The sequence below is a fragment of the Shewanella avicenniae genome, assembly GCF_017354945.1.
Classification (GTDB): Bacteria; Pseudomonadota; Gammaproteobacteria; order Enterobacterales; family Shewanellaceae; genus Shewanella; species Shewanella avicenniae.
Window position 1 is genome coordinate 57,672 of the sequence record NZ_CP071503.1, and the last position, 57,671, is coordinate 115,342.

47 protein-coding genes, 1 tRNA gene and 3 pseudogenes (2 of these 51 cut by a window edge) are annotated in these 57,671 nt (G+C 46.5%); 28 read left to right on the plus strand and 23 right to left on the minus strand.

The window, feature by feature from the left end:
* The 4 genes from JYB87_RS00285 to JYB87_RS00300 all read left to right on the plus strand — a co-directional run.
* Positions 1-961, plus strand: partial view of a polysaccharide deacetylase family protein gene (locus tag JYB87_RS00285; RefSeq protein ID WP_207354946.1) — the 3' portion only. The gene continues 95 nt to the left of window position 1, outside the view; only the last 961 of its 1,056 coding nucleotides appear in the window; its start codon lies beyond the left edge, outside the window; its stop codon occupies positions 959-961.
* A gap of 202 nt (positions 962-1,163) precedes the next feature.
* Complete coding sequence (locus tag JYB87_RS00290; protein ID WP_207354947.1) at positions 1,164-1,901, plus strand: glycosyltransferase family 2 protein; 738 nt, start codon at positions 1,164-1,166, stop codon at positions 1,899-1,901.
* Positions 1,873-2,577, plus strand: a complete 705-nt coding sequence (locus tag JYB87_RS00295; RefSeq protein ID WP_228729910.1) for a TVP38/TMEM64 family protein — start codon at positions 1,873-1,875, stop codon at positions 2,575-2,577. The genes JYB87_RS00290 and JYB87_RS00295 overlap by 29 nt, the downstream gene beginning before the upstream one ends.
* On the plus strand, positions 2,574-4,292 hold the full coding sequence (locus JYB87_RS00300) for an ArnT family glycosyltransferase (RefSeq protein ID WP_207354948.1): 1,719 nt from the start codon (positions 2,574-2,576) through the stop codon (positions 4,290-4,292). The genes JYB87_RS00295 and JYB87_RS00300 overlap by 4 nt, the downstream gene beginning before the upstream one ends.
* 216 nt (positions 4,293-4,508) lie before the next feature.
* Here JYB87_RS00300 and JYB87_RS00305 read toward each other — a convergent pair whose 3' ends face one another.
* Entirely contained in the window at positions 4,509-4,979 is a 471-nt protein-coding gene (locus JYB87_RS00305; protein ID WP_207354949.1) for a cell division inhibitor SulA, read from the minus strand.
* Positions 4,976-5,596 carry a transcriptional repressor LexA gene (gene lexA / locus JYB87_RS00310; RefSeq protein ID WP_207354950.1) on the minus strand — a complete coding sequence of 207 codons (621 nt, stop codon included), beginning with the start codon at positions 5,594-5,596 and terminating at the stop codon, positions 4,976-4,978. The genes JYB87_RS00305 and lexA overlap by 4 nt, the downstream gene beginning before the upstream one ends.
* Before the next feature lie 143 nt (positions 5,597-5,739).
* On the opposite strand from lexA, the gene plsB reads away from it, so the two are divergent.
* The 3 genes from plsB to JYB87_RS00325 all read left to right on the plus strand — a co-directional run bounded on the left by plsB (position 5,740) and on the right by JYB87_RS00325 (position 9,613).
* On the plus strand, positions 5,740-8,163 hold the full coding sequence (gene plsB, locus JYB87_RS00315; RefSeq protein ID WP_207354951.1) for a glycerol-3-phosphate 1-O-acyltransferase PlsB: 2,424 nt from the start codon (positions 5,740-5,742) through the stop codon (positions 8,161-8,163).
* Positions 8,163-9,410: a tryptophan permease gene (mtr, locus tag JYB87_RS00320; RefSeq protein ID WP_207354952.1), complete on the plus strand. Its 1,248-nt coding sequence runs from the start codon at positions 8,163-8,165 to the stop codon at positions 9,408-9,410. Before plsB ends, mtr begins: the two co-directional genes overlap by 1 nt.
* A 129-nt stretch (positions 9,411-9,539) precedes the next feature.
* Positions 9,540-9,613, plus strand: a tRNA-Gly gene (locus tag JYB87_RS00325).
* A gap of 121 nt (positions 9,614-9,734) precedes the next feature.
* Here JYB87_RS00325 and JYB87_RS00330 read toward each other — a convergent pair.
* From JYB87_RS00330 to cysP, 4 genes are all read right to left on the minus strand, one after another.
* Complete coding sequence (locus tag JYB87_RS00330) at positions 9,735-10,865, minus strand: sulfate/molybdate ABC transporter ATP-binding protein (protein WP_207354953.1); 1,131 nt, start codon at positions 10,863-10,865, stop codon at positions 9,735-9,737.
* On the minus strand, positions 10,862-11,728 hold the full coding sequence (cysW, locus tag JYB87_RS00335) for a sulfate ABC transporter permease subunit CysW (protein WP_207354954.1): 867 nt from the start codon (positions 11,726-11,728) through the stop codon (positions 10,862-10,864). Before cysW ends, JYB87_RS00330 begins: the two co-directional genes overlap by 4 nt.
* Positions 11,729-11,737: 9 nt before the next feature.
* Entirely contained in the window at positions 11,738-12,583 is an 846-nt protein-coding gene (gene cysT, locus JYB87_RS00340; protein ID WP_207356553.1) for a sulfate/thiosulfate ABC transporter permease CysT, read from the minus strand.
* A gap of 166 nt (positions 12,584-12,749) precedes the next feature.
* Positions 12,750-13,757, minus strand: a complete 1,008-nt coding sequence (cysP, locus tag JYB87_RS00345; protein WP_207354955.1) for a thiosulfate ABC transporter substrate-binding protein CysP — start codon at positions 13,755-13,757, stop codon at positions 12,750-12,752.
* A 212-nt stretch (positions 13,758-13,969) separates the two neighbouring features.
* Between cysP and cysM the strand changes: the two genes are divergently transcribed.
* A complete protein-coding gene (gene cysM, locus JYB87_RS00350; protein ID WP_228729911.1) occupies positions 13,970-14,848 on the plus strand; it encodes a cysteine synthase CysM in 879 nt (292 codons plus the stop codon).
* A 60-nt stretch (positions 14,849-14,908) separates the two neighbouring features.
* Here the strand turns inward: cysM and JYB87_RS00355 are convergent.
* Positions 14,909-15,250 (minus strand): annotated as a pseudogene (locus tag JYB87_RS00355) (GreA/GreB family elongation factor); the annotation flags it as partial.
* A 141-nt stretch (positions 15,251-15,391) separates the two neighbouring features.
* On the opposite strand from JYB87_RS00355, the gene gmtY reads away from it, so the two are divergent.
* The 4 genes from gmtY to greB are packed head-to-tail and all read left to right on the plus strand — an operon-like array spanning position 15,392 to position 22,321.
* Complete coding sequence (gene gmtY / locus JYB87_RS00360; protein WP_207354957.1) at positions 15,392-16,687, plus strand: gamma-mobile-trio recombinase GmtY; 1,296 nt, start codon at positions 15,392-15,394, stop codon at positions 16,685-16,687.
* Entirely contained in the window at positions 16,684-21,198 is a 4,515-nt protein-coding gene (gene gmtZ, locus JYB87_RS00365) for a gamma-mobile-trio integrase GmtZ (protein ID WP_228729912.1), read from the plus strand. Before gmtY ends, gmtZ begins: the two co-directional genes overlap by 4 nt.
* On the plus strand, positions 21,191-21,817 hold the full coding sequence (gene gmtX / locus JYB87_RS00370; protein WP_207354958.1) for a gamma-mobile-trio protein GmtX: 627 nt from the start codon (positions 21,191-21,193) through the stop codon (positions 21,815-21,817). Before gmtZ ends, gmtX begins: the two co-directional genes overlap by 8 nt.
* Before the next feature lie 21 nt (positions 21,818-21,838).
* Positions 21,839-22,321, plus strand: coding sequence for a transcription elongation factor GreB (gene greB / locus JYB87_RS00375; protein WP_207354959.1), 483 nt, complete (start codon positions 21,839-21,841; stop codon positions 22,319-22,321).
* A 135-nt stretch (positions 22,322-22,456) separates the two neighbouring features.
* On the opposite strand, the gene JYB87_RS00380 is transcribed toward greB, so the two are convergent.
* Both JYB87_RS00380 and JYB87_RS00385 read right to left on the minus strand, forming a co-directional pair.
* Positions 22,457-23,833 (minus strand): DEAD/DEAH box helicase, encoded by a 1,377-nt coding sequence (locus JYB87_RS00380; RefSeq protein ID WP_207354960.1) that lies wholly within the window; start codon positions 23,831-23,833, stop codon positions 22,457-22,459.
* Positions 23,827-24,363: a hypothetical protein gene (locus JYB87_RS00385; RefSeq protein WP_207354961.1), complete on the minus strand. Its 537-nt coding sequence runs from the start codon at positions 24,361-24,363 to the stop codon at positions 23,827-23,829. The genes JYB87_RS00380 and JYB87_RS00385 overlap by 7 nt, the downstream gene beginning before the upstream one ends.
* Positions 24,364-24,463: 100 nt before the next feature.
* Here JYB87_RS00385 and JYB87_RS00390 point away from each other — a divergent pair, with 100 nt between their 5' ends.
* Positions 24,464-24,784, plus strand: coding sequence for a helix-turn-helix domain-containing protein (locus JYB87_RS00390; protein WP_207354962.1), 321 nt, complete (start codon positions 24,464-24,466; stop codon positions 24,782-24,784).
* A gap of 200 nt (positions 24,785-24,984) precedes the next feature.
* On the opposite strand, the gene JYB87_RS00395 is transcribed toward JYB87_RS00390, so the two are convergent.
* The 3 genes from JYB87_RS00395 to JYB87_RS00405 form a co-directional block, all read right to left on the minus strand.
* The gene (locus JYB87_RS00395; RefSeq protein WP_207356556.1) at positions 24,985-28,206 is read right to left on the minus strand and encodes a type I restriction endonuclease subunit R; all 3,222 of its coding nucleotides are present in this window, start codon (positions 28,204-28,206) and stop codon (positions 24,985-24,987) included.
* Between the two features lie 158 nt (positions 28,207-28,364).
* Entirely contained in the window at positions 28,365-29,657 is a 1,293-nt protein-coding gene (locus tag JYB87_RS00400; protein ID WP_207354963.1) for a restriction endonuclease subunit S, read from the minus strand.
* Entirely contained in the window at positions 29,647-31,350 is a 1,704-nt protein-coding gene (locus tag JYB87_RS00405; protein WP_207354964.1) for a class I SAM-dependent DNA methyltransferase, read from the minus strand. The genes JYB87_RS00400 and JYB87_RS00405 overlap by 11 nt, the downstream gene beginning before the upstream one ends.
* A gap of 110 nt (positions 31,351-31,460) precedes the next feature.
* Between JYB87_RS00405 and JYB87_RS00410 the strand changes: the two are divergent.
* From JYB87_RS00410 to JYB87_RS00430, 5 genes and pseudogenes are all read left to right on the plus strand, one after another.
* Positions 31,461-32,046, plus strand: a pseudogene (locus JYB87_RS00410) (tyrosine-type recombinase/integrase).
* 43 nt (positions 32,047-32,089) lie between these two features.
* A complete protein-coding gene (locus JYB87_RS00415; RefSeq protein ID WP_207354965.1) occupies positions 32,090-32,458 on the plus strand; it encodes a hypothetical protein in 369 nt (122 codons plus the stop codon).
* A gap of 21 nt (positions 32,459-32,479) precedes the next feature.
* A complete protein-coding gene (locus JYB87_RS00420; protein ID WP_207354966.1) occupies positions 32,480-32,698 on the plus strand; it encodes a hypothetical protein in 219 nt (72 codons plus the stop codon).
* A gap of 436 nt (positions 32,699-33,134) precedes the next feature.
* Positions 33,135-34,055 carry a hypothetical protein gene (locus JYB87_RS00425; RefSeq protein WP_207354967.1) on the plus strand — a complete coding sequence of 307 codons (921 nt, stop codon included), beginning with the start codon at positions 33,135-33,137 and terminating at the stop codon, positions 34,053-34,055.
* A gap of 63 nt (positions 34,056-34,118) precedes the next feature.
* Entirely contained in the window at positions 34,119-34,940 is an 822-nt protein-coding gene (locus tag JYB87_RS00430; RefSeq protein ID WP_207354968.1) for a trypsin-like peptidase domain-containing protein, read from the plus strand.
* A 33-nt stretch (positions 34,941-34,973) separates the two neighbouring features.
* Here the strand turns inward: JYB87_RS00430 and JYB87_RS00435 are convergent.
* The 4 genes from JYB87_RS00435 to JYB87_RS00450 all read right to left on the minus strand — a co-directional run bounded on the left by JYB87_RS00435 (position 34,974) and on the right by JYB87_RS00450 (position 42,018).
* A protein-coding gene (locus JYB87_RS00435; RefSeq protein WP_207354969.1) for an IS3 family transposase occupies positions 34,974-36,130 on the minus strand; the annotation gives its coding sequence in 2 pieces (ribosomal slippage) (positions 34,974-35,893 and positions 35,893-36,130; 1,158 coding nt in all).
* A 440-nt stretch (positions 36,131-36,570) separates the two neighbouring features.
* Positions 36,571-38,748: a putative bifunctional diguanylate cyclase/phosphodiesterase gene (locus JYB87_RS00440; RefSeq protein ID WP_207354970.1), complete on the minus strand. Its 2,178-nt coding sequence runs from the start codon at positions 38,746-38,748 to the stop codon at positions 36,571-36,573.
* Positions 38,749-38,774: 26 nt separating this feature from the next.
* Positions 38,775-40,679 carry a HAMP domain-containing methyl-accepting chemotaxis protein gene (locus tag JYB87_RS00445; RefSeq protein ID WP_207354971.1) on the minus strand — a complete coding sequence of 635 codons (1,905 nt, stop codon included), beginning with the start codon at positions 40,677-40,679 and terminating at the stop codon, positions 38,775-38,777.
* A gap of 1,135 nt (positions 40,680-41,814) precedes the next feature.
* Positions 41,815-42,018 (minus strand): hypothetical protein, encoded by a 204-nt coding sequence (locus JYB87_RS00450; RefSeq protein ID WP_207354972.1) that lies wholly within the window; start codon positions 42,016-42,018, stop codon positions 41,815-41,817.
* Positions 42,019-42,206: 188 nt separating this feature from the next.
* Between JYB87_RS00450 and JYB87_RS00455 the strand changes: the two genes are divergently transcribed.
* Entirely contained in the window at positions 42,207-42,740 is a 534-nt protein-coding gene (locus tag JYB87_RS00455; RefSeq protein ID WP_207354973.1) for a hypothetical protein, read from the plus strand.
* Between the two features lie 11 nt (positions 42,741-42,751).
* Here JYB87_RS00455 and JYB87_RS00460 read toward each other — a convergent pair whose 3' ends face one another.
* A complete protein-coding gene (locus JYB87_RS00460; RefSeq protein WP_207354974.1) occupies positions 42,752-43,423 on the minus strand; it encodes an HNH endonuclease family protein in 672 nt (223 codons plus the stop codon).
* Positions 43,424-44,049: 626 nt separating this feature from the next.
* Here JYB87_RS00460 and JYB87_RS00465 point away from each other — a divergent pair.
* Positions 44,050-44,562 (plus strand): tyrosine-type recombinase/integrase, encoded by a 513-nt coding sequence (locus JYB87_RS00465; RefSeq protein WP_207354975.1) that lies wholly within the window; start codon positions 44,050-44,052, stop codon positions 44,560-44,562.
* 91 nt (positions 44,563-44,653) lie between these two features.
* A complete protein-coding gene (locus JYB87_RS00470; RefSeq protein ID WP_207354976.1) occupies positions 44,654-44,962 on the plus strand; it encodes a DUF2314 domain-containing protein in 309 nt (102 codons plus the stop codon).
* Between the two features lie 567 nt (positions 44,963-45,529).
* Here JYB87_RS00470 and JYB87_RS00475 read toward each other — a convergent pair.
* Positions 45,530-45,670 (minus strand): annotated as a pseudogene (locus JYB87_RS00475) (transcription elongation factor GreB); the annotation flags it as partial.
* Between the two features lie 242 nt (positions 45,671-45,912).
* On the opposite strand from JYB87_RS00475, the gene JYB87_RS00480 reads away from it, so the two are divergent.
* Together JYB87_RS00480 and JYB87_RS00485 are read left to right on the plus strand one after the other, a co-directional pair.
* A complete protein-coding gene (locus tag JYB87_RS00480; protein WP_207354978.1) occupies positions 45,913-46,560 on the plus strand; it encodes an OB-fold-containig protein in 648 nt (215 codons plus the stop codon).
* Between the two features lie 62 nt (positions 46,561-46,622).
* Positions 46,623-48,437, plus strand: coding sequence for a flotillin family protein (locus JYB87_RS00485; protein ID WP_207354979.1), 1,815 nt, complete (start codon positions 46,623-46,625; stop codon positions 48,435-48,437).
* A gap of 108 nt (positions 48,438-48,545) precedes the next feature.
* On the opposite strand, the gene JYB87_RS00490 is transcribed toward JYB87_RS00485, so the two are convergent.
* On the minus strand, positions 48,546-49,343 hold the full coding sequence (locus JYB87_RS00490) for a TOBE domain-containing protein (RefSeq protein WP_228729913.1): 798 nt from the start codon (positions 49,341-49,343) through the stop codon (positions 48,546-48,548).
* A 142-nt stretch (positions 49,344-49,485) separates the two neighbouring features.
* On the opposite strand from JYB87_RS00490, the gene modA reads away from it, so the two are divergent.
* The 5 genes from modA (at position 49,486) to envZ (ending at position 54,251) form a co-directional block, all read left to right on the plus strand.
* A complete protein-coding gene (gene modA, locus JYB87_RS00495; RefSeq protein WP_207354980.1) occupies positions 49,486-50,253 on the plus strand; it encodes a molybdate ABC transporter substrate-binding protein in 768 nt (255 codons plus the stop codon).
* 3 nt (positions 50,254-50,256) lie between these two features.
* The gene (modB, locus tag JYB87_RS00500; protein WP_207354981.1) at positions 50,257-50,955 is read left to right on the plus strand and encodes a molybdate ABC transporter permease subunit; all 699 of its coding nucleotides are present in this window, start codon (positions 50,257-50,259) and stop codon (positions 50,953-50,955) included.
* Positions 50,949-52,034, plus strand: coding sequence for a molybdenum ABC transporter ATP-binding protein ModC (gene modC, locus JYB87_RS00505; RefSeq protein WP_207354982.1), 1,086 nt, complete (start codon positions 50,949-50,951; stop codon positions 52,032-52,034). The genes modB and modC overlap by 7 nt, the downstream gene beginning before the upstream one ends.
* A 175-nt stretch (positions 52,035-52,209) precedes the next feature.
* Positions 52,210-52,935 (plus strand): osmolarity response regulator transcription factor OmpR, encoded by a 726-nt coding sequence (gene ompR / locus JYB87_RS00510; protein WP_207354983.1) that lies wholly within the window; start codon positions 52,210-52,212, stop codon positions 52,933-52,935.
* Complete coding sequence (envZ, locus tag JYB87_RS00515) at positions 52,932-54,251, plus strand: two-component system sensor histidine kinase EnvZ (RefSeq protein WP_207354984.1); 1,320 nt, start codon at positions 52,932-52,934, stop codon at positions 54,249-54,251. Before ompR ends, envZ begins: the two co-directional genes overlap by 4 nt.
* Positions 54,252-54,305: 54 nt before the next feature.
* Here envZ and JYB87_RS00520 read toward each other — a convergent pair whose 3' ends face one another.
* The 4 genes from JYB87_RS00520 to JYB87_RS00535 all read right to left on the minus strand — a co-directional run.
* On the minus strand, positions 54,306-54,779 hold the full coding sequence (locus JYB87_RS00520) for a peroxiredoxin (RefSeq protein WP_207354985.1): 474 nt from the start codon (positions 54,777-54,779) through the stop codon (positions 54,306-54,308).
* 24 nt (positions 54,780-54,803) lie between these two features.
* On the minus strand, positions 54,804-55,349 hold the full coding sequence (locus JYB87_RS00525) for a DUF2937 family protein (RefSeq protein WP_228729914.1): 546 nt from the start codon (positions 55,347-55,349) through the stop codon (positions 54,804-54,806).
* A 211-nt stretch (positions 55,350-55,560) separates the two neighbouring features.
* Positions 55,561-57,075, minus strand: coding sequence for an EAL domain-containing protein (locus JYB87_RS00530; RefSeq protein WP_207354986.1), 1,515 nt, complete (start codon positions 57,073-57,075; stop codon positions 55,561-55,563).
* A 244-nt stretch (positions 57,076-57,319) separates the two neighbouring features.
* Positions 57,320-57,671, minus strand: partial view of a methyl-accepting chemotaxis protein gene (locus tag JYB87_RS00535; RefSeq protein ID WP_207354987.1) — the final stretch only. It continues 1,271 nt past the right edge of the window; 352 of the gene's 1,623 nt are visible here — the last part of the coding sequence; its start codon lies beyond the right edge, outside the window — the gene reads right to left on this strand; its stop codon occupies positions 57,320-57,322.

Sequence of the window (57,671 nt, forward strand, 5' to 3'; positions counted from 1 at the left end):
TGAAACTTCACCCGCGGTCACCAGTGTGTCACCGGCTCAGTTTAATGAGCAGATGCAATATCTGGCGCAGCAAAAGTTCAATGTGGTGCCGTTGGCCGAGGTTATCGCTGCCATTAAGCAAGGCAAAGCGTTGCCCGCGAAAACTGTCGCCATCACCTTTGACGATGGTTACCGCAACATTGCGGAAAACGCGGCGCCTATTTTGCGTAAATATGGCTTTCCGTTCACCTTGTTTGTCGCGATCGAGCCGATTGAGAAAGGCTTTGGCGAGATGATGGATTGGAACCAGTTGCAGGCGTTGGCGGATGCTGGCGCAACGATCGCAAATCATTCATGGGGGCATGAGCATCTGATCCGCCGTTTGCCCAATGAAAACCGTGAGCAATGGTTGGCGCGGATCCGCGATAATCTAGAACGTACTGAGGCGGCGATTAAACAGCATACTGGTCAAAGCGTTAAAACCTTGGCGTATCCCTATGGCGAATACAATACTGATTTGCAGCAGTTGTTGCAGCAGATGGGCTATATCGGCGTAGGCCAACAAAGCGGAGCGGCGGGGCAATATTCAGATTTAACCGCCATTCCGCGTTTTCCGGTGGCAGGCGCCTATGCCAACATGGAAACGCTCAAGGCCAAACTGAATTCGTTGAATATGCCGGTGATCGCCCAAACACCCACCAATCCACAACTTGATCTGAGCGACACGCAACCCGTTTTAAGCCTTAAAATCGTCATGGATGATATTCAAAAATCGCAACTTACCTGTTTTGTGCATGGGCAGGGCAAGCAGTTACCCATTTGGGTTGATGCCGACACCTTCACAATTCAAGCGCAAAAACCTTTGCCCGCAGGGCGTTCTCGTTACAATTGCACCGCGCCGAGCAAATCCCAGTCAGGTTACTACTGGTTTAGTCAGCCGTGGGTTCGTCCTCTGGCCGATGGTACGTGGGTGCAAGAATAAGCTATTGCTAAGTTAACAGAACCAAAATAGCTGTTGTTTGTCATAAAACTCTGTTAACAATTTTGTAGTATAGTGAGCGCCAATTAGCTGAATCTGCTGTTTAATTCTGCTTACTTAAGCTTTTGATAAGACTTCGCCACTAGTGTGGCGAGGTTTTTGCGGCGAGCAATTTAGGATCTTTAGGATCTTTAGGAGCAACTTTTTGATTTCTGTAGTAATTCCTGCCAAAGATGAAACGGGTAACATAGGTCCACTGATTACCGAAATTCATCAAGCACTTAATGCGCTTACGCCGTTCGAAGTGATTGTGGTCGATGATGGTAGTACTGATGGTACCGCGGCCGAAGTGGTGAACACCGCAAATGCATTAGGTTGTGCGGCAAAAGCCGTCATCCATAAACAGAGCACTGGGCAGAGTACTGCAGTCTGGACGGGAGTACGACAAGCCGCCGGTGAGTGGATTGTTACCCTAGATGCCGATGGTCAGAATGATCCGGCAGATATTCCTGCCATGATTGCACTGGCGAAAGGAATTACAGCAAAAGATTTCTGTATCGCGGGTTATCGTAAAAACCGCAAAGATACCGCATGGAAACGGTTCCAATCGCGCTTTGCCAACAAAGTACGTAACGCAATGTTGCACGATGGTGTACCTGACACCGGTTGTGGATTAAAGCTGTTCCCACGAGAAACCTTTATCAAGATGCCGTACTTTAATCACATGCATCGCTATATTCCGGCATTGGTTCGTCGAATGGGCGGTGAAGTGCAAATTTCGGTGGTTAACCATCGTGATCGTCAGGTAGGCGTATCTAAATATACTGCTTGGAACCGTGCTTGGGTCGGCATTGTCGATATCCTCGGTGTTATGTGGTTAATCCGTCGAGCCAAAATTGCGGAGATCAAACAGATTGAAACTAGTCTCGCTGCTGACAAGTAAACAATTTGGCAAATCCCTGTTTACTGTCCTGATCTTTGTGCTGCTGGCACTGCTGGTAGAAACAGGATGGTTTGAGCATCTCACCGATAAACATTGGGTAGCAGAGTTAATCAATCAAGATGGCATCAGTGGTGATGCCATGGTGTTTGGTTGCGCAGTGCTATTTATGGCGGTGGGTGGACCACGGCAGCTGGTGGCGCTGGTGTACGGTTACACCTTAGGTTCAGCGCTCGGCACCTTGATGGCGGCACTGGCCGCGATTGTTGGCTGTAGCGTTACTTTTTATGTGGCGCGCTTTACCGTCAAAGGGTTAGTGAATCGTCATTTTGGTAAAAAAACCAAGAAGTTCGAGCAGTTTATTTGCCATAAGACGTGGCTCAAAGTGGTGATCATTCGCTTTTTGCCAGTGGGCAGTAATCTGGTGACTAACCTGTTAGCAGGTTCAACCCATACCCCATCGAGCGGTTTTTTCCTCGGCAGTTTTATCGGTTACTTACCACAAACTTTCATTTTCGCCAGCGCTGGTGCCGGCATCGGCTTCTCAGATCATTTTACCTTGCTGTTTAGCTGTATTTTGCTGGTGGCATCCAGCTTGATTGGCACATATCTCTATCGTCGTCGCGTGCAACCTACCATGGCAGATATTCTTGCGGAAGAAAAAGAGACCCAAGCATGACCTTGTTGAAACGTTATTTTGAGTCGGACGATTATCGCCGTACTTTTTGGGCTTTGTTTGTGCTCACCCTCATTATGGTGATGCTCGGGGTTGGGTTGCGTTCCCCATGGCCTGCGGATGAACCACGGTTTGTGGAAGTTGCGCGGGAGATGGTGGCCAGCGGTCAATGGTTATTTCCTGCCCGTGGCGGCGAGTTTTATCCCGATAAACCGCCGGTATTTATGTGGTCGATTGCGCTGTGTTACCAGTTGCTTGGAAATCTGCAGCTGGCATTTCTGATCCCTAATGCGCTGTGCGGGCTGTTGACCACTATGTTGGTATTTGACCTCGGAGCGCGCATTTGGAATGTTCGCACCGGGCGTAACGCTGCGTTGCTGCTGCTGTTGGTGCCGCAGTTTCTGATCCAAGTTAAGGCCGCGCAGATCGACGCTATGGTGATGTGTTGGATCACTGTCGGCTGTTATGGCCTGATCCGGCACTTCTTTGTTGGCCCAAGTTGGCGTTGGTACTTCATCTCATGGGCATTCATGGGGTTGGGGATTATCACTAAAGGTGTTGGTTTTCTGCCGTTACTCATGCTGCTGCCGTTAGGCGTTTATGCATGGCGCACTGGCCTGTATCGCGACCGTTGGCACTGGAAAGCCGCATTAGGCCCAGTGGTGATGCTGGCGGTGATTGGCTGCTGGTTAGTGCCGATGGTCGTCACCGTACTGAGCTCGGGCGATGCGCAGCACTTGGCCTATATGAATAACATCTTGTTCAAGCAAACCGGTCAGCGTTATGTGGCGGCATGGCACCATATTAAGCCGTGGTATTTCTTTATGTTGTCGGTGATCCCCTGGATGTGGTTACCGCTTACCCTGCTGGCCATTGCTTATTGGAAGCAACTGGTCGCCAGTATCAAAGCTGATCCGCGTATTGCCATTTTACTGTTGTGGGTGGCGCTGGTGATCCTGTTTTTCAGTCTGAGCCCTGGTAAACGTAACGTCTACATTCTGCCTGCATTGCCAATGGCGTGTTTAGCCTTTGCGGCCGCGTTGCAGCAAGTGAGTCAGTGCAAATGGTTTGAGCGTCTGCTACAGGGCTTGTTGTGGTTGTTCGGCGTGGTGATTTTACTGCTGGCGATTGGCGCGATGTTGGATCATCCGGCGATTGTGAAAAAGCTGGCTGACTACACCGATGACTTAAGCCATGTGGGCTATTTTACCCTGAGCATGGCGCTTGGCTGGTTGCTACTTTTGTTACTCGCACGTAAGCAAGCTGCATTGCTGCAAGCGGGCGTTATCTCCATCTTTGGTTGGGCGCTCTACAGCACTTGGGGGTATGGTTTGCTGGAACATATGCGGACGCCAAAAGATGTCATGCAGCAAACAGCTGCAGTGGTGGGCGATGGGCAGGTAGGACTGATCGATTTCAAAGAGCAGTTCATTTTGTTCTCACCGATCGACATCACTCATTTCAGTTATCTGGCGCCTGTTGAGCAGCAAGAGCGCAACGCGTGGCAGTGGCAACAGCAGCAGGCGAATCGCTACTTGTTAGTGCCAGCCTCAGAAAAGCTGCAGTGTTTTGATATGAGCAAAGGGCAGGATATGGGCGAAGCCCATCGTGAAAGCTGGCTTCTACTTGGCGCTGATGCGCGGATGCCAGATTGCCCCGCACCCGAGGTGACCACTGTGTTCTTTACCCATAAACCGGGGGCGTGGATGCAGGAGTAACGCTGCAGGTTATTTTCAGCAACTGCTCATTTTTTTCAGCAACCATTGAGTTGAAATAGAAAAGCCGTACAGCCTCTGACTCTGTACGGCTTTTTCATTAGATTGGGTGGCACACTGATTGAATGAGCAGCATTTATGTCGTGGCACTGGCTTCCATTGAGTCAGCGTTGATTGCCTAGCTACTCGCCCCGTCACCGGTCACTGGAAGACGTATCGTTAGTGTACCGCTTGCAGCCAGCAACTGGATTGCAACTCTGTGGCCGCGTGCGTTTCTAGCACTATGCCCAATGCGCGGGCGCTCTTGGCCACCAATTGCAGGCGGCGCTTATCTTTATGGTCGAGTTGATCTACCCAACTCACGACAGCACTCGTGGTGCCGCTAGTGAGCGCGCGCTCGGTCGCCCACAACGCTTCCACTTCATCACGCGCATGTACTTGCAGCACCCGATCCATTCGTACACCAGCATTCGCCAAAATGGTTTTGTAGCCTGCAAAGCCGGGATTGATTAACACAATCCAGCGCCCTTGTTGGCTAAGTTGCGCTAATTGGCTGCTGAGTTGTTGCAGCTCGCGGCGACCATTGCTACTGGACGGCAGATTCGACACGCCAACGTCATTAACATCGCTGCTTTCGCTATCGCGCCATAAGCCGGGGTGACGCGGGGCATTACCTTGCAACATACTCATAGCCAATCTCCGTTACGAATAATGCCAACTGCTAGACCTTCGATGGTGAGTGATTGCTCACTTAGGTCAACTTTAATTGGCTTGTAGGCTTCATTTTCAGCGTGCAGATAGACTACATTGCCTTTGCGTTCGAAGCGCTTCACGGTCACGTCATCTTCGACGCGGGCAACGACCACTTGGCCGTTACGGGCTTCCTGCATTTTGTGAACCGCAAGTAGGTCACCTTCTAGAATGCCGATATCCTTCATACTGTCGCCGCGTACCCGCAGCAGAAAGTCTGCACTGGGGTGGAACATCATAGGATCAACTTGGTAGAACTGCTCGATATGCTCTTGCGCCAGAATCGGTTCACCCGCAGCCACTTGGCCGATCAGCGGCAATCCTTGTTCCTCATCCGCCATCTCTTCTTGTGGCAGACGAATCCCCCGCGAGGTACCGGGCATAATTTCGATACAGCCTTTTTTGGCGAGCGCTTTTAGGTGCTCTTCGGCGGCATTGGCACTTTTAAAGCCCAAGCGACGCGCGATTTCAGCACGTGTTGGCGGCATGCCGGTTTCGGCGATGTTGCGCTTAATCAGATCAAGGATCTGCGATTGTCTTGGCGTCAGAGGTCTCATGATAAATCCTGTTTTTTCATACAGTACCTGTCAGTATATACAGTATTTAGTTTCGTGCAACTATTAACCAATTGGTAGCACGTTAACGCACGCTGGACGGATTCTGGTATTCTATGGTCATCAAACGTAGGTTTTATAGAAACATGTCAACTCATACCTCATTCTGGCTGTCTGCCGTTCGCTGGCTTCAACGTAAATTGGTGCACACAGTGGTGGTGCCGCAAGATCCTTTCGCAGACCTCAATCTCGATCGTGACCGTCCGGTTGTTTATGTGATGAAGACCGAATCGTGCAGCGATAAAGCCGCACTGGCCGATGTGACCTACAAACTGGGAATGCCGAGCCCGTACTCAGCGTTGAGCTTGGCTGAGCACTCGCTACCACGGGTGTTGTGTTTGGAAGATGCCAAACCCTTGTTCGGTGCCCGTAAGCAGAATCACGCTTATCTCAGCACTTTTCGTCAGTTGTTGAGCTTGCACCAGCAAGATCCCGCGTTGGATGTGCAGTTGGTGCCGGTGAGCCTCTATTGGGGACGTACCCCGGGTAAAGAAGATGACACCATGCGCGCCGCCGTATTTGAGCGTGAAAGCCCAAGCTGGCTGCGCAAGTTTCTGATGATTTTATTCCTCGGCCGCGACAACTTTGTTCAGTTTGCCAATGCGGTGTCATTGCGGGTGATGGCCGAGCAACATGGCACCGACGAGGCGATTGCCCATAAACTGTCGCGGGTAGCACGGGTGCATTTCCGCCGTCAACGCAAAGTGATGACCGGGCCAGTATTGCCTAATCGCCAAGCACTGTTTGCCGAGTTGCTGCGCAGTGACAATATTCAAGAAGCGATCAACGAAGAGGCGGCGTCGAAGAAGATTTCTCAATCAGAAGCGCGCCACGTCGCAGAAAAATATCTTGATGAGATTGCGGCGGATTACTCTGACAGCTTGATCCGCATCTCTGAGCGTTTGCTGACCTGGTTGTGGAACAAACTCTACAGCGGGATCAACATTAAGGGCGCTGAGCAGATCCGCCAATTGCATCATGACGGCCATGAAATTGTCTATGTGCCGTGTCACCGCAGCCATATGGATTACCTGCTGCTGTCTTACATTCTCTATTTTCAAGGGATGGTACCGCCGCATATCGCTGCGGGGATCAACCTTAACTTTTGGCCCGCAGGGCCTATGTTCCGCCGCGGTGGTGCTTTCTTTATTCGTCGCAGTTTCAATGGTAATAAGCTCTATACAGCGGTGTTTAAAGAGTACCTCGACCGCTTATTCGCCAAAGGCTATTCGGTGGAGTATTTCACCGAAGGTGGCCGTTCGCGTACTGGGCGATTGTTAGCGCCCAAGACCGGCATGCTGGCGATGACCATGCACTCAGTGTTGCGCGGCATTGAACGCCCCGTCACTTTGGTGCCAGTCTATTTGGGTTATGACCATGTGATGGAAGTGGCCACCTATCTGAAGGAGCTGCGCGGCTCCGAGAAGAAAAAGGAATCGGTGTGGCAGGTGCTGGGCGCGATCCGTAAGCTGGGCAATTTCGGCCAAGGTTATGTGAATTTTGGCGAGCCTATTAACTTGCAGCAATTCCTCACTGAAAAGCAGCCGGACTGGCGCAATATTGATCCTGAGTCTGAGCAAAAGCCTGCTTGGCTAACCCCTGCGGTCAATTCGCTGGCAACGAAAGTGATGACGCGCATCAATGATGCCGCCGCCGCAACCGCTGTCACCCTCACCAGCACAGTGTTATTGGCGACCGAACAAAACGCACTTGAGCGTGGCAAGCTGGAGCACCAACTTAACTTCTATCTCGATCTGTTAAAACAAGTGCCTTACACAGGTTTTATCTCGGTTGCCGAGGGTGATGGTGCCGCCTTGTTGCAACAGGGCTTAGATCTTAAAAAATTCTGTATTCAAAATGATGGAATTGGCGATATAGTGTCCATTGATGAAAATGTTGCGGTAACCATGACTTATTACCGAAACAACATCATTCATCTGTTTGCGATTCCCTCATTGTTAGCATGTTGCCTAATTGGCTTTGAAAACAGCAATCGCGAACAGATGCATCAGGTGCTGCAACGCCTGTATCCATTGTTGAAAGCCGAGCTGTTTATGGGCTGCCAACAGGTACAGCAATATGCCGATAAATTGCTGGCACGATTTGCGTCTATGGGCTTTATCAGCGGTGATGATCAGCAATGGCGCGTAACGCCAGAAGGCGAGCTGCCACTGACGCTGCTGGCCGAAGTGATGAGTGAAACGCTGCAACGTTACGCGATGATCTTCAACCTGCTGGCAGCCAATCCGCAAATTGAGCGTGGCGATTTAGAGTTAGAAAGCCATCTTTTGGCCAGCCGACTCGGCCGTTTGCATGGCATAACAGCACCGGAATTCTACGACAAGAAGTTGTACTCAATGCTCAGTATAAAACTCAAAGAGCTTGGGTATCTCAACAATAACAACAATATGGATGAGATTTCCGCCGTGCGCGATCTAGTTAACCAGTTATTGACGCCTCAAGTTCGTCAAACAATTGTTGCCAGTGCGGAAGTCCAACAGGAGAGTTGATGAAGCACAGCAACAGCCCTGATTCGCCGCGGTCGTTGATCGGCGGGGCGATGATTATTGCCGGTACCACGGTCGGTGCCGGTATGTTTTCGCTACCTGTGACTGGCGCCGGCATGTGGTTTAGTTATGCCGCGATCATGCTGGTCGGTGTGTGGTTCTGCATGTGGATGTCGGGGTTACTGCTACTCGAAACCAACCTGCATTTTGAACCGGGTGCCAGCTTTGACACCTTAACCCGCAAAACCCTCGGCCAGTTCTGGCGGGTGGTCAATGGCGCTTCTATCGCCTTTGTGCTCTACATTCTCACCTACGCCTACATCAGTGGCGGCGGTTCCATCGTAAATCATGCGATTTCATTTTCAGGGCTAGATCTGCCACAAAGTATGGCGGCGTTAGTGTTCGCCATTGTGCTGGCGTTAGTGGTGATGGTGTCGACCAAAGCGGTTGATCGTTTCACCACCATTATGATTGGCGGCATGGTGATCTCCTTCGTATTGGCCATCGGCAATCTGTGGCTGGAAGTCGATCCGGTCAAGCTGTGGCAACCGGATGGTGAGCAAGTGTTTTCGCCTTACTTGTGGGCCGCCATTCCCTTCGGCCTCACTAGCTTTGGTTACCACGGTAATGTGCCATCGTTGATGAAATATTACGGTCGCCAGCCCAAGACTATTGTTAAAGCGATCAGCATAGGTACCGCGTTTGCGCTGGTGATTTACCTCGGCTGGATGGTTGCCACCATGGGCAATCTCAGCCGTAGCTCATTTGCTGAGGTAATTGCCGCCGGTGGCAACATGGGCGTGCTGGTGGGCGCGCTGCAAAACGTGGTCGACAGCGACTTGATGAACAGCATGTTGACCCTGTTTGCTAACCTCGCAGTGGCCAGCTCCTTCCTTGGGGTGACGCTGGGGTTATTCGACTATGTGGCGGATCTGTTTGGCTTTGATGATAGCCGCAGCGGCCGTATCAAAACCTCACTGGTGACCTTTGTGCCGCCGACCATACTGGGCGTGTTATTCCCTGATGGCTTTTTGATTGCGATTGGCTTTGCCGGTTTAGCGGCCACCATTTGGGCAGTCATTGTGCCAGCCCTGATGGCCTATCGTTCACGTCAGCTATTTGCTGAAGCCAAAGGCTTTAGAGTGCCAGGCGGGACACCGCTGATTGTGATTGTGGTGCTCTTTGGTGTGGTCACTGCGGTGTGTCATCTGTTATCGATGGCCAACATTCTACCTGTGTACCACGGCTAAGCCTGCGGGGTGACTAGCGCGGCGATAAAAGCAGCGCTAGTCAACTTAAGGTAAACGTTAACTTAATGACCTGCTTGACATTTTTTTTGGTTGCAGTAATTTAAGCGCACAGCGTCACGCTGTTCTCTCGCGGGTGTAGTTCAATGGTAGAACGGCAGCTTCCCAAGCTGCATACGAGGGTTCGATTCCCTTCACCCGCTCCAATGATCTCCGCTGAAATTTCTTTTTTATCCGGCAATTTTTTGATGGTTAGCCCAATAAAAAACCACTGTGATTACTGCATCTTGCAGAAATAACAGTGGCTTGATCTTTGTTGGCGTGCGCTTAGATATCGAATACTAGGCTGCCCGGCGGCAGGAACGGCCAGTTAAGCCGACTTGGGGTGGTTGCTCCTTGCTCACCAAAGAAGTAACCGGTTTGCGGCGTAGCAAATACTTGGCTGCCTTTTGTTAGCCCCAACTGTTTCACGCGCTGATGGCTGAATGTTGCTTCCCACAACTCATCGCTATCCCAACCGCGCGGCGCCAGTTCAACACGCGCTTCGGCACCAATTGCGGTTACCGCCACTACATCAAACGGCAAACAGGCTTGGCTATTCGGTTTGTCGGCTAATTCCAGTTCGTGGCTACGAACGTATAACACGCCATTTTGCTGCAGCTCAGTTTGTTCGGGCGGTACCAGAAATGCTTCTCCGTTGCGCCAGTGATCTTGCTGCCAATCGACATTCAGCACGTTAACGTTACCGAGAAAATCAAACACAAAGCGACTGTTGGGCTGCGCATACAGTTCCGCAGGGGCATTGATCTGCTCAATATGGCCGTTGCTCATCACCACCACCCGATCAGACAGTTCCAATGCTTCGTCCTGATCGTGAGTCACGAACACGCTGGTGAATTTGAGTTCGTCATGCAGGCTGCGCAGCCAACGGCGTAACTCTTTACGTACCTTGGCATCCAATGCGCCGAATGGCTCATCCAGCAGCAGCACTTCAGGTTGCGTGGCCAATGCGCGTGCCAGCGCAATCCGCTGCTTTTGCCCGCCAGAGAGTTGTTCTGGGTAGCGTTGTGCCAAATGCGCCAGCTGGACGGTTTCCAACAGTTGGTTCACCCGCTGTTTGATTTCTGCGGCGGATGGCCGTTGCTTTCGTGGCATCACTTGCAGACCAAAGGCGACGTTTTCTGCCACCGTCATGTGGCGAAACAGCGCGTAGTTTTGGAAAACAAAACCCACACGACGTTCACGCACATGCACTTGAGTAACGTCCCGGTCACCAAAATAAAGTTGGCCGCTATCCGCCCCTTCAAGCCCAGCGATAATACGCAGCAAGGTGGTTTTACCTGAGCCAGAAGGCCCCAGTAGCCCGATCATCTCTCCCTCTTGAATATCAAGATTGAGCGGCGACAGTGCCTGAAACTGGCCAAATTTTTTGGAAATATTAGCAAGACGAATACTCATAATTGGCTCTGCTCATTATCGTTATGGGCGGATAAACTGCGTTGTTGGCGCCATTCCACGATAGCTTTTAACAACAAGGTAAATAGGGCGATTAATGCCAACAGCGAGGCGCTGGCAAAGGCCGCTTCAGCCTGATAATCCTCATACAGCAGCTGCACGTGCAGCGGTAGGGTGTTGGTTTCACCGCGAATATTGCCAGACACCACGGCCACCGCACCGAACTCGCCAACGGCTCTCGCATTGGTGAGGATCACCCCGTAAATCAGTGCCCACTTGATATTGGGCAGGGTGACGCGGCGGAATAATTGCCACCACGAAGCACCGAGAATTACCGCCGCTTCCTCTTCAGACGGGCCCTGCTGTTGCATCAGCGGGATCAGCTCACGCGCCACGAAGGGGCAGGTGACGAAGATGGTCACCAGCAGAATGCCCGGCCAGGCAAACATCACTTGCAGATCGTGTTCAAACAGCCATTCACCTAACCAACCGCTGTTGCCATAAAGCAGCAGATACAGCAAACCGGCCACCACTGGCGATACTGCAAACGGAATATCCATCAAGGTGATGAGAATTTTGCGCCCGGGAAATTCAAACCGGGTGACACACCATGCCAGCAGTACCCCAAACACCAGGTTAATCGGTACGGTTAGCGCCGCCACCATCAGTGTTAACCCGATCGCATGCAGTGAATCTGGGTCAGATAAATGGTTGAGGTATTGCTGCACACCGCCAGCAAAGGCCTGTTGGAAAATACTCGCCAGCGGCACCAACAAAAACAGGCAGCTTAGTAACACAGCAAGGGTGATCAGCGACCATTTGATGAGCGGCGCATCGCCTACGCTGGCAGGTTTAAATGAACTCATCTGCGCTCCTTAACGTCCACGAATACGGCGCAGGTAACGCGCTTGCCACAGGTTGATCAACAGCAGCAGTAATAACGAGGTCATCAACACCACCGAAGCAATCGCGCTGGCACCGGCAAAATCAAACTCCTGCAACTTCACGAAAATCATCAAAGAGGTAATTTCGCTGATATAGGGCATGTTGCCAGCAATAAAAATCACCGCGCCAAATTCGCCTAAGCTGCGGGTGAAGGATAACGCTGCACCTACCATCAAGGCGGGCCACAGTGACGGCAGAATAATGCGCCAGAACACCGCAGCATCTGACGCACCGAGCGTCATACCTGCTTCTTCTTCATCGTGGGATAACTCTTCTAGCACCGGCTGCACGGTGCGCACCACAAACGGAATACTGGTAAACACCATCGCCACCACAATCCCTAACGGCGAGTAGGCGACTTTAATACCTAGTGTCGCTAATAGACTGCCGATTTGGCCGTTCTCCGCATAGAGGGTGGCTAGGGTAATCCCCGCCACGGCCGTTGGCAGCGCAAACGGCAGATCCACTAACGCATCCAACAGACGTTTGCCGGGAAACTCATAACGCACCAGCACCCACGCCAATAACAGGCCAAACAAGCAATTGAATATTGACGCGGCCAATGCCGAAAGCAGGGTGACTTTATAACTGGCCACCACACGCGGATCGGCAACCACGTTCCAATATTCCGCCCAACTCATGGTGCTGGTTTGCATGATCAGTCCGGTGGTGGGCAGCAGCAGGATCAAGCTAACAAACAGCAAGGACACCCCTAAGCTGATGCTAAACCCTGGTAACACCCGTTTATGGCGCAAGCGCCCGTTATTCAACATCACAGAATTAGCCACCACATATCGTTCATTGAATTTGAGTATCGCAGCTTCAAATTCGATTGACTGCTTGCATACCGTTGTTAAAAACGACCAATAAAAACCTATCAGTTACAGACCACTAGACCCAGGACTGGCCTAGGTCTAGGAAGTTGCTTATCAACCCGAGCGCTTAGCGCTTCAACAGTTGATCCAGCTTAGCGCCGTTAGCAAATTGGGTTTTCATCGCGTTGTCCCAACCGCCGATGATATTCTCTACGGTCAGCAGGTCAACTTCTGGGAATTTTTCGGCAAATTCCGCTTTCACTTTATCGTTGTGAATACGGTAGTTAAACCCAGCCAGCAGACGTTGTGCTTCTTCGCTGTACAGGTAGCTTAAGTACTCGGTTGCCAGTTCTTCGTTACCGTTACGTTTGGCGTTTTTCTCCACCACGGCTACTGGGAACTCTGCCAGAATCGAGGTCTTAGGCACCACAACTTGGTAGTCGTCAGTACCGTATTGTTGACGAATGTTGTTCACTTCAGATTCAAAGGTAATCAACACATCACCAATACCACGCTCAACAAATGAGGTAGTCGCGCCACGGCCGCCCGTATCAAATACCGCTACGTTGCCCAGCAGGGTTTTGAGGAACTTGTCCAACGCCGCTTGATCGTCTTTGCCATACAGCTTTTGTGCATAACCCAAGGCGGCTAAGTAGGTATAACGAGCGTTACCTGAGGTTTTAGGATTAGGGAACACCAGTTTTACGTCATCCTTGGTCAAATCACCCCAATCGCTGATCTGCTTCGGATTACCTTTACGCACCAAAAACGCGATGGTGGAGTAGTAAGGTGAACTAGCGTTCGGCAGCAGTTGTTGCCAATTTGCTGGGATCAACTTGCCACGATCAGCCAATACCTGCACATCGGTCACTTGGTTGAAGGTCACCACATCGGCAGGTAAACCTTGCAGAATCGAGCGCGCTTGCGCTGATGAACCTGCGTGCGACTGTTTGATTTCAACAGTTTTACCGGTTTTCTCTTCCCAGTGTTTAGCAAACACAGGGTTATAGGCACTGAACAGCTCCCGCGCGATATCGTAAGAGGTATTCAGCAGTGTTTGATCTGCGGCTGCCACGTTGAGTGAGGTGCCCAGAAACAGGGTTCCCACTAGGGCCTTTATCAATTTGACTGACATTTTTACTCCTTAATCTGACAACAGCGTCAGTGTGTTGCGATATAGAGTAATAGATGTGATTTTTTATAAGAAGATGTGTATCTAGAGCTTTTTGGAATAACTATTAGCGAATAATTGTATGTCGCCGACAAAAATCGCCGTGTTTGTGACCGATAACCGTCTTAGAATAGAGCCACGCAAATTTTCGATAAAAGATTTAAAGGATCATGGCAGTGTCTGATTTTCCGACCATTGAAGCCTGCATTGGGCAAACGCCGTTAGTACGTCTGCAACGGTTAGACTGTGGTAGTGCCACCGTACTGTTAAAACTTGAAGGGAATAACCCTGCGGGTTCAGTCAAAGACCGCGCAGCACTGAATATGATCGTGCAGGCCGAACAGCGACAAGAGATCCACCCTGGCGATACGCTTATTGAAGCGACCAGCGGCAATACCGGCATTGCGTTAGCGATGGCGGCGGCAATCAAAGGCTACAAGATGATTTTGATTATGCCGAGGGATTCTACCCAAGAACGTAAAGACGCCATGCAAGCCTACGGTGCCGAGTTGCTGCTGGTGGGCAATATGGAAGAGGCGCGCGATTTGGCGCTGGCGATGCAAGCCGAAGGCAAGGGCAAGGTGTTGGATCAGTTCAACAATGAAGATAATGCCAATGCTCATTACCTCACCACCGGCCCAGAAATTTGGCAGCAAAGCCAAGGCAAGATTACCCACTTTGTGTCAAGCATGGGCACAACCGGCACCATTATGGGCGTCTCGCGTTACCTGAAACAGCAAAATAGCGATGTGACGATTGTGGGATTACAGCCTGCTGCTGGCAGTTCAATTCCGGGTATTCGGCGCTGGCCACAAGAATATCTGCCGACCATTTTTGATCCGTCACGCGTGGATCTGGTGCTGGATATTGAAGCGCAAGACGCACAGCAGATGGCGCGCACTTTAGCGAGGGAAGAGGGCATTTGTGCTGGTGTTTCATCGGGCGGTGCGGTGTTTGCTGCATTGCAGATTGCCAAACAAAACCCCGGCGCGGTGGTGGTGGCAATTATTTGCGACCGCGGCGATCGTTACTTGTCATCGGGGCTATTTTCTTAAGCTCGCCAAGGGTAAACCGCAAAACGCTCACGTTACCTGTGAGCGTTTTTGTTTTTGGCGTTAGGTGCTGGGCTTTTGATAGCTGATTTTATTGATAAACCACAGCTTAGCGCCGGTTGGCGTGTGCACAGTGGCTTCATCATCCACCTCTTTTTTCAGCAGCGCCCGCGCCATCGGTGCATCGATAGAGATGTAATCTTTCTCGCCGTAGATTTCATCTGGGCCAACGATGCGAAACTGCTTCAGCTCGCCTTGCTCATTTTCTATTTCGACCCAAGCACCAAAGAACACTTTTCCTTCTTGCACCGGGGAATAGTCGACCACAGTTAAGGCTTCAATACGCTTACGAAGAAACCGTACTCGCGAATCAATTTGACGCAGTAACCGTTTGTTTTCTTTGTATTAGTTCTACTTTGATGAACGTACTAAATCTATCGCTATTGGGTTATCTGCATAGTGCCTGGTCTGTTTTGTACAAAATTTGCACAAGTTAGATTCACCAACTATAAACTATTCATACTCTAACTCAGTAACTTTACTTAAATGGATTATGTTCTCAAAAGGATAGTCGAGTTCAATGCCTTTCCCGGCGCTAAGCCGTTCGTTGTACATGCGCTGTTTACAGAAAAGGGCGTACTGATTTCTCACTTAAGGTATCTATATCGCCATAGAAGCAAGTCTCAATCCTGGTTAGAACGCAGCGCCTTTGCTGTCGAACTGTTACTGACATTCATCCACGCTAATTCTCACTTAGAGCAAAGCGCTAAAATGCTTCTTGCTAACTTTGTCGATGCATTGAATTTTGGCACTGTTGATAACGACTGTTTTGATGAATCAGGACTATACTGGAGTCCAAGAAAAATTAATGATACCAACACCTTACTTGGCCATATCAACAGTTACTGTGACTTCTTAGATAGTGAATATGGCACTGAAGTGCCTCACCTGAACCCAATGCGCAAGGCCACAAAAGGTGAAGAGAGGATGCTGTGGTGTGCGTATTACCGCAGAACAGCGAACTGCTTCTTGAACCATTTACGACAGCCAGTCCGAGCGAAACTGTCATTTGTTCGTGAAGTCAGGTCACTGTCTCAACCATTTGTAATTCAGGACGACATATCTCGATTTCCAGATGATTTATTTTCGACATTTCTAGAATTAGGCATCCATAAAAGAGATGGTACGCCTGACCTTTGCACCATGTTGATTTTAATACTCATGCATTTTGGTGGGCTGCGTCTATCTGAATGCTTCCACATCTATATCCATGATGTAATGATTGATCGACAAACTGGCAGTTCAATTATTAAGGTATACCATCCTAGTGATGGAAATAGTCCAGAAAGGTTTTCGGGTAATCGGCGAGAATACTTAAACGTAAGATACAGGCTTAAACCTAGAAACGAATATCCACGAAGTCACAAACTATATTCGGGCTGGAAGTCTCCTTTACTGACAGATAACAAATTGTCTTTTGAAGTTTTTTTCTGCCCACCCAATATATCTTTAGAATTTACAAAATTACTTCAACAATACCTGATGACAAATCCTCGAAATGATCACCCTTATCTTTTCAGTAATCATCAAGGTGCTCCAGAATCTAAAAAAAATTTTATCAAAAAGTACACTGCTGCCGTGAATAGGTTGTCTTCCTATTCACAATTAGCAGGTTGCGGTCCACATTCACATCGTCACGCCTACGGATACCGTTTAGCACAAAACGGTATGTCTCAAACCGACATACAAAAAGCAATGCACCATAAATCTCCGGAAAGTTGCCTTGTATATATAAGGCCTACCGATGCTGATGTTCGAGTAAAAATGCGAGGCTTTGAATGATGCCAAGGTCTAAATTCTATTTAACGTATCAGAAGACATCCGCAGCCGCCCAAAATTTAGGCATCCGCACCGGCGCTGAATACCAGCGACGTTATACCGAAGACCCCAAGTTGCCTAGTCGCCCGGACCGGCGCTTTCGCAACGACTGGCATGATTGGCCGACGTTTCTGGGGACAAAATCCAATCGCTATGTCACCTTGGCCGACGCCAGTCTCGCCGCCCAAAACTTAGGCATCCGCACCCGCGCTGAATACCAGCGACGTTATACCGAAGACCCCAAGTTGCCTAGTCGCCCGAACCGGCACTTTCGCAACAACTGGCATGATTGGCCGACGTTTCTGGGGACAAAATCCAATCGCTATGTCACCTTGGCCGACGCCAGTCTCGCCGCCCAAAACTTAGGCATCCGCACCCGCGCTGAATACCAGCGACGTTATGCCGAAGACCCCAAGTTGCCCAGTAACCCGGACCGGTACTTTCGCAACGACTGGCATGATTGGCCGACGTTTCTGGGCCGGCCGAAGCCAGAGCGCTATGTCACCTTGGTCGACGCCAGTCTCGCCGCCCAAAACTTAGGCATCCGCACCCCCGCTGAATACCTGCGACGTTATACCGAAGACCCCAAGTTGCCCAGTAGCCCGGACCGGCGCTTTCGCAACGACTGGCATGATTGGCCGACGTTTCTGGGCCGGCTGAAGCCAGAACGCTATGTCTCTTTGGCCGACGCCAGTATCGCCGCCCAAAACTTAGGCATCCGCACCAGCGCTGAATACCTGCGACGTTATACCGAAGACCCCAAGTTACCCAGTAGCCCGGAGCAGTACTTTCGCAACGACTGGCATGATTGGTCGACGTTTCTGGGCCGGCTGAAGCCAGAACGCTATGTCACCTTGGCCGACGCCAGTCTCGCCGCCCAAAACTTAGGCATCCGCACCTACACTGAATACCAGCGACGTTATACCGAAGACCCCAAGTTGCCCAGTAACCCGGAGCAGTGCTTTCGCAACAACTGGCATGATTGGCCGACGTTTCTGGGCCGGCTGAAGCCAGAACGCTATGTCACCTTGGCCGACGCCAGTCTCGCCGCCCAAAACTTAGGCATCCGCACCCCCGCTGAATACCTGCGACGTTATACCGAAGACCCCAAGTTGCCCAGTAGCCCGAACCGGCGCTTTCGCAACGACTGGCATGATTGGCCGACGTTTCTGGGGACAAAATCCAATCGCTATGTCACCTTGGCCGACGCCAGTCTCGCCGCCCAAAACTTAGGCATCCGCACCCCCGCTGAATACCTGCGACGTTATACCGAAGACCCCAAGTTGCCTAGTCACCCGAACCGGCACTTTCGCAACGACTGGCATGATTGGCCGACGTTTCTGGGCCGGCTGAAGCCAGAACGCTATGTCACTTTGGCCGACGCCAGTCTCGCCGCCCAAAACTTAGGCATTAGCACCCGCGCTGAATACCTGCGACGTTATGCCGAAGACCCCAAGTTGCCCAGAAACCCGGAGTGGCACTTTCGCAACGACTGGCATGATTGGCCGACGTTTCTTAACACCAAAAGCTCATTTTATTTAACTTATGCCGAGGCGAAAAAAGCTGCTATTACTCTTAGAATCACCTCATCGAAAAATTATTTAGAAGCATACAAAAAAGATCCATGCTTACCCTCTTCTCCTGACATTAGATATAAAGACCAATGGACAGGATGGACGGACTTTCTATTACCACGAGAAATCCATGATTTATCAATTGCTGAACATGCATGTTTGGTTCTTTCCGTAAAAGACTCAAAACAGTATTACGAACAACGTAAGACTTATAAATTCCTGCCTGCCCACCCCGAAAGGTTCGATGGTTGGCTTGATTGGTATGACTTTCTCGACATTCCAAGACCTTACCCATACTCCGAACTGGTTTCTATTGTCAGAAAGCACCATTGCAAAAAAATGGAAGATTACAAAAAATTGCGTGCCGAATTAAATGACCCGCGCATCCCCTCTAGCCCTGAAGAGACGTATCGACACAACGGTTGGACTAACACATATGACTTTTTTGGTAACAAACGACCTTATCAAGTTCGATACCTCACTGATGACTGGCAAATCTGGGGAGGGTGCATTACCGACTTTCTCAAACAAGCAAGAGGGGCTGGCACAAAAGCAAGTGATCTATGCGAGTTTGTACGAGAGTTTATTGAAGCCAACGACCTAGACAAAAATCCGCTAGATTTCCTAAGAAGAGATAAAATTAATATTCAGCCGTGCATCGAACTGTTGAATGAAAAAACGGTGCCGGCAAAAAAAAAGCAGCTATTTTCGATTAAAGAGTTTCTTGATTGGATTATTAGTAAAGATTTGACTATCGAAGATCCTGAAACTGGTGAAGTGAGTATTGTCCTCGGAGCAAGAAATCCATTTCAGTATATCAACTTTAACGATGAGAAAATTCCAGAGAAAATCAATGAAACGGAAAAATTATCCCTCCCATACACATATGTAAAATCAACTCGAGACTGGATATTTCCAGTCGACTCTCCGGAAAAAGGATTGTCCTATTCAGATCTTAGCCACCTGCAAAAATTTAACGCAGACTGGGTCCAAATTAGCGATGATTTCTCTGTCGACTCTAATGACCCCGATTGTGTTACCAAAGAAGATAATGGAAAACGATTTATTTGGGTGCCAGTCTTTTGGACCTATACATACGCGCTCATGCAATTACCTGCGAGAGGAAGGCAGATAATCTACTGTGACTCTGGTGAAATGGATTTAGAAATCCCTTGTTTCTCGAATGGGAAAATTGTTTGGGTAGCAAACAACCATCCGAAAGCTGGATTAACTAAAAAACAAGGAATGATTTATAAGACAAAAAGTGGGGATTTTGGCGTTCATTATACATCAAATAAGACGCAACTATTCGGAGAAGGCTATAACACCCCTTATATGCCTGTCGAATTGGCGTACTGGCTGATAAAACTGAGATGTTGGCAATCAAAGTTTAATGCAATTCCATCTCCCACCCCATGGCTGCGTTGCAAAAGAACATTCCTGAACGAAGTACAGAGAAACTTCAAAGGCAAAAACTGCTTTCTATTTAGAGATCTGAATGATGTTGAACCTGGTACTTTTGGTTCTAGATTATCGACAAGATTGGGAGCCGCATTGTTTTTTGCCAACGGAGTCGATGAAGTCTTTGCTGAATATGACGGACAAAATTTCACAGATATTGGTGAGAGCATATTAGACAGCACAGATATAAAGTTATCAAAATTTAGCTCAAAATTCACACCACATTGTATGAGAGTGAGTTTGATTAATGCTTATAGCACTGAGTTTGGCTTACCAATTGAATTTATTATGAAATTGGTTGGGCACTCATCAATCGTGATGTCTATTTATTACCTAAAAAGTGATCAGACAGGCCTAAAGCTGCGAGAACGAATGAACAAAGCGGAAAAGGAGGCTCTAAGTTCTGCAACAGAAACCACTCGACGCTTTATCGAGCAGCATCGAATTGAAGATATAAAGTCCCAATTAACCGCAAACAGCCCCGAATTCCTTGCATCACTGACTAATGAACGAGCCGCGGGCAATTACGTTTTTAGAGATTTTGGCATTTGCCCTGTTGGAGGCGGATTTTGCGACATGGGCGGAGATGCCGTCGCAACAAAAGCTAATATTTTTCATCCTGTACCAGCAGGGCATCTAGGTGATCAAAACTGCATTCAATGTCGCTTTTTTGTCACTGGTCCTGCGTTTCTCGTGGGATTAGTCGCATTGTTCAATGAAGTCTCACTGTCACAGTACGTCTTACAACTGCGTGACCAAGAGATCAAGAATAAACTAGATAGTACAATACAAGAGATTGATATCATTTCGTCTAAGCAATATGACGAAATGAAACTAGGTGTTCAAAACCAAACGTTAGCATCTGAAAAATCTCGACTACTTTTTATAAGAAAGCAGTTGAATGCCGAAATTGAGGCTAAAGCAAAAAAAATGGATCTGTACTTGGCAGACCTAAATGCGATGTTCAAACATATAAATAATTGCCATCAGATGATTGAGGGTATGCACCCTTCAGATGAGAGCAAACTTCAACTCATGGTACCCACAGACTTTTCAATAAATTTAGATTTGGAAGACTGTAGTCATTTCCAACAGTTATGTGAAGTCTGTGAGAACGCAGAGCTGTATCACAGCTGCAGTGATGAGCTCGCAGTAACTCGAAGGAGCCAAGCACTAGATCGAATGATGCTCAATAATGGATTGGCCGCACATATGATGCATCTTTCTGAAAGGGAACAATTGATAGTCGGAAACCAATTTACGCAACTAATGCTTAGCCGACTAAAAAGCTGGGAAAAAATCGATTTATTGATAGATGGCAGTATGACGTTAAGAGATTTGAGTTACAAAAATTCGCTAAATGCTGATGAAATAAAGCACTTTTTTCAAAAAGCTAAACCGCTAAAACTCGGTCTAAAAGGGGAGAACAAGAATGCTTGAAATGTCCCCTGAGACGGTCCTTAAACAACTTAAAAAAAACGCATCAATGCGGGTAAGTTCGACTTTGGACGCTGTATATACTGTTTGCAAAGAGCAGTTCGAACGAGGAATCTACGACTTCAGCTTTAGCACTATTTCTAGGCTGGGCAAAGAAAAAGGGGTACCCGCTGCACAGAGCATTAGGAATAAATCTGGAGATGCATATAGGACGTTGATCAAATCTTTCGCTGATGCTGCTAAAGACAAAAAAGTCCCTAAGCCAAATCATTCCCCATTCGGAAAATCCGTAGCATGGATTGAGAACATCACAGATCCAGTCCTCAAGTTACAAGTAAACATTCTTTACTCCCAAAAAAAGGAAGCTGAAAGGCTATTGCTCGAAGTGGTGCCTATCAACCAAGTCATAGAAATCTTTGATAATGGTGCATCTCCAGTATCAAAAATTCGATTAACCGCATTAGAAAGAGAGGCTCTCGAGTATATGTTATCTACAGAATTTCTGCGGCGAGAAGATTTGGAAGTCGGGCCAAAGGGCAGTATATTGCGACGTGAAGATTTGAGTCAGGTTTTTCCCGTTGCCACACTAGACGCATTTAAGAAGGCGTTGTTACACCTCTAGTTCGAAATAGTAGGAAGTCAGTTGAGAACAAATTTAATCACTCCTGAAGGTTTTGAAGCATTAACCAAAGAGCTTGACCATTTGTGGCGTGAATATCGCCCTGAAATCACACAAAAAGTGGCATGGGCAGCCAGTCTAGGCGATAGATCAGAGAACGCAGACTACAAGGAGAATAAGAGGTTACTTCGCAGCATCGACTCTAGAGTTCGCTTCTTACGCAAGAGGTTAGAGGCTCTTAAGATTGTTGATTACTCACCTGTGCAAGAAGGTAAAGTTTTCTTTGGCGCCTGGGTCGAAATCGAAAATGAACTAGGTGACGTCAAGAAATTTAGAATTGTTGGTCCTGATGAAATCTATGAGCGGAAGGATTACATATCAATTGATGCCCCGATGGCCAGAGCTCTTGTTAAAAAAGAAGTTGATGATGAAGTTACCGTAATGACTCCTGATGGTGAGAAAATCTGGTATATCAACGATATTAGCTACCAAAATAGTTCCAAATAATTGAGGCACGCTGAAAATCACCCTTAAAGTATTAGCATCTGAAGTGAAGTTATACAAGGGTGATGTGAACAAGGTTTGCGCATAGAAGCTACCCCACCGCAGCAACTAATGGTGTCACCGGCGATTGTGAGACAACTACAAAAAAGCAGAAATTACACGTTTTCTAAATTCGCCGAGAACAACCTCGTCAAATAGCTGTTCTGAAAGAGCAAGCCGGCCCGTTGTGCTTGTGAAATCACCAAATTTGAGATTGGGCATCACATCAACCTCAGTCATTGTACCTTTAGTTACAGTTCTACTACTTGGGCTCGTTGAGATGTTTGATGCCAACGACTCATTGATTTTGCTGTACAAACACGAATCAGGAATGTCCTTTTGAATTTCCTCAGAATAAGCCACGAGATTTGGCTCAGCAAATGTGTAAAGCCACGCATCTTGATTCGGCGCGTTGTTAACTCTTAAAATTCTCCCTAGCACCTGTCTAAAGTAAAGCTCGGTTTTTATTGAACTAAGGTGACAGCAAACTTGCAAGCGTGGAATGTCGGTACCTTCACTCACCATACCTACACTGATGATCCACTGGGTTATACCTTCCCTAAATCGTTGGATTTCAGCTAAAGGCATATCATCAAGATAAGTGACAATAGTGACTGACTGCTGGTATTCCTCAACCAGCATTTTAGCAATGGAATGCGCATGTCTAACCGATGCTGCGACCACAAGGCCACCTGAGCTTGCTGAAACTTTGCGTATTTCGGTAAGCTTTGCACATCCTAAACCTAAAAGATGCTTCATCGCCTTTTTGTTATAAATAATGCTCTGATACGACGCATTAGTTTCCTTCAAAAATTCATTAATAGATTCAAAGGTCTGTTGCTCCTTATGTTTAGAAGTAAGGCGCAGCTTCTTGCTATCAACGAGCACAATTTTGGGGGCTCGACAGACTTTATCCTTAATTGCTTGTTTTAGTGAATATCTGTAGTCAACGACCAATTCACCTTCTGGATTAGTGTACTGCGCCATAACGATGGGAAGTGAATCCGTTCGCCAAGGCGTTCCTGACATTGCTAGAGTATAAGTAGCAAGGCGTTGGATCTTGCTTAGAATTTGCTGACCCCAAGCATTTGTATTACTGATACTATTCCCACAACAATGATGAATTTCATCGAAAACAATAAATACTCTAAAGGACTTTAATTCAGTCCAAAATTCATCGCTTAAAAATGGAAGAGATTGATATGTCAAAGACTGCCCGATACATCCAAGGCGCCCATTAAAACTTCGTGAAAGTCGGTGACTAAATGTTTTCTTTATCCCATCAGCAACGGTAAGAGACGGCGAAAAACATAAAACAATATCAACCATTTTAGCTTCTATAAGTCTTGACGCGACCTCTGCAGCAAGCGTCGTTTTACCAGCTCCAGGCGTACCTTGGCAGAAATAGTGATGGCCACCCGAACGATACTTTTCCATTGCTTGTGTTGCACATTCTGCCTGCCAAGTTCTTAGCATGCGGAATTCTCCGCAGACAGGCTCTTCAGAACATTGCTGAGGACATTCACTTTGCCGAGTAATTCTGCCGAACGTATCTTTGACTCATCCAACAGCGGTGTGATGTGCTTTTCGAGTGATGGGAAACGAACCAATAACGCACGGTATTCGTCTATTTCGCCCAAAACAATCTTTAACTCACCCTCATACTTACATCGCTCAACTACGAGAATAGAGTAATCATTTTTGTCTGCTTTCGCTTTAGTCGTAACTGGATAATTAACATCAGTTTTTCCGACATTCTTAAGTCGCATAAATGTGTCAGTAACATGGTACCGTTTCTCTCTACCAATTCCTTCGGTTCTAAGCCAATCATTGTTCAAGAATGACAATAGCTGTCGATAGATTTGTTTGCGTAAATTGTCAGCGTTCGAGCTTTTCCACCCTAGAGCCAACAAGGCATTTCTTGCTTCAATAACCGAAAAAGCATCCATTCTTTCTTCAACCAACAGCTTGTGCATGATTGCACTGATCTTTTTAGGACGTTTCATTTCCAATTCATCATGCGTAAAACTTAGGATTGCTAAGTATACAGAAATCAGTAAAACTTAGACAATCTAAGTTATGTAGGGACATCTAAATGAAACATCAGTGGCAGTTAACCCGCTCCCCATCAGACTCAAACAAGCTCGAAAACGTGCAGGCATTACTCAGAAGAAATTAGGAGTGATGATCGGTATGGATGAAAGCTCTGCTAGCGGACGTATGAACCATTATGAAAAGGGAAGACATACTCCAGATTTCAGCACATTGAAGAAAATGGCTGAAATCTTGGAAGTGCCTTTGAGCTACTTTTTCCAAGAAGATGAGCTATCTGCAGAGATATCAATTGAAGTGGATAAACTCTCGAAAGCAAAAAAATTGCGCCTTCTAAAATTTATATCTGAACTAAAGAACAATCCTGCCGAATGACCTTCAATTCAATTGATGGTGCTAAACATATCCTTGAGCTAACAAGTAAGTGGGCATAAAGGATTTTGAAATCCTCCTTCAAATTTTACCCGTAACATTACTTTTTGTACCGAAGTGCGAGTTTATTCACCACAATTTTCAAGTTTGAAGTGAATAAGTATGTAAAAGGCAAGGATTGACCTTGCCTCATCACTTTCCTGTTAGTTGTACCATCCGTCGGCGAGTACTTCAGCTTGTTCCAGCACCAACTTGATTGCACCATCTGATTGTTCAGGTGGATATCCCCAGCGTTTTAATAGACGTCGAACCAGATTCCGCATTCTTGCGCGAACACTCTCGCGCTTCTGCCAGTCAACGGTAGCAGATTTTCGGAGTTGATTTGTTAACTCTATTGCAAGCTGGCGCAGGTTATCGTCACCGAGAACACGTACCGAGGCTTCGTTTATCACCAATGCACGATAGAACGCCATTTCATCCGTCGAAAGATTCAGCTTATCCATCATGTCGGCGTCGGCCTGCATCTCTTTTGCCCATTGGATCAACTCTTCAATTACCTGAGCCGTTTCGATGTTTCGGTTATGGTATTTCTGTAGTGTGGACAGGATACGGTCAGAGTACTTTTTCTCTTGCACAACATCGTTTTTCATCCGCGCTTTTACTTCATCACGCAGTAATTTTTCCAACAACTCAACAGCGAGGTTCTTCTCTTTCATGTTCTTCACATCTTCGAGAAACTCTTCAGAAAGCAAACCGATATTTGGCTTGTCCAAGCCGACTGTCTTGAAAATATCATCAACGCCATCAGCAACAATGGCATTATTGAGAATTTGCCGTAACGCTGAGTTACGCAGCTCGTCACTGCGCTTTTTATCAACCGTTGAGTGTTTCAGGAATGCGGTCTTAATAGCACCATAGAACGCTATTTCAATTCTATAGCCTGCTACTTCATCCATAGTGCTACACAGCGACAATGCTTTCATCATTGCCACCATGACGTCGAGGAAACGCCGCTTACCATCACGCACGTCCTCTCCTTTAGCATTTTTGTGGCTAAGCCCAGAAATATGGTTAGCGGCTCCAGGTAATAGTTGAAGAGGTTTAGTTTCAAACTCAGGTCGATACTTAAACACCGCGCCATCTACCGGTGTTGCAAACATTCCTCTGACAATATCGATTTTTTCCATCAACACTGCAAAAGCTTCCGCCGTATCGACGGTCGGTTGTCCCTTTCCTTGGCTATTCGTGTAGGTTTTGAGGGCATTTTTCAGTTCATTGGCAATACCGATATAATCGACAACTAAGCCGCCGGGCTTATCTTTGAATACGCGGTTAACCCGAGCAATAGCCTGCATCAAATTATGGCCTTTCATCGGCTTGTCGATATACATGGTATGGCAACAAGGTGCATCAAAGCCGGTCAGCCACATGTCTCGCACGATCACCAATTGCAGCTCGTCTTCAGTGTCTTTATATCGTTTTTCAAATAGCTTTTTAGTTTTCTTGTCATGAATGTGCGGCTGCATTTTCTCTTTGTCCGCCGCACTCCCGGTCATGACAATTTTAATAGCACCTTTATTGGGATCATCGCTGTGCCACTCTGGTTTGATGGCTACAATTGCATTGTATAAATCCACGCAAATTTCTCGGCTCATCGCAACTATCATGGCTTTACCTGGGAAGGTGGCACAACGAGTTGTAAAATGTTCGACCAGATCCTGTGCTACTTGCTTAATTCGCGGCTCTGCGCCAACCAGTTTCTCCAGTGCAGACCATTGTGATTTGATTTTTTCGCGAGCATCGGTTTCTTCATCCTCACCAATCTCGTCTTCGATTTGGTCATTCAACGCTTCAATTTCATCTTGCTTAATGTCGAGTTTGGCAAGGCGTGATTCATAGTAAATCGGCACCGTGGCACCATCACTCACCGCATCTTGAATATCGTAGATCGAGACATAATCACCAAACACGCCGCGGGTATCTTTATCATCAAGTGAAATCGGCGTACCGGTGAAACCGATAAAGGCCGCATTTGGCAAGGCATCGCGCATGTATTTCGAGTAACCATAAACATAACGTTGGCCGGTGACTTTGCCGTTTTCGTCTTTGACCTCCGTCAAGCGGGCCTTATTGCCATACTGGCTACGATGCGCTTCATCAGAAACAACAACAATATTGGCGCGTTCGGACAAAATAGGATGCGCTAATTCTTCATCGACAAGTGCAAACTTCTGTACCGTGGTAAAAATGATGCCGCCTGATTGACGATTGAGCAGTAATTCACGCAATGAGTCGCGGTCTTCAGCTTGCTGTGGAATTTGTTTGAGCGTTTCTTGCGCCATCGTGAAGGTGTTGAATAGCTGGCCATCCAAGTCATTGCGGTCAGTAACAACCACTAATGTGGGATTATTCATTTCTGGTTGTTGTAGCAGTTTACTGGCATAACACACCATTGAAATACTCTTACCACTACCTTGGGTATGCCAAACTACCCCCGCCTTTTTGCTACCGGGAGCCACTCGGTTTGCGTAACTCGCGCTACGTTCCGTTGAAGAACTAGGCGTTACCGCTGCGGTGACAGTTGCTTGAACGGCGGCTCTTACCGCATGGAATTGGTGGTAACCGGCAATTTTCTTAATGATTTTATCGCTATCATTTTCAAAAAGAACGAAATAGCGAATGTAATCAAGCAGCAGTTCCGGCTTAAAGAAACCACGTACCATGGTTTCTAATTGGTATTCCCATAGTGGTTTATCGTCTTCACTTTCAATGGTTTTCCATGGCAGAAAACGCTCTTTATTGGCAGTTAAGGAGCCGACTCGCGCGGTCCAACCATCAGAAATAACAATCGCCTCATTGAACACGAATAGATCGGCAATTTCGTCTTTATAGGTTTGGATCTGGTTATACGCATTCCATATATCTGCATGATCATCAGCTGGGTTCTTTAACTCTATAACGGCAATTGGTAAGCCATTAATAAACACCACGACATCGGGTCTGCGGTTGATTTTAGTGCCGGTTATTGTAAATTGATTGACCACCAGAAACTGATTGTTCTCAGGGTGTTCAAAATCCATGAGCCGTACATGAGTATGCTTGGTGACCCATTGGCCAGCCTCAATCACAGAATACTCAATGGGCACGCCTTCGATGAGGAACTTGTGAAACGCCTTGTTATTTTTGATAAGCACAGGCGTTTGCGGCGTGGTAACGATTTTCGCGACTTCTATGAGCGTATCAGTCGGTAAGTCAGGGTTTATCGTGCTCAAACAATCAACGAGACGTTGATGTAATATCACCTGATGATAATCGTCCCGTTCAGGCGAGTCGCCATCAGGGGCAATGTCATAGCCATTTTGATATTGGTAACCTACCTCTTGAAACCAATCAAGACACAGCTGCTCAAGTTGATCTTCAGTGATCTGCACGTTTAGTCCCTTATGTTATGACGTTAAAACAATGAAATGCTCGATGAGCCGATTCATTAATGCGTTTGATCTGGCAGTTGACCGAAATTTCCAGTCAACTGCCACTTCTGACATTTCGGCTTCTTTACAGGAATTCCGAATATGCCCAGACATCAGTTCACCTCTGCCATATCTTCAGTGTTGGCTAACTCGATTTCGCCGGAAAGCAATTTAGGAAGCAGTGTGTCTCGCAGTTTTGATAGCTCAACATTTTCATTCAAATTACAGATACGAAGCCTGAAGAGATTTTCTACTTGAGAGTTAAATGCTTCTAACAATGAGTCAGGCACGGACAATACTTCCGTACTTTCAACCAGCCCTTTACTAATATTTTGTTGCGCAGATCCAACAGCCTTTCCAGCTAACTCAGCAACTCTATTTTTGAGTTGAAGATAGTTATACCACTGGTGTTCTTTTTTAGGCATTAATGCACATACAGCTTGGTTCGTTGTTAAAGGTATTGATGTTAAGGATACTTCTCCAGCGGTAGCACCATAGAGTGCTACAAGCGTTGAAAGCTCAGGAACCCATTTAGCAGAAGACTTATCTAAACCTAATTGGGTAATCCTATTTTCAACCGCAGTTATAATTGACTGGCGAACCTCACCAGAAGTTAACCATGGAATAGTGCCGTCATCCCAATATGAGTTTTCATTTCTTTTTGGCGTTCCACCATTTTGGACTTTGGTACAAAGGTCTTTAATCGGTTTGATTGCCCAACCTTCAGGTATCAAACCTAACTCGCTCTCAACTAGCTTATCGGGGAAAAGCGAGGCAGTGGCTTCATCCATGCCTTGTGGCTGTTCGCCATTCATTTTGGCTTTGACGGGGTCGAAGTCGACAAACCAGGATTTAAAAATGGCCTGCGCCATGGCTTCTAGGGTTTGGTTGGTTAGGTTGTTTAAATTTAATTTCCCTGTTATTGATCTAATAAACTCAACAACTGCCCTTTGCTGAATAAGGCTGGGGAGCTCTACGGGGTAATATGCAACGGCATCAAATGTAATCTGAGGAAACGTTCCTGACCGTGAGTCTGCTATAATTTTAAACTCAGCCTCACATTCTTTGCTTGTTAATACCAAATATAAATATTCAGGAATAACAATATCTTGACTGCAAGTAATAACCATGAACTTAGTGGATACAACATAATCATCAACGTTTGTGTTGACTAACAAATGCCTCTTGTTTCCGGGACGAATCTCGCTATAAAGGATATCTCCCTTTTGTATTGCTTTCTTTGCCTGTCCCGGCAATCCAATACTCGAAACTTTCTCATTAACTAAGAAATGACCATCTAAAATATCACCTGTATTCACAAAGCAGACTTGCTCTTTGTTTTTAAAGTTAAAGCGTCTAGATGTATTGGATGCAACTTCCCCTAGAGTGTAGGTTTTAAAGCTCATAACCCAACCCCGCTAGATTCTTCTTAATCTCCGCTTCTAGCTGGGCGGACTCAGCAAACTGCTCACTGAGTTTGTCGGTCAGGGTCGCCATTTTTTCCGCAAATGGAATACCATCATCTTCCTCATCCGCAGCACCGACATAACGCCCCGGTGTCAGCACAAAATCGTGTTTGGTGATCTCTTCCAACGTGGCGGATTTGCAGAATCCCGCTTGGTCTTCATAACTCACACCATTTACGACGTCGCCAGTTTTCCATGCGTGGAATACGTCAGCAACTCTAGAAATATCGTCCATGGTGAAGTCACGTAATACGCGGTCTTTCATATAGCCAAGGTTGCGAGCATCGATAAACAGCACTTCGCCTTTACGATTACGCAGCTTACGGCCTGCTTTATCGGTACGAGCACCTTTGTTATTGGTTAAAAACCAAATACAGGCAGGAATTTGGGTGTTGGTAAACAGTTGCCCTGGCAGCGCCACCATACATTCGACTAAATCATGTGTGACCAAATTCTTACGGATATCTCCTTCAGTATTGGTGGTCGAACTCATTGAGCCGTTAGCCAATAACAATGCTTGCGAGCCGTTCGGTGCGAGGTGGTAAAGCATGTGCTGTAACCACGCAAAGTTGGCGTTACCCGCAGGTGGTCTACCGTATTTCCAACGAGGGTCATTATCATCAATGCCGGTATCCCACTCCTTCATGTTGAATGGCGGGTTAGCCATGATGAAGTCAGCACGTAAATCAGGGTGCTGGTCGTTGGTGTAGGTACTGGCAGGCTCTTTGCCGAAGTCATAATCAAGGCCACGGATGGCCATGTTCATCGCCGCCAGTTGCCATGTGGTGTAGTTGTACTCTTGGCCGTAGATAGAAATCTTTTGCTTTTGTGTCAGCGGATCAATAGCGTTTTTACCGGCATAACGCTCAATAAACTTTTCTGACTGCACGAAGAAGCCGCCTGAGCCCATTGCAGGGTCATAGACGCGCCCTTCAAATGGTTCAATCATCTCGACAATCAGGGTCACAATAGAGGCTGGCGTGTAGAACTGGCCGCCTTTCTTGCCTTCAGCAAGGGCAAATTCACCCAAGAAGTATTCGTAGATATGTCCAAGAATATCTTTGCTGTTAAGTGATTTGTGCGTGAACGGGATCGTCGCAATCAGGTTGATAAGCTCATTCAGCTTGGCTTGATCGATTTTGAGCGACGCATAGTGCTTGTTCAGTACGCCTTTGAGTTTTGGGTTATCGCGTTCAATCCCTTCCAGCGCGTTATCAATCAAGTGACCGACAGAGGTGATTTTCTTAGGCTTACCGTCAATCACCAAATCAGCACCGCCAATCACCAGCGGGCCGTTGTCTTGCAGGAATTTCCAACGCGATTCAGTCGGTAGCCAAAACACGTTTTTCTCGGTGTAGAAATCGCGAACTTCCAGTTCGGTGGCGATCTCTTCCGCCAATTCATCTTCTGAGAAATCAGCCGGATCTAAGTAATACTCATGCTCTGGGTTGGTGAGGTCGGCCTTAATCTCATCCTGACGCATGGAGAAGGCATCTGAGACGTATTTGACGAAGATTAGCCCTAAGACAGCATGTTTGTATTGCGCGGCGTCGAGCGTTGCTCTGAGTTTGTCAGCGGCATTCCATAGCTTCTTTTCTAATGATTTTAGAAATTCTTGTTCCAGTTCGTTCATCTTTGGCAACTTTTGTGACGTTTAGATCGAAAAACAATACCTCGAAATTGGCATGTTTTCATTGGTTTGTGCCTTACTTTAAATGTTTTCTATTAAAAAGAGGACATATTATGGACGCTTGGAACAAGGGCATACGTGTTGGGCAGAAGAAAGCGCTGAAACTGGAGGATATTTGGAGAATTCGCATTCGGCTTGAGTTAGAAAAACGCTTTGAGGAGTTATCGCTGGGTTGATAGCAAACTGCGTTCTTGTGACTTACTCAGTCTGAAGGTTCGAGATGTATCCCGCAGTGGCACTGTTTTATCGAGAACAATGATTCGGCAACAGAAAACAAGGCGAGAAGTCCAATTTGAAATCACCCCGAAAACACAGCAAGCCTTATCGCAGTGGATATTCACCAACCAATTAGAAATGGCAGATTACCTTTTCCCCAGTCACCGTCGCAAAGGACTGCACTTGTCGTATCACTATTACCTGACATTGGTAAATCGTTGGATTGGTGATCTTGGGCTTGATATCAGTCAATACGGCACGCACTCAATGCGCCGAACTAAAGCTTCTTTGATTTATGCCAAAACTAAGAACTTACGCGCTATTCAACTACTTCTTGGGCATGCTAAGTTAGAGAGTACGATTGAGTATCTTGGTGTTGAAATAGAGGATGCGTTAACGATTTCGGAAAATTGCGAAACGTGACAGACCATATTTCAGCATTCCATATGTATTGGGTGTGTCCATTATGGTAAAAATCATCAAAAAAAATCGAATGCCCCCTCAAACTGAAGCCATCGCTGATAACATATTAGTTTCAACACCAGAGGTTAAAGCATTCCAAGACCCTGACTTTCATCTATTGGCTTCATTCGACAAAAATGACAGACACACAATACTTAAATTTAGAACTAAAAATAACGTAACAATAAAAGAGGCAATAGCTTTATTTAAAGCAAGACAGATTGAATTGGAATCTCTTAAAGAGTTCCGACAAGCAGCCTTGAATAAGCCTAAGAAAAAGAAGAAACGTTCAAAAATAATAAAATCACATGGGGGAATCATGTCCTCTCTCGTAGCAGTAATCAGTGTCAGGGACTGGGGTAAAACCAAGTAATTTAAATGGATAACAGAGAAAATGACGACGATAAATGAAAGTATTGATGCTATCCTCAGAAGGGAACCACATTTAACCAGAGACGAAGCAATACAGTTATTCCTTTCTAAACGAACTTTGCGCAGAAAGAAAAAACAAATTAAAACTAAAATAATTAGAAATCAAGAAAGAAAAATGAAGGGTAAAAAGCCAAAAAAAACAATTAAGTTTTTATCAGGTGGAGCTGTCTCACCGCGCTAAAGTGAATCGTTTCCCCTGTGCTGGAAGTTGGCTCGTAGGAGAGAATAGCTAGAATGGGTCCTTCCCTTTTCAGTGCCCAATCATGTGTCTGCCTCCATGGCATAATGATGTTTTGCCCCATATCGATTCTACATTGTGGTTTGAGGCTAAATATGACGTACAAAGATTGACCAAATTTAAGTATGATACAAAGTGGCTACATAAATAATTGAATAATTGCTTATGCTTTTCAGGCACGCTTGAAGCGTTAGCATCGCAGGTCAAGCGAGCTTGCACGCAACCACCGCCAGCCAGATTCAAGTGAGGAACAAACATTCTCAATGTTGGCTGAATACGGAGAGTTCAGATACAAGGAAGTCAAATTGTCCATCATCATGCGCACCTCCTATGTAATCTGCCACTCACAAAACAAGCCCACGGCAACGGGCACGGAAGAATGCCGTTGCGTTATGATCATTTTGTTTTTAACGGTGTAACCATGAAATTTAGCTTCCTACCTGATGATAAATCATTTGAATTTAGTTCCATTAAGATTGCACCAGTTTCTAAGTTTGATGATGTTCTGAAGGGATTCTACCAATCTGTACATGTGAGTAATGGTTGGTTTTATGGGCCAGAACAAGAACTCAAGAAATCACCAACAGAAAATACAAAGTTCAAAAATCGAGGACCAATTAACTGTGTTCCTTTTTTCAAGATTGACCCTACACACGAAATCACATCAAACTCATGTACTGATGAGCACTTGAGATTCCTAATATTAAGTTATGGTTTCTTACAAGGGTTATACCTTACTCCCGAAGGGTATTCATATTTAGGCCGTACAGCGTATAAGCCAGGGAAATTAAACGGTTTACTCATGTCCGGTAATGATTATGCAAATGGGATGGAAACTATCAATAAGTTTTACACTTCAAGCAATCTCGAACAAAGAAATCAGATGTTTGCATGCATTCATTGGTTTTTACTTGGCCAAAGTCACCACTTTGAATGGGATCAATTTGAAGCACAATATAAAGTCCTTGATGGCCTTTATAATCTTGCTGGTGTAAAAGCTAAATATCACGCAGGTCGCCCTGTGGAGCTCGCCAAAAAATATAATTTAAAATTACCTCTCTGGGCTGAGCTTGACTCTACAGGCAAGCGAAGTACGCTAAGCATTCAAAGAAACGAATTATTTCATGAAGCCAAATATGGTGGTCATCCTATCGGTTATTCTTATCCAGAAGAAAACTATAGTCTCGAATTTGTTTCATTCAATACCAAGCTTATCGCGGCTACCTTAGGCATTGATACACCATATTTATCAGCTGACCCAACCAACCGAGACTACTGGGCATGGGACATAAAAGCATAACAAAATATTGGTGTGGGACCGCTACGGGGTTACACAATTGAATTTAGATATTAAGGAAAGTATGTGCCAGCAACTATTCAAGAAAAATTGAGCTGGGTGCCATTGAAAATTGACCTTCGTTACGAAGATGTCGATTTTGGGATTGGTACGGCCTTTATTTATTCAATGAATAATGAAACCTTCTTGATCACAAATTACCACAATGTAACTGGTCGTAGACCAGATACTTTGAAGGCCATATCACCGGATGTCGCACTTCCAAACAAGCTCGTACTTCACGTTCCTACAGATGCCAACACGGATACAGTCCTACCTAGTAACGAATCTAAAGTACGCTGGAAAGCTCTTATCCTAGATTTATATGAAGATGATAAACCGGTCTGGTTTGAGCACCCTGAACATGGACACAATGTAGATGCTGTGGCAATACCTATAGGTATCGATGGCTGTATGCTACAAGCTGCTAACTCAGAAGAACTAGAGCTAGAACAAATAACTCTGCGGCCAAGCCTTGATGTCTTTGTTCTTGGATACCCTAGGGGCCTCAGTGGCGGAGCTAAATTTCCTATATGGAAAAGAGGTAGCATTGCTTCTGAGCCAGACATAGATCTAGATAAGCTCCCCAAATTTTATATTGATACTGCAACGCGGGAGGGGATGTCAGGATCACCTGTATATGCCCAGCATAATGGCTATTGCGTCCCCGAGGGCTGCACCGGCCTTCAAGATGCACTGTTTGGTGAGGCAAGAAGGTTTGTAGGTATTTATTCCGGCAGGGTTGGTGCTGATGACTTCCAAGCCCAACTTGGCATTGTATGGAAAGAAAGCGCAATTCAAGAAATCATTCTTGGCAAGTACATTGGGAAATCATCGTTTGAAATCTAACAAGGCAAGCCAACATCGCCCACTGAATCGCCACTACTTCACTAGACGACTTTTAGCCTCATTAAAATACTGACGTTCATACTCTAACGGTGATAGCCCATCATTGGAACTATGCTGTCGTTTTGGGTTGTAAAACATCTCAATATAATTAAACACATCTATCTTTGCGTCGTCCCTTGTCGCATAGATTTTTCGCTTAATTCGTTCACGTTTCAGCAGTTGAAAGAAGCTCTCAGCTACGGCGTTATCATGGCAATTGCCTCGACGGCTCATGCTACCTTCCAAGCCATGAGCACTTAAAAATTCATTCCAATCATGGCTGGTGTATTGGCTTCCCTGATCTGAATGAACCAGCACTTTGCCATCAGGTTTACGACGCCATACCGCCATTAATAAAGCATCTAGCGCGAGCTCTTTGGTGATACGACTGCCCATTGACCAACCAATAATGCGACGTGAGAACAAGTCCATCACTGCGCCAAGATAGAGCCAACCTTCATGTGTTTTGATATAGGTAATATCCGTCACCCACGCTTTGTTCGGCGCTAAGGGGTTAAATTGCCGTTCTAAACGATTTGGTGTTACAACATGCTGCTCACCACTACGAGCTCTAGGCTTGCGATAACCAACTTGTGCTCGCAATCCCGCTCGCTGCATCAGGCGATGTACGCGATTAATACCGCATTGCTCACCAAGATCACGCAGATCTCGATGAAGTTTGCGGTATCCATAGACGCCACCAGACTCAAGCCAACACTGTTTGAGTTGACCTGTAAGTCGTTCATTGTCACGTTGTCGCTTCGACTTTGCGCAGCTCCTCCACGCGTAATACCCGCTCGGATGAACATCAAACAGCTGACACAGTTGTCGTACAGAGTGGCTGTGATGATGTTCTTGGATAAAGGCGTATCTTACTCGGGGTGGCTTGCGAAGTACGCCGCGGCTTTTTTTAACAGGTCACGTTCTTCAGTAACGCGCTTAAGCTCTTTTTGTAGTCGTCGAATTTCGGCGGACTCAGCAGACTGCTGAAGGTGTTCCTCGGAATCTGGACCATAGCGCTTAATCCAAGCGTAAAGACTGTGTGTGGTGGTACCTAAACGCTGAGCAACGTCAGCAACAGAATGGCCGGCAATAGTGACTTGTTTCACTGCTTCGATTTTGAATTGTTCGGGGTAACGTTTATTGCTCATGGACACCTCTTTTTTAGCTAGTTTATCTAACTAAAAGGTGTCTAGGAAATCAGTGGCTATTCACACTTCGTGGGCTGGACCTCCGATGGGGGCTTTGTCCCTAGGCTACGGCCATTGCTTGCGGCGTTAATCCATAGAATTATTTATCCGAAACAAGCGCGTTTGAGTTAAGGCTTAACTCCGAAATGTTCCTGCCTAAGCCTGCGTCGCTAAGGCGCTTTTGTCCCAAAAAGATGTAACACGTATTTGCGAAACGATTTAGAGCGTGTACATGTGGTATTAAAAAGCTCCACATGGCTTCTCAACCTACTGCCGAGTAATTCTCGGCAGTTAAACTGTTGCAAATCGGTAATAATTACCTATGTGGCGAAAAGCAAGGGTCAAATACCTAAAGTGAAGGTTCTTTCTGCTTCTGGGTTAGTGGGTTTAGGTATCGTATTTCAAATTGTTTCTAACTGCTTGATGGATAAAGTCCCCAACGTTGAACGAACTTGTTCTTCATAATCACTCAGCGACATGGGTTTACACATTAAAAATCCCTGTATCTGATCACATCCAATTGACCTCAAGTAATCGATTTCAGATTTCGTTTCTACACCTTCCGCAATAGTAGTGATCTTCAGCACTTTGGCCATTGCGGTGATTGCACCAGTGATCCCCCGCTTTGTTTCAGACTGGTCAATCCCCGAGACAAACGAACGGTCAATTTTAAGCTTACTAAATGGCATTGTATGCAGGTAAGAAAGACTAGAATATCCTGTTCCGAAATCATCGATAGATATTGAAATTCCAAGATTTTTGATACGTTGCAACACTTCAAGAGCTTTAGCCTGATCACTCATTGCGATGCGTTCTGTTACTTCAAATTCTAGAAAATGACCTGCTATTTGAAAAACATCGAGTAGAGATTCAACTTCATCTACAAATCCCTCGCGTATAAATGTTGGCATGGAAATATTCACAGCTATGGGCAAGGAAAGAATCCCACCAACCCGCCATTTAGCTATCTGCTCAATAACGCTTCTAATCACCCAAAAATCTATGTCTATGATCTGGCCACAGCTCTCTGCGATAGGGATAAATTTTACGGGGCTAATGAAGCCCAACTCAGGGTGCTCCCACCTAATTAGCGCCTCAGCGCCAACCATCTCTAGTGTGTTAGTTGAATATTTAGGCTGATAAACTAGATGAAATTCATTTTTGGTCAGGGCATTAATCAGTTCGGCTTTAAGCTGAACTTTTTCATACAACTCCTGATCTAATTGTTCAGTTGCAAAGACAAACGAACGCTTGTTATTCCTTTTTGCCGAGTACATTGCAATTTCAGAACGACTGACAAGTTGATCTAAAATCTCGTCATTTGCTAAACGTATAGCGATCCCAATACTGCAACTTACACTTAAGGATCTAAAATTGACGTAGAATGGTGAAGACATAGAACTGATGATTGACTCAGCCAATGTGATCGTTTTTTCATCATGATGCTCTGCGACTATGGCAAACATATCGCCGCCGAATCGATACAAAATTGCTTCATCACTCACTGTTTTGAGTAATCTCTTTGCAACAGCGGATAGCAAGTTGTCCCCAACGCTATGACCCATTGCGTCGTTGATGTGTTTAAAGTCGTCAAGTCCAATAAGCATAAACATCAATTGTCTATTGTTATGATTTCTAATAATAAAATCATCAAAATCTTGTTGAATCTTGTTGCGGTTAGGTAGAGATGTTAAGGGATCTCGCTGCTCTAATTGAGTAAGTTTATTTTCTTGGGCTCGCAGTTTCGTGACATCTTCCATTAAGCCTGCGTAGTACATTGGCTTACCCATATGATTGTAAAGTGTGACGATTGTACCTTTTTGAGAATACTCGTTTCCTTTGCTATCGCGATTAAGAAATTCTCCTGACCAATAGCCTTTGGTTTGAAGTTCAGACCACAATATTTTGTAGAATTCACTACTCTGCTTACCAGACTTCAAAATTTTGGGGTTTTTACCTATGGCATCACCAGTGTCGTAGCCCGTAATACGAGTAAATGATTTATTAACTCTGAGAATTGTTCCTGAAAGATCTGTGATTACAACAGCTTCTCTAGCTGTGCTAACTAACTGATCGGCAACAAATAGGTTTTCACTGCGTAAGTCATCTGACACTCTATGGGATATTTTAGCTGCGGTGTCTTTGAAATAGTCATCTAGACAAGAACTCACGCGCAAACGATCCACTAAATTTTTACCGTCAACACACATCAAAGCAAATAATTTTTCACCACGAAATAGTGGATAATATCCCGCAGGATTGCATTTTTTAGTTTTTTTACACGTACGACATTCTTTTTTAAAGTACGGAATAATTACGTTATCTTTTCCGTAAGTTTCAGCTCTATGCCAAAAGTCTTTAACATGAGCATTTGAGCATTGCTCAATGTCGGCCCTTGAAAAAAAGGATACGACTAGCCCGAAATCACTTAGACTCGCCATTGCTTGCTGCAATGATGGCAAAAGTGATTCTAATTGAAGAAATTGTCCATCAAACAAAATCTTATTTAATCTTATTTGAGCAGCTATTTTTACTTTAAAAAATCGAGGATTTAGCTCTAAGAACATCTCACTCAGCATTTCAACTTCCTCACAAGCAAGAGTTATTAGCGAACTTTAAAACCTGATATGGCGCCATTCAGTTGAGCGCCCAGTGCCGCCAAACGTTCAGATGCAGACGCAACCTCCAACGACGATTCTGCTGTTTGATCAGAAATTTCATTAACCTCAACGATTCGGCGATTTATTTCCTCAGCGACAACACTTTGCTCTTCAGCGGCAGTAGCTATTTGCTGATTCATCATTTGCACGTCATTAACCGCCTTTGCAATTCTGCTGAACATTTCGCCGACATTTGTCGCATTGCTTGCTGTGGCAAATGCAATATCTTTGCTACTTGCCATTCTACTTAAAGCTCGTTCAGATTCTGCATGTAATCGTTGGGTCATAGACTCAATCTCAGACGTTGAATCTTGTGTTCTCTTCGCAAGATTACGAACCTCGTCGGCAACCACCGCAAAGCCTCGTCCAGCTTCTCCGGCTCTAGCAGCTTCAATCGCTGCATTGAGAGCTAATAAGTTAGTTTGGTCGGCAACTGTTTTAATAACTTCAAGTACTGAACCTATGTTTTCGGTTTGTTTAGCCAGTACATCCATAGCTTCAGATGTCTTATCAACCTCCGCTGTTAATTCAGCAACAATCCTCTGTGTCTCATGAATTGCCTTATCCCCTTGCTCTGTCACACTTTGAGCGTTTGTTGTTGCTTCAGCTGCATGCTCTGCATTACGCGCAACATCATGAACTGTGGTAGTCATTTCGTTCATTGCTGCTGCAACTTGTTCGACTTCTTGATGTTGTTTTGTCATGCCTGATTGGTTTTGTTCAGTGACAGCAGATAGCTGAGTAGCAGCCGAAGAAAGTTCAGAAATTCCAGAGGCAACGTTTCCAATAAGTTCCTTTAACGACACGGTCATATCTGATATTGCCGATTGAAGCATGCCGATTTCATCTTTACGGATAACCCTAACTGATTTCGTCAGGTCACCTTTAGAAATTGCTACTGCAATTTCTGCCAGTTCATGCAACGGGCCAGCAATGCGACTGGTAATTTTAATAGATGCGAATATGCCAATAGCGATTGATACTGATGCTGCGATAAAAAGAAGCCAAGATGCAAATACTCTAGTTTCATCAGTTGAATCGTGCTGATAGGAATACAGTTGTTGCACTTCTTTACGCAAATTTGAAGCTACACCGTTGTATTTATCTGATAAGTTATTAAGGGCAAGATCTATTTTAACTAAGGCATTAAATGCTTCTGCCATTTGTTCTACATCTGTAGTTACGGACTGTTTTTGAGCAACAGATAGAAGTAAAGTGTCTCCAACATGAGTTTGAACCTCTTTAACCTCTTTTTGAATTAATTCATTTGTTGTGTGATCACTAGTCCCAGCCCTGAGCCATCCTCTAGCCAATTTGTCAATTTCGATCATATGAATAGAAGCTGATTTGAGATGCGAGATTGATTCAAGTACTGTGATATCTTTCCCTCGCTGCGTTTCTAAATGGTCAGTAGCCACGCTTAAACGTTCGATAAGGGATGTTGCCAGAGCAGCAGTAGCCTTTATCTTTGAATTTTTGTTATCTAGTTCAACAGTCATTTGTTGATAGGCAACGGAATACTCTTCTAAGGTAGAGATGGTTTCTTTGATAAGATTGATTTCAACTAGTGAGGAATACTTTTTTTGTTCAGACTTTAACAAGACATCTATGTGTCTGATATGTTCAGCTAACGCATTCTTAAACTGTTCGTCGACTGTGCGTAGGTAGTTTTCCCTAGTGTATTTTGTTTCGGTTATTACTTTGCTAATTTCTTGGATTTCAGCCATTTTCTCGCTTGACTCAGACATGCTGTGCATGTTGTACCAGGCTGTTAAGGCAATAGCCAAACAAAGTGCTATTACCATCCCAAAACCCAAGCCCATCTGTCGCGAAATTGATAAATTGTTCATTGCGTTGCTCACAGTCCATTATTATTTAACGCTCAACAAACATACACGTTCTTCAAATCGTATTTACTAGTTGTGCAGTCTCTTGCAAATTACAAAGCTAGATTAGGTCTGTTCTCTTCACAAGAAATCCCACAAAAATTTTGTGTTTTTATGATATAAATCAGTATTCATCACATTTTTCTTAAGTTTACCGCCCAGACAGTTCTGTAAATTGCTACTAATTTCCTAGAATCTAGTCCGCAATTGGTGGGGGCAACTACAATTAACTCGTAGCACGAAAGTATCCAAATTTGTGATTTCGCTGAGGCGCTATTGTCCAAATTCGTGTTTTCGCTAAGGCGCTTTTGTCCCAAAAAGATGTAACACGTATTTGCCCCATTGAAAGTCAGCGTCATGAATTTAGCCTAGGTGTGATACACACTGATTGAGCAAATTTTAGTAATACTACAGAGTGTCTATAGAAATCAGGCCTTACCAGGGCGACCTCTCAGCCAACCCCACCTACATCAAAACAGTCGAATATTCGCCAAAAAACCATAGGAAACCGTTCCCCAAAAACGGACTTTCGGTTAGGGAAAATCAACGTTCGATATTGTTCAAAAAATCGTTAGAAAATAGACTGTGAGCTCTGCACACACTCGGAGCACTGCGTGCAATAGACGAATTGGGATGGGAAGGCGCCTATGCGAAAATTGAGGCGCAAAGAGAACTCGCAGTTAATTCAAGAGTTAATCATGATTTTATTGATGACATTCTTCAGCGATGTGAGGCTTCTACACCATTTCCGTTCAAGCCCAGCATCTTTGAAAAGTTGATGCCGGACGAACAGGAAATATTGCAAAAATACGCCAAAGTAGTTCAAGGCCGCAGATCTAATTTGATCAAATTTGGGGAATATGAGGATTTTAAAAAGTTAACGGGTTTAAGGACGCCCATATACAATTACGAAAAGCACCTAAGTTCCAGTTACTGAGCATCGGGTAACGGTTCTGGAGACTCGAGTAACATTAGGCCTAAACCCTATGATACATCGTTCATTAGTGTATGTGGTGATTAGAACTGGTCATGACTCTTGGCGAGGTTAATCAAGCTGACATTGCCTCGCCCCAAATGTTTACGCCTGCGGTACCAATGGTCAACTCAGGACATCTACTTTAACCCAAGGGAAATGTTTACGAAGGATAAATTGTTCACTATTGACGATTTGTTCATCAACTTTGATTTCAAGTTGACCTGCTTCCCTGACATAAATTTCGCAATGCCAAGTGTTAATGTAATCAAGCAAAGCATCCATACAAACAGGCGCTTCCTGCGGACAGATAATCGATAACGTTTTCATACGCTTCTCCATCGCAGTGTTGCGGAACTAATGTTCTCTACGCTTACAAATGTAATACAATTGTAAACTGAGAGCAACATCACAATGCTTTTGTAACTTAAATTATCTCTAAAGAGGTAGAGTTCTCTACTGTCGAAAGCAGATGCTTTTCAAACGAAATTAACCAATGGATTGCGCGGAGGCATCAAGTGAAATCCCTCATCGTTCAAAACCCAACCGAACTTGCTACGCTGAAAAATACGGTGATTGAGTCAATGCAACTCAGTTCTGATAATCTGGAGAAATTGGCCAAAGAAAGCCCCCCGTTAGATTTATTTTCGAGTATGAAATTTAGCAAGCTAGGCTTTGATCCACTCGCCCCAGAACGCCCCCTAAACCTGATAGAACAGATCAACCAGTCATTCACTTACTTAGCGTCATTCCTAGCGGTGGAAATCCTTTTTGTAGAACACCCAGACCTCGCACCGTTCAAATTAAATCTAGGCACCGCAGCAGGTGCAGATATTGAGTCCCAGTGTAAAAAACTATCAGCAGAGGTGTTTGCTTCCGTAACACCAACCAACAATCAGAAGCTTAAAAATGACATTAACAAGGTCTTACTAACCGACTCAATTTTTAAATACTCGTTTTTCATGTGTCCGGGGTTCAAAGCAGGTAGGCAGGCAAACTACGAACGCGAAGGAGTGAAAGTTTGGGCTTTGGAAATTTGCACTACGCAATAACGTTTGAATCACTACTCACCAGTGAGCTTATAAAGTGCGACTATCCGTTTAAATCTAAGGGTGTACTGTTGCTGGTTAGTCGGTGGAAGCCACTCGTCCAACCCTTTGTCACCCTTCTGACGATTAAGTGATGCCTCGACAGCAACTAAGTTACGCTGGTCATTGGCGAACTGTTCTCGCTCGGCTTGCGTCCATTTATCAGCACCATGCTTCCATGCCCAACTAAGCGGAACAATGTGGTCAATATCGACTTCAGAAGCGTTCACAATCACGTTGCCACTGTACATAGATACCCAACGGCCGCGAATGACACGCCCTTTGTCGTTAAAGACTAAGTTACCAGTGTTCTGAGCAATCAAGATTTCTTGGCGGGTATCTTGCCCATCATGGTCAACGTCAGCCCACCCTTTTCCGAACTTATCCCTTGAGTAGTGTGCGCCTGATGAATGATTTGATGTGGGTTGATATTCCGATGCAGACTTTGGCACGTACCCTTTGGGTAAGCGACCACCAGAATTTAAGCAGTCTGCGAGCGTTTGATATGGAGTGAAATGCTTGGTCTTGTCGAAGTAGCGACTGCCCTCATCGTGACAAATGCCACTATTGGATTTCTTAACCAGTGCATGAGCAGGATATGCCAGCAATGATGCCGCAAGCAGCACGATTGATAGAAGATTTTTCATTCCTTGACCATTTAACTCCGTGGAAGATACATTTGCTAATGTGACATAAACCTATTGTTAGTCAAGCAATTGCGGGGGATGTTGATCGCTTGGCATCTAGCGGGTACAACATGAAAAATGTCCAAATTCGTGTTTTCGCTAAGGCGCTTTTGTCCCAAAAAAGATGTAACACGTATTTGTCCCAGAGCAACTGACATCTTAGGTTGTCTCAAAAAACACTAAAAAGAATATTAATTCGTAAGTTATCGTTTTTTATGCAGCATATTAGTCGCAGCTAACACAAGGTCTGGTCGGGGAATTTTCCAATAACTTACGGAACGGTACTGTACAACTTCTTTAAATCATAATGGGGAAATAGCTGAATTAGCTCCCCCTACTGGAATATTGCTGTTTCAACAATATTAGACTTTGCCTATCTTTATGCTCAGGTAAGATTTCAGCTTGTTTCATTTTAGCCCGTTCGTCTATCCAATCTTAATGACTGCAACAGATGCTATTCCAACATAAACTTGGTTACGGTCTGCCTTTAGTGATTGGAGATACAAAAAATCCCAACGCTTTAAAAAAAAACAACCATACTTTAATAGCCGTAAAAATTAGCTCATTTAACAAAGAGGTATTTTTTAATGACAATGATAATCCCAAAACCAGAGAAGACGATTTCAGAATCTCAGGTCAATATGCTAATCGAACATACCACTGAATTGCACTATAAGGTCTTATTTCAGCTGTTATTTTTAACTGGACTTAGATTAGAAGACGCAATTAATCTGGAAATTTGCAGTGACAGTACAACCAGTGTTCCTAAAGTTTCATTTAGAGATAGGATGGGAAGAACACATACAGTTGTATTGCCAAAAGAAATATTTGGCAGATTAAATGATTATTGCGTCACACATGGTTCGCCTGATCACTACTTTCCTGAGCATATCGCTACTAGGGTTGAAGCCACAAAAGTATTTAATATTGCAGCTAAAGAGATTGGCCTATCACAATCATTCACTCTACATTCGCTCAGAGAAAGCGCAATGCTCTCAAAAGTTCAAGCAGGAGCTACCGCTGAATCAATTTTTGAAGCCACTGGTCATACACCAATCACTCTAAGTTCTTATTATCCATCTAAAAGTAGTCAATTGTAGATTGATTAAGTAGTGAATCACCAGCACACCGCGCCTACAGCGCTGGACTCGCAACAAGTTGCTCTCCTATGTGGCAGGCGCTAGGCTGCTCATGAAATACACACTTGATAATGGTGAAGAAATCAACCGAGAATATCCCGAGACATTCTGGATGCCTCCTCGTGATGAACGGGAAAGCCTGCTGCCAGGTGAAATTGTAAAGCTGATTTTTCGCATCTCGCTTGAGGAAAGCCTGCATGTCGAGCGTATGTGGGTGGTGGTTGAAGAGCGCAATGGCGACTCATATGTCGGAGTGCTAGACAATGACCCGTACTGTACTACTGAGTTGCGAGCAGGGGCTAGTATCGAATTTTGTCCAGAACACGTCATCCAGATATATGAAAAATTGCCCCAAGCCTAATAAGCGGTTCAAGTTCGTTCGCTCACGCTGGACGACTGCTTACCGCGGTCACCCCTCAATTAATCTGGAAATTTTCAGTGACAGTACAACCAGTGTTCCTAAAGTTTCATTTAGAGATAGGGAAGAACACATACCGCTGGATTAGATGATTATCGCGTCACACATGGCATCGCATAATCACTACTAGAGTTGGAGCTACAAAAGTATTTAATATCGCAGCTAAAGAGATTGGCCTATCACAATCATTTACTCTACATTCGCTCAGAGAAAGCGCAATCCTTTCAAAAATTCAAGCAGGAGCTATCGCTGAATCAATCTTTGAAGCCACTGCCCATAAACCATTCACTCTAACTTCCTATTATCTCACTAAAAGTCATCAATTGTAGAATGATTAAGCAACGCTGAGACTTCTATAAATAAGCGGCACCTATTATGTCGATATCTGTGTTTGGATATCGGCTTTTATTTTTCAAATAGTATGCCAGCAATATTACACATACTTTAAATAAAATATTATTAATCAATATATTTATGGAATTAGTATGGCTTAAGTCGTACTAACCTGCAATCTGCGTTTTCAGAGCGATCGCCGAGGCTCGCCGCCCACGCCACCTTTTTGGTGATTTCTGGGCGATACTCACGCCACAAATAATCCAACTCTTTGGTTAATTTGGCTAAGCCTTCGGCGGTGATTAAATTGGTTCTCAAGGGCAATCCTATTTCAAAAACGCGGCCACGGCGGTAGCGCTATCTATTGGGCGCTGTGCCAGACAGCTGACCAGCTGATCGCAGCTAATATACTTTCCTCACCGCCAAGTGCCAATCGTCAGTGTTGGCAGCGGTCGCTTTTGTGACGGTTCGACCCATTTTAAGTAAATTTTAATCTTTCAGTTGACATTCTAACGCATTTCGCTAACTTGACATATTATGTCACACGGAAGAGCGACCATATGTTTGAGTTTCTGCTGAGCGATCAGAATTTTGTATTCAGCTGTGCACTTTGCTTGATGCTGGTGCTGGCACTGTTGGAAGGCGTGGGCGCTCTTATCGGCTTTTCGCTGGGCAATCTCATCGACCAAGCCTTACCTGTCGACCTCGATTTGGATGCCGACGTCAGTGCTGAACTGGTCAATCCTGCGTCTGGCGTGACGGCGCTTTTGGGCTGGCTCTGTTTTGCTAAGCTGCCATTTCTGGTTTGGCTGATACTCGCACTTACCAGTTTTAGCGTCAGTGGCTATTTGGTTAACGCAACCGCACAAAATCTATTCAATCTTCTGGTGCCAATGTACATCAGCCTACCGCTTGCGCTGCTGGCTATGGTGTGGCTCACCCGCTTAATTGGCCAGCCGTTAGCGCGCTTGCTGCCTAAAAACGAATCTTCCGCGATCAGTAGCCGCTCATTTGTCGGTAAATCTGCGCGAATCACTATCGGTACTGCTCGGCGCGATCTACCAGCAGAAGCGGTGTTGGTCGATGACTTTGGCCAGAAGCATTACATTCTGGTGGCGCCGGAAGATGACACTGAGTTGCCTGCCGGCACTGAGGTCGCCTTACTTGAAAAAACTGAACGTCACTTTATCGTGAAAGCCCTATCGTGATCGTGAACGCTCTAGCGTAAAAGCACTCATTTCCCATTCATCATTAAGTTAAAAGAGGACGTATGAACTCATTTGTTCAATCAGGTACTACGGATAACCTGAGCTTGATGTTAATTATTGCAGGCGTGGTGGTGGTTGCCATTCTCGCAATCGGTTTGATTTTCGCCAAGCTTTACAAACGTGCCACCAAAGAAACCGCCTTTGTGCGTACCGGTCTTGGGGGCGAAAAAGTGGTGAAAGATGGCGGCGCTGTGGTGCTGCCAGTGCTGCACGAAGTGATGCCAGTCAACATGACCACGCTGCGTATTGAAGTAGTGCGTGATTTGAAATCGGCACTGATCACCAAAGACCGTATGCGGGTGGATGTGCGTGCCGAATTCTACCTGCGGGTGGCACCCACCACCGAAGGGATCTCGATGGCGGCGCAGACCTTGGGTTACCGCACCATGGACTCAGACCAAGTGAAAGAGTTGATGGAAGGTAAGTTTGTTGACGTACTGCGCGCCGTGGCGGCCGAGATGACCATGACTGAGATGCATGAGCAGCGTGCTGACTTTGTGCAGCGGGTACAAAACAATGTCGCCACCGATCTTGAGAAGAACGGCTTGGAATTGGAGTCAGTATCACTGACCGGTTTTGACCAAACCAATCTGGAATACTTTGATGAAAACAATGCCTTTGACGCCGAAGGTCGCGCACGTCTGACGCGCATCATTCAAGAAAAGCGCAAAGAAACCAACGACATTGAGCAACAAACTCGCATTTTGATTGAAACGCGCAATCTGGAAGCCGACAAACAAGCGCTGGAGATCAGCAAAGCCAAAGAGCAGGCCTCATTGGAGCAACAACGGGAGTTGGAATTCTCGCGTGCTGAACAAAAAATGTTGATTGCGCAACAAGCGGCTGAAAAAGCCCGTGAATCTGAAGTGGCCGAGATCAACAAGGACCGCGCGATTCAACAAGCGCGCATTGAAAAAGAGCAAGTGATCGAACAGCGCGAAATCGAGCGTAAAAAAGCGATTGAAGCGTCGAAGATTGAACAAGAGCAAACCATTCGCGAGAAGCAAATTGAGCAACAACGCGCCGTTGAAGTGGCCGAGCAGATTAAGCAGGTTGCGGTCGCGGTGAAATCGAAAGAGGAATCGGTGGCTCGTGCCGATGCTGCGGCAGAAGAGCGCAAAAAAGTAGAAGCGGAAGAAGCGGTTATCACCGCGCGTGAACTGGCCGAAGCGAATCGTAAAAAGCAGATTGAAGTACTAGAAGCCAGCCAAGAAGCGGAACGGGAAGCGGTTGCGGTGAAAGTGGCGGCAGAAGCAGAACAAGCAGCCTCTAAAGCCCGTGCTGAAGCGGTGGTGACTGAAGCGGAAGCCAGCGCGAAAGCGGAACGTATCCGCGCCGAAGCAAAAGCCAAGAGCTACGAAGTGGAAGCGGAAGGTAAGCGCATGCTGAACGAAGCCGACAACGTGCTGAGTCTAGAGCAGATTGAACTGCAAAAAGCGATTCAAATTCTGAAAGTGTTGCCAGAGATCATCGCCCAAACGGTGAAGCCGTTAGAACAGATCGACAGTATCAAGATCCTGCAAGGTTACAATGGCTTAGGCAGCAGCGCTGGTGTCGGTGAAGCGGCGGGCAGTGAAGCTGGCTTATCTGAGCAGATCACCAATGCGGCACTCAAGTATCGCGCCAATGCGCCGATGGTGGATGCGATGTTGTCTGAGCTTGGGTTAGTTAAACAAGGTGAGGGACTGGAGCAGTTGCTAAGTGGTAGCGCAGCACTGACCCAAAACGCGATTCACAGCAAAGCCGTGAATGGCAAAGCGGTAACCGCCCGCGCTGCAAAATCTAACGGTGCAGCACCCGCGGCAGATGTTGAATAACTCGCTGAGTTGAAATAGCAAAAAGCACAGCTATCACGCTGTGCTTTTCTATTTTTTGGGCAAGCCATGGTTTTTACTGAACAGGGTTTATTTCCCAACCAATAACGCTTATTTCATGCTGGCAATAATGGCGTTGCTTGGGTGAAAGCAGGCGTAGCAATAGTCGCCCTCGGTCAGTTTCATGGCGCTGATCAGTTCATTTTCGACCGAGGCATAGACCTGTTCATCACTGCCGATGTCGAGGGTAACTTCGGTGCGTGAATTGCCGCGCATCAACTGGGTCACTACTCCACGCAGTTGATTGTTACCGCTGTCGTCGCTGTGCAGCTGAATCGATACGGAAGGCGCTTTAAATAGCAGCAGCACTTTTTTGCCGATCGTTAACGCCAAGCGGGCGGTGCTAGAATGGGTAATGGATGCTTCGACCTGTTGATTTCCAGCGAGTTTTAATTGGATTGAATCGCTGACATTATCACTCTGCAGTGCGACCACTTCGGCTAACAGTTGATTGCGGGCGCTGGTTTCGAGTGAAAAGTGCGCCATCAGTTCTTGCAAGCTGCCCATGGGTACTGCGGCATCCACCAGTGCGGTTAACGCCATATCTTGCATCTGATCCATCAAGCTATAGAGTTGCAGCAAACGTTCGCCAAACGGCGTTAATTTGGCACCACCGCCGCCTTTCCCGCCTTTGGCACTGTGCACCACATCCTGTTCAGCGAGTTGATTCATATCGTTAATCGCATCCCAAGCCGCTTTGTAGCTGATACCAGCCTCTTTGGCGCCTTGGCTAATAGAACCTGTCCGCTGTACTTGCTGTAATAGCTTGATTCTTCGAGGGTTGGCAAACAGGGTGCTGTCGTTGTTTAAGGTGAGAAGTGCTTTAAGATCCATAAGGTTGCTGTCCATTTATTGCTAACGCCATTGTCGTTCATCCGCTAGTGAAACGCTACTGCTGAGCAAAAAAGTCCCGGTTTTCGTTTGCCGATCGTTATATAGTTTGGTATATATCGATAAACAAATAGCAACACAACTCAACAGGGATGAAACCATGAACGCTCGCCTCAAACTGATTTTCGGTGTAGTTGTCGCCAGCACGCTGTCATTTAGCAGCTTCGCCAAAGAGCAAATTACCGTATTTGCCGCCGCGTCGTTAACCAATGCCATGACCGACATCGGCAAGCAATTTGATAAGACTCACGATACCGATACCCGTTTTTCCTTTGCGTCATCATCGACGTTGGCGCGCCAAATCGAACAAGGTGCGCCAGCAGAGTTGTTCCTGTCAGCGAACCAAAAGTGGATGGACTACCTTCAGCAGCAACATTCGATTGATAGTGCCAGCCGCATTACGCTGCTGCACAATGCCTTGGTGATGATTGCGCCGCAAGCGCGTGAGTTGCCAGCGGTGGTGATTGACGCCAAGTTAAATGTGGTGGGCTTAGTGGGGGATAGCCGGATTGCGGTGGGCGACCCAGACCATGTGCCGGCTGGCCGTTATGCCAAAGAATCGCTCGAAACTCTCGGGTTATGGGCCAGTGCCGAGCCACTACTGGCACGGGCAAATAATGTGCGGGCGGCGCTCGCCTTGGTGGAACGTGGCGAAGCCAGCATCGGTATTGTGTATGCCACCGATGCCCAGATCTCTGACAAGGTGAAAACCGTGGCGGAGTTTCCAAGCAGCAGCCATAAGCCAATCGCCTACCCAGTTGCCTTGACCTCAAGCGCGCCAAGCCCAGCAGCTAAAGCATTGTATGACTATCTACAAACCGCCGAAGCCAAAGCCGTGTTTGCCAAATATGGCTTTAAGGTGGACTAAGCCATGCTTGGGTTAACTGACTACGAAGTTGCTGCACTGCTACTAAGCCTTAAAGTGGCGGCGGTAGCGGTTTGTTGTAGTCTGCCATTTGGGGTTGCGGTGGCGTGGATATTGGCGCGTTGCCGCTTCCCCGGTAAATCACTCCTAGATGGGCTGGTGCATCTACCGTTGGTGCTGCCACCGGTGGTGGTTGGCTATCTGCTACTGGTCAGTATGGGGCGCAGTGGTTGGCTCGGCGGTTGGTTGTATCAGCATCTGGGGATCAGCTTTAGCTTTAGTTGGCGTGGCGCGGCATTGGCCGCCGCAGTGGTGGCGTTTCCGTTGATGGTGCGGGCGATTCGGCAAGCCTTTGAAGCGGTGGATACTCACTTAGAACAAGCGGCGCGAACCTTAGGTGCTGGGCGGCTAAGAGTCTTTTTCACCATCAGTTTGCCGCTCACCGCGCCGGGCATTGTTTCGGGGATGGTGCTGGCATTTGCCCGTTGTTTGGGCGAGTTTGGTTCCACCATTACCTTTGTGTCCAATATTCCCGGTGAAACTCGCACCATTCCGCTCGCCATGTATTCCTTTATCGAAACCCCAGGGGCAGAGGCACAAGCGGCCAGATTATGCGTGATTGCGATAGTGATCTCTTTGCTGTCGCTGGTGGCCTCACAATGGTTAGGCAACAAGGTGCAATTAAGGGCGAGCGGTCAATGTTAATCATCGATATTCAGAAACGGCTGGGCGACACCCTGCTTGAGGTGAACTCGGCGTTGCCCACTTTTGGCGTGAGTGCCATCTTTGGGCGCTCCGGTGCGGGTAAAACCTCGTTGGTCAATATTCTCGGCGGATTAGCCATACCCGATGTTGGGCGGATCCAGCTCGGTGACCGCGTGCTGTTTGATGGCCAACGCAATATTAATTTACGGCCCGAGCAACGTGCCACCGGCTTTGTATTTCAAGATGCGCGCTTATTTCCCCATTACAGCGTTCGTGGCAACTTAAATTATGGTCGGCCACGACAGCCCAATCAGCGGCTGTTTGATACCGTCGTTGCCCTGCTGGGGTTAGACAAACTGCTCAAGCGCTATCCAGCGGCGCTATCAGGCGGCGAAAAGCAGCGGGTTGCCATTGGTCGCGCCTTGTTGACCGAGCCTGAGCTGCTATTGATGGATGAGCCGCTGGCCTCGCTTGATCTACCGCGTAAGCAAGAGCTATTACCCTATCTGCAACGAATGGCGGCCGAACTCAAACTGCCGATTGTGTATGTCAGTCATAGCTTGGATGAAATCCTGCAGTTAGCCGACCATATGCTGGTGTTGGATAGCGGCAAAATGGTTCTCAATGGGCCGCTTGAGCAAATGTGGGACAGTCCACTGCTGCGGCCGTGGCAAACCGCGCAGGAACAAAGCTCACTGATCTCTGCCAAAGTGATCGAAACCGTCGCAAGTTACGAGATGAGCCGTTTGGCGCTCAATCGAGAAATATCGTTATGGGTCAATCAATTGTTGCCACAGGGCGAGTTGATCCGCGTGCGTATTCACAGTAACCAAGTGTCAGTGTGTCGTGAACGGCCACAGGCCAGCAGTATTCGTAACGTGCTGCCAGTAACGCTGCAGGGGATTGAGCCGAGCAACAGTGGCCAATATGTCAGTTTACGGCTGGATTTAGCCGGCAGTGTGCTGTGGGCCAACATCACTCGCTGGGCGTTAGACGAATTGCAACTCAAGGTAGGCGAACAATTTTTTGCCCAAATTAAGGGTGTCAGCCTCACTTCTGCCGACATTGCAGCGGCTTAATTGTGCGCTTATTTGAGCAAACTTAACGAGTATTAAACTGCTGTTACAAAGTACAGGGTAGTTTTTTCCCCCCGTTACAGCTAAATTTGCCATTCTCGACATTAATTTGCTTGGTATGATGCCAAAATAGAGCTGTTAACCTATTGAAACAGCCACGGGCTTGAAGGAAATCTCCATGGGACAAGAAACCTCAAAAATTCTGGTAGTTGATGATGATATGCGACTGCGGGCATTGTTGGAGCGTTACCTGATGGAGCAAGGCTTTCAGGTGCGGACGGCAGCCAATGCTGAGCAGATGGATCGTTTGCTAGAGCGTGAAAATTTCCACCTGTTAGTGCTGGATTTGATGCTGCCCGGTGAAGATGGTTTGTCTATCTGTCGGCGCATGCGTCAGCAAGGTAGCACCTTACCGATTGTGATGCTCACCGCCAAAGGTGATGAAGTGGATCGGATTATCGGCCTTGAACTCGGCGCGGATGACTACCTGCCCAAACCGTTTAATCCGCGTGAATTGCTCGCCCGTATTAAAGCGGTGATGCGTCGTCAAACCCAAGAGATCCCCGGTGCGCCATCGCAGCAAGAGGAGCTGGTTGCCTTTGGTGAATTCAGCCTCAACTTAGCCACCCGCGAAATGTATCACCACGATGAAGCTATTGCGCTGACCAGCGGTGAGTTTGCGGTATTGAAAGTGCTGGTGACCCATCCACGTGAACCGTTATCACGCGATAAATTGATGAACCTCGCCCGTGGCCGCGATTATTCGGCGCTGGAACGTTCTATCGATGTACAAGTGTCGCGCCTGCGCCGCTTAATTGAAAAAGACCCTGCCAACCCACGTTATATTCAAACCGTGTGGGGCTTGGGCTATGTGTTCGTTCCTGACGGCGCCGCCAGAAAATGAAGCGCCGCTGGTGGCGCTACCTGCTTCCTCGTAGCGCCTTTAGCCAAACCGTTACCCTGATCGCCTGCTTATTGATGATCAACCAGCTGGTGTCCTACCTAACGGTCACCATCTACTTTATCAAACCCAGCTACCAACAGATTAACCAGCTGATCGCGCGGCAAATTAACTTGCTGTTTGCTGATGGCATCGACATCGGCCGCGAACATTTCACCGTGGTGGACGCGCTAAACGCCAAAGTACACGGCGGCGAAATGCAGATCTTCAACCAAAAACAAGCCCGTGAAGCAGGCATTGAAGATTCCACTTATTACGGCTTTTTATCGTCGCAGATGTCGCAATACTTGCAAGGCGATGCCGAAGTGCGTATTTCCCAGCACCAAGGGCTGCAGGTGTGGATCAAGCCACCGCAAGCACCGTCCGTGTGGATTCGAGTGCCGCTTGATGGCTGGAATGAAAACGCTTTATCGCCACTTAACCTGTATTTGATGGTTATTGGTGCGCTCAGTGTCGCCGGTGGCTGGTGGTTCGCGCGGCAGCAAAACCGGCCGTTGCGACGGTTGCGTGATGCTGCGCAGGATGTGTCCCGTGGTGATTACCCCGAGCCATTGCCGTTGGTCGGATCGTCAGAAATTATCGAAGTAACCAATACCTTCAATAAGATGGCGGTCAGCATGAAACAGCTTGAGCAAGATCGGGCGCTATTGATGGCGGGGATTTCCCACGACTTGCGTACACCGTTGACCCGTATTCGGCTGGCCTCAGAAATGATGAGCGCGCAAGACAGCTACCTGCAAGAAGGCATCATCAAAGACATTGAAGATATGGATGCCATCATCAATCAGTTCATTGCCTATATTCGTCACGACCAACAACATGATCGGGCCGCGGTCGAGCTCAATCAGTTGATCACCGAAGTGGCGCAACTGGAAAATCGTATCGATATTCAACTGAAGCTGGGGCAATGTCGCCCGGTCAACGCCAGCAGTGTGGCGGTGAAACGGGTACTGGGCAATCTGGTGGAAAACGCGCTGCGTTATGGCGATGGATGGATTCAGATCAGCAGCGGCAATGAGGATGATGGCGCCTATTTCGTGGTTGAAGACAATGGTCCGGGGATTGCGGCCGATCAAGTCGAGAAACTGTTCCAGCCGTTTACCCAAGGTGATACTGCACGCGGCAGTGTCGGCTCAGGGCTTGGCTTGGCAATTATCAAACGGATTGTCGAGCGTCATCACGGTCAGGTCAGCCTCAGCAACAGGCCAGCAGGTGGCCTGCGTGCTAAGGTGTGGTTGCCACAGTGGCAGGATGCCTAACCGCAGCGCTAGTCCTCTGAAATTTTACCAGTGCGCTGAGAGGAAAACTTCAGCTTACAACGCGGCCAACATGGTATGGGCGTCACTCACTTCAAAGGCTTTCGGCGCTTCCAGATTGAGAATTTTCAGCACGCCATCGTCAATCAACATCGAATAACGGCGTGAGCGCAGCCCACCAAAACTGCCGGTGTCAAAGTCTAACCCAATCGCTTTAGCAAACGCGCCGCTGCCATCGGCCAGCATCATAATTTCACTGGCGTTTTGCTGCTCGCCCCAAGCTTTCATCACAAACGCATCGTTGACCGACACACAGGCAATCAAATCAATGCCTTTGGCTTTGATCTCATCCGCTAAGGCAACAAAACCGGGCAGATGGGCGTTAGAGCAGGTTGGGGTAAAGGCACCGGGCACGGCAAACAGTACCACTTTTTTCTGGGCAAAAAGCTCACGGATTTGATGGTCGACGACACCATCAGCCGTCAATTCGCTCAACATCGCATCGGGAAGTCGTTGTCCTACAGCAATCATAAAAAACTCCGTGTCAGAAGGGTGTTAAGGGGAAGGGCTGCGTCGATAAACTCGCGCTACCCCTTTGATAGTGCACCAGAAACAAGCACTCAACAAGGCTTCAATGAACATCGCTGTGAGCAAACCAGCCAACAAGCCAAAGGCGATTGCCTCCGGTTTCAACAAGAGTTGATAGCTAAAGTGTTGCCAAACTTCGGCGCGAATATCAGGCAGTGGGTTCAGCAGTAGCTCGCGGTAAGGATGCCAATACGCGCCCTCAAAACCTTGTACCGCTCGAGACAGTTGCAGTTGGCGCTGGGCGATTGCACCAATATTGCTGCCGCCAGCGCTAAACACTGGGTCATTGCTATTGCCATAGTGGCTAATGAGTTGCTCAAGATTGCCATTAAAGTAGCGGTCAGCATCGCGTTGAAAGCCCGCCAACTGTTGGCTAACTTCGGCCAGATGCGCCTGCACGCTCTTTTGGTATTGATCGACAAAGCCCGGCACCTGAATACCCGCCAGTACTCCTAAGCCAAACAGCAACAAACGCAGATAGTCGCGTAGCAACTTAATCAACGCGGTGAACATAGGCAACTTCCTCCACTGCTCTAGGCATTATTCGCTAGCGGATTCACATGCTGCGGTTACGAATGCCACGAGAACTCAATAATAACAGTTCATTGATGAACCGAATCTGTCTAGGTGTGCCTCTATGCTGAGATGGCGTATCAGTAATGTTTACAGATACGAGTGATGCTGAAAAAGGCAAATATCGTTTAGCGCATGTTTCAAGATTATTTTAGCCAAGCATTGCTTGTAATTTTTCCATGCTCATCGGCCGTCCAAACATATAACCTTGTCCGTATGCTACCCCGAGCTCAACTAAGGCTTTATGTTGTTCAGTATTTTCAATGCCTTCTGCAACAACATTGGCGTTCACTTGCTTGGCAATATCCAAAATGTGAGGGATCAACGTAGAACGTATCGAGCCGTCTTCCATTTCGTTGATAAAAGATCGGTCAATTTTTAGGGTATGGCAGTGGTATTTCTTCAATTGTCGAAGATTTGAGTAACCCGTACCAAAGTCATCGATAGCAATCTGTAACCCATGACCAATGAGTTCATGCAGAACATGGACACTGTTTTTGCTCATCAGCTGTTCACTTTCGACTATCTCCACCACAAATTGAAATTTGACATGTTTTAATGTTTGGCTTTTGATTATCTCTAAAATTTCACCAGAATCAATATCTTGAGGAAAGAAGTTGATATTGATTTTGAATTTCTCGCCGTTGTTATTGAGCGCCTTAATCTCCTCAAGGCAACGTCCAATAATCAAGGTGGTAAATGCCCAGGTTTTTTTATTTCTTACGATGGTGGGAAGAAATTGATCCGGATAAATATCACCATCTTTATCTCGAAACCGTGCCAGCACTTCGCATCCAATCACGCGTTCGCTGCTTAACTCGATAATGGGTTGGTACAGACAAAAAAAGGCGCCATTGGTGAAACCCCGCATAATCCTTGCGCTATCGGAATGATAACGATCCCTAAACTCTGTCAGCAGAATGACGGAAATAATGAACACTAAAAAAGCGATGCCGATACAACTCACCAACGACGAATGATATTGCTTATAAAAAAATGTATGCGTGGCGGCAACAGCAACACAGTAAGGCACTTTATCGCTGCATAACGATGTGTGGAACGGCAGCTGTCGACTCAGGTTGGCGCGATAGACCCCTTCCGTCCCTGTGACATGTTTATATTGGCCATTATGGAAAAAGACCAATTCCCACTCGGTATCAATTTTTATTAGATTGCCAATAAATTCTCGCGGAAAAATTGCGCTGTAACTGCCTGAACGCACGACAATGCCTTTTAGCGTATCCTCAAATAAGCTGAGCGGTCGATCGATCCAAACCGCTGCCTTTAATGGCCCAATAAAGTCTGGCGCAGTTTCAACTACGGGGGGCGTTAATTCACCAAGTCCCGTCGTACATTTAAGAAGATTGCCTTCGCTATAACCGATCTCCTTCACCCGTTTGAGTAAAAATAATTTTTTACGCAGATAGGTGAGTGCTTCATTATCACAGCCTTTGAGCGGCTGATTATTTAGCAGCGCCAGCGTAGAAATGACTTCGTCGCTCAGCGTTTGGATTTCAGTAAGCGCCGATTCGCTTTCTCGATGTAGTAACTGCTTGAACTCATTGACGTAAAATAGGTATCCGAGCCAATAGACCAGTAACGCAGCAACTGCACTTACGCCAAAAATTGCCAGCCTATTCAATGCGTTACGAAGATCGATTTTCATCAAAGCTAACCTCGAAAAATTAATCGCAATAGTTTAATGAGAGCAAGGTTGGCGTCTGGCATAAGGATACATAAAACCTTGCGCAGACACTGTTTCTCCGTTACTCGTTTTACAGGAGCCTTATCAACGAATGTCGCTCCACGCCTCTGCTGTGATGCATCTTGTGGTTATTTAACGGCTTTTTTAGCATCAGAGGCTTTTCTTTAAGCATATTGCATCCCCGATTGGCTTTTGAAGTTACCCGTTACACCTTAAATACCTTAACCAGTTCGCTGAGATGTTGAGCGAGCTCGGCGGTTTTTTCACTAGAAATTCGTGTTTCACGCGCACTTGCAGAGGTAAATTCAGACAGGTGCTTAATGTTAACTAAGTTGCTGTCTACTTCTCGCGCAACGGCCGCTTGTTCTTCAGCAGCATTCGCTATCGTCAGATTTTGAACACTGATGTTGCTAATGGCGGCGGTGATCTCTTCAATAGCGGCGCCTGATTGCTGTGCTTTTTGTAATGTGTCAGTTGCGCGCAAACTACTTTGCTCCATCGACGATACGGTTCTCACAGTTTCTGCCTCAACCGCTTTAATGGTGTCACCGATTTGC

Bases quoted from the DNA above. Each gene is read 5' to 3' on its own strand.
- ompR (WP_207354983.1), top strand. From the start codon at position 52,210: ATGGGACAAGAAACCTCAAAAATTCTGGTAGTTGATGATGATATGCGA.
- JYB87_RS00530 (WP_207354986.1), bottom strand. From the start codon at position 57,075: ATGAAAATCGATCTTCGTAACGCATTGAATAGGCTGGCAATTTTTGGC.
- modC (WP_207354982.1), top strand. From the start codon at position 50,949: ATGTTAATCATCGATATTCAGAAACGGCTGGGCGACACCCTGCTTGAG.
- JYB87_RS00380 (WP_207354960.1), bottom strand. From the start codon at position 23,833: ATGCTAAGAACTTGGCAGGCAGAATGTGCAACACAAGCAATGGAAAAG.
- JYB87_RS00440 (WP_207354970.1), bottom strand. From the start codon at position 38,748: ATGCTGAGTGAGATGTTCTTAGAGCTAAATCCTCGATTTTTTAAAGTA.
- gmtY (WP_207354957.1), top strand. From the start codon at position 15,392: ATGGATTATGTTCTCAAAAGGATAGTCGAGTTCAATGCCTTTCCCGGC.
- JYB87_RS00385 (WP_207354961.1), bottom strand. From the start codon at position 24,363: ATGAAACGTCCTAAAAAGATCAGTGCAATCATGCACAAGCTGTTGGTT.
- JYB87_RS00305 (WP_207354949.1), bottom strand. From the start codon at position 4,979: ATGAGTATGTTGCAAGGTAATGCCCCGCGTCACCCCGGCTTATGGCGC.
- JYB87_RS00405 (WP_207354964.1), bottom strand. From the start codon at position 31,350: ATGAACGAACTGGAACAAGAATTTCTAAAATCATTAGAAAAGAAGCTA.
- JYB87_RS00525 (WP_228729914.1), bottom strand. From the start codon at position 55,349: ATGTTCACCGCGTTGATTAAGTTGCTACGCGACTATCTGCGTTTGTTG.
- JYB87_RS00400 (WP_207354963.1), bottom strand. From the start codon at position 29,657: ATGAGCTTTAAAACCTACACTCTAGGGGAAGTTGCATCCAATACATCT.
- JYB87_RS00470 (WP_207354976.1), top strand. From the start codon at position 44,654: ATGAAATACACACTTGATAATGGTGAAGAAATCAACCGAGAATATCCC.
- JYB87_RS00425 (WP_207354967.1), top strand. From the start codon at position 33,135: ATGCCGTTGCGTTATGATCATTTTGTTTTTAACGGTGTAACCATGAAA.
- JYB87_RS00450 (WP_207354972.1), bottom strand. From the start codon at position 42,018: ATGAAAACGTTATCGATTATCTGTCCGCAGGAAGCGCCTGTTTGTATG.
- JYB87_RS00485 (WP_207354979.1), top strand. From the start codon at position 46,623: ATGAACTCATTTGTTCAATCAGGTACTACGGATAACCTGAGCTTGATG.
- cysP (WP_207354955.1), bottom strand. From the start codon at position 13,757: ATGTCAGTCAAATTGATAAAGGCCCTAGTGGGAACCCTGTTTCTGGGC.
- JYB87_RS00490 (WP_228729913.1), bottom strand. From the start codon at position 49,343: ATGGACAGCAACCTTATGGATCTTAAAGCACTTCTCACCTTAAACAAC.
- JYB87_RS00520 (WP_207354985.1), bottom strand. From the start codon at position 54,779: ATGATTGCTGTAGGACAACGACTTCCCGATGCGATGTTGAGCGAATTG.
- cysW (WP_207354954.1), bottom strand. From the start codon at position 11,728: ATGAGTTCATTTAAACCTGCCAGCGTAGGCGATGCGCCGCTCATCAAA.
- modA (WP_207354980.1), top strand. From the start codon at position 49,486: ATGAACGCTCGCCTCAAACTGATTTTCGGTGTAGTTGTCGCCAGCACG.
- JYB87_RS00330 (WP_207354953.1), bottom strand. From the start codon at position 10,865: ATGAGTATTCGTCTTGCTAATATTTCCAAAAAATTTGGCCAGTTTCAG.
- JYB87_RS00300 (WP_207354948.1), top strand. From the start codon at position 2,574: ATGACCTTGTTGAAACGTTATTTTGAGTCGGACGATTATCGCCGTACT.
- envZ (WP_207354984.1), top strand. From the start codon at position 52,932: ATGAAGCGCCGCTGGTGGCGCTACCTGCTTCCTCGTAGCGCCTTTAGC.
- JYB87_RS00480 (WP_207354978.1), top strand. From the start codon at position 45,913: ATGTTTGAGTTTCTGCTGAGCGATCAGAATTTTGTATTCAGCTGTGCA.
- mtr (WP_207354952.1), top strand. From the start codon at position 8,163: ATGAAGCACAGCAACAGCCCTGATTCGCCGCGGTCGTTGATCGGCGGG.
- JYB87_RS00465 (WP_207354975.1), top strand. From the start codon at position 44,050: ATGACAATGATAATCCCAAAACCAGAGAAGACGATTTCAGAATCTCAG.
- plsB (WP_207354951.1), top strand. From the start codon at position 5,740: ATGTCAACTCATACCTCATTCTGGCTGTCTGCCGTTCGCTGGCTTCAA.
- JYB87_RS00460 (WP_207354974.1), bottom strand. From the start codon at position 43,423: ATGAAAAATCTTCTATCAATCGTGCTGCTTGCGGCATCATTGCTGGCA.
- JYB87_RS00415 (WP_207354965.1), top strand. From the start codon at position 32,090: ATGGTAAAAATCATCAAAAAAAATCGAATGCCCCCTCAAACTGAAGCC.
- gmtZ (WP_228729912.1), top strand. From the start codon at position 16,684: ATGATGCCAAGGTCTAAATTCTATTTAACGTATCAGAAGACATCCGCA.
- gmtX (WP_207354958.1), top strand. From the start codon at position 21,191: ATGCTTGAAATGTCCCCTGAGACGGTCCTTAAACAACTTAAAAAAAAC.
- JYB87_RS00420 (WP_207354966.1), top strand. From the start codon at position 32,480: ATGACGACGATAAATGAAAGTATTGATGCTATCCTCAGAAGGGAACCA.
- lexA (WP_207354950.1), bottom strand. From the start codon at position 5,596: ATGAGACCTCTGACGCCAAGACAATCGCAGATCCTTGATCTGATTAAG.
- JYB87_RS00445 (WP_207354971.1), bottom strand. From the start codon at position 40,679: ATGAACAATTTATCAATTTCGCGACAGATGGGCTTGGGTTTTGGGATG.
- modB (WP_207354981.1), top strand. From the start codon at position 50,257: ATGCTTGGGTTAACTGACTACGAAGTTGCTGCACTGCTACTAAGCCTT.